Raw genomic sequence first — 44424 nt, 5'->3', positions numbered from 1 at the left:
CGGTGACTATCAGGTCACGATCGCCTGGTCGGCCGCGTGCGTCGTGGCCCTCCGCAGCGAGTCGACAGTTCTCCGACATGACAGCCCTTGGGCGTCAGCTTCGATGTGGGTCAGACCCGGCGGAGGACCACGACGCCATCATCACTGCTTCGATGTGCCGCCAGTCTGCCACCGTGTGCCTGATCAAGTCGCCCTCGCGTCAGCACCGCGCGATCGCCGGCCTGCCGTCCCGGCTGGCGACCTTGCCCGATCCGCGTGACCGGCGTGGAAGGCGTCACCCGTTCGTGAGCGTGCTGCTGGTGGCCTGCTCGGCTGTCACGGCCGGTGCCGCCTCATTCACGGCGATCGGCCAGTGGGCGCGCAACGCCCCGCAGGACACCCTGGCCCCGGCTCGGCACCCGGACCGCGTCCGCCTTCCAGGTACGCGTCGCGCCGAGCACAGCGACGATCCGCAGGATCATCACCCGGGTCTGCCCCGGCGGCCTCGCCGACCTGCTGGGATGCGACCCGGCCGGGGCTGACACCCTGGCGGTGGACGGCAAGAGCGCCCGCGGCTCGCGCCGCGACGGCGGCCCGGCCGCCCACCTGCTCGCCGCCATGACCGACGCAGGGCAGACCGTCACCCAACTGCGGGTGCCGGACAAGACCAACGAAATCAGCTGCTTCGCCGGCCTGCTCGCCCCGTTCGACCTGGCCGGAGTGACCGTGACGGCCGACGCCCTGCACGCCCAGCGCGGCCACGCCCGCTTCCTCGTCGAGGACAAACGGGCGCACTACGCGCTGACAGTGAAGAAGAACCAGGCCGGACTCTACGAACGGCTGCATTTGCTGCCCTGGAAGCAGGTGAGCACGAAGTTCTACGACCGCAGCGAGGGCCACGGCCGCAAGGAGACCCGCGTGGTGCAGGCTCTGACCGTCGACGATCTCGACTTCCCGCACGCCGCCCAGGTCGCCCGCGTCGTCCGGCACCGCACGTGCCTCAAGACCGGCAAACGCAGCCGCGAGACGGTCTACGTCATCACCGACCTGACCAGCCGACAGGCATCCCCGCAACGACTCGCGAAGATCATCCGATCGCAGTGGACCATCGAGAACCGGCTCCACTTCGTCCGCGACACCACCTTCGCCGAGGACGCCTCCAAGGTCCACACCGGGCACGGCCCGGAGAACTTGGCCACCCTCCGCAGCTTCGCGATCAACCAACTCCGCATCGCCGGACACACGAACATCGCCGCCGGACTCCGGGAGATGTCCTACGAGCCGTTCACCCGCCCCCTGGCCCTCATCGGACTGACCTGACCAGCGCGGACACATGATCACTCAGACTTTGAAACCGCCCTGGGTGAAGCCCCTGGTAGATGGGTTTTCGACCAAGAAATCCGTTTCCACCAGAGGCTTCGTGTGCTTGTCTACCCGTCGGGTGTCGACGTGTCCAGCTCTGCCCTTCGCTTCCTGTCCGCCAAGCTCCGGCAGCGCCGCCAAGAGCGCTGACGCGTTTGCGGGTACTGCCGGGCGCGAGGACGTACCCGGCGGCTTCCCAGCGTCTGTCCTTGCGCTGGTGACGGTTCCGTCGCCGTTCGCGCGGACGCGGCGGGAGGGGGAAGCGGCCGGGGGCGGCCACGCGGCCGGTCAGGGACGGTCCAGCCGGAGCCGTTCCGCCCGCGGCAGCCCCGCGACTACCAGGTCGTAGGAGTCCTCCACCAGCTCCCGGACCAGCCGGTCCGGGAGGCCGCCGTCCACGGTCACGGTGTTCCAGTGCCGCTTGTTCATGTGCCAGCCGGGCACGATCAGCCCGGTGTGCCGCTCCCGCAGCCGGGCCGCGTCCTCCGGGTCGCACTTGAGGTTGACCGTCAGCGGCCGCGCGTCGAGCTGCGACAGGGCGAACAGCTTGCCGCACACCTTGAAGACGGACACCTCCGGCCGGAACGGGAAGTCCTCCACCGCCGCGTTGAAGGACAGGCACAGGGCGCGCAGCTGCTGCGGGGTCACTTCTCCCGTTCCTCCTCGTCGCCGGGCTCGGCTCCGGCCGGGTGCACCGGCTCCACCAGCACCGTCACGATCTTGTTGCGGCGGCCCGCGGGCGCCTCGGCGGTCAGCCGCAGCGCGCGGCCGTCGGGCAAGTCGACCACCGAGGACGCCCCGGCGATGGGCACCCGGCCCAGCGCCTTGGCGAGCAGCCCGCCGACCGTCTCCACGTCCTCGTCGTCGTAGGCCTCCAGGCCGTACAGCTCGCCGAGGTCGCCGATGTCGAGGCGGGCGGTCACCCGGTGCCGCTCCGCGCCCAGGTGCTCCACCGGCGGCAGCTCACGGTCGTACTCGTCGGTGATCTCGCCGACGATCTCCTCGAGGATGTCCTCGATGGTGACGATCCCGGCGGTGCCGCCGTACTCGTCGATGACGACGGCGACGTGGTTGCGCTCCTTCTGCATCTCCCGCAGCAGGTCGCCCGCGTTCTTGGTGTCCGGTACGAAGAACGCGGGCCGCATCGCCGTGGACACCAGCTCGCTCTCCGCGTCCCGGCTGATGTGCGTCTTGCGGGCCAGGTCCTTCAGGTAGACGATCCCGACGACGTCGTCCTCGCTCTCCCCGGTCACCGGTATCCGGGAGAAACCGGAGCGCAGGGCCAGGGTGAGGGCCTGCCGGATCGTCTTGAACCGCTCGATGACGACCAGGTCGGTCCGCGGCACCATGACCTCGCGGACCAGGGTGTCGCCCAGTTCGAACACCGAGTGGACCATCCGGCGCTCCTCGGCCTCGATCAGCGACTCGGCCTCCGCCAGGTCGACCAGGGCGCGCAGCTCCGCCTCGGAGGCGAACGGTCCGCGGCGGAAGCCCTTGCCGGGGGTGAGCGCGTTGCCGACGAGGATCAGCAGCGAGGGGATCGGTCCCATGATCCGGGCCAGCGGCAGCAGCACGTACGCGGCCACCGTGGCGGTGTTCAGCGGGTGCTGGCGGCCGATGGTGCGCGGGGAGACGCCGACCGCGACGTACGACACCAGCACCATGACGGCGATCGCCACGAGCAGCGCCTCGGTGGTGCGGCCGTCGAACGTCTGCAGGCACTCGTAGGTGACCATCGCGGCCGCCGCCATCTCACAGGTGACGCGCACCAGCAGGGCGACGTTGAGATAGCGGGTCGGGTCGGCGGCGACCTGGGCGAGCTTGGCGCTGCCGCGGCGGCCGGAACGCACGGCCTCCTCGGCGCGGAAGCTGGAGACCCGGGCGAGGCCGGCCTCAGCGCAGGCCGCCAGCCAGGCCACCACGACCAGGGCGAGCGCGCCGAGGACGATCTGCGGACTCATGCCGGCCGCTTACGAGACCGTGGGCGCCGGGGACGGCCCGGTCAGGCCGTGCTCCCCGCGCCAGCCGTCCACGATCGCCGCCTGGAGGCCGAACATCTCGGCCTTCTCGTCCGGCTCCTCGTGGTCGTACCCCAGCAGGTGCAGCACCCCGTGCACGGTGAGCAGTTGCAGCTCCTCGTCCATGGAGTGCTGCGTCGGCGCCTCGGCGCCCTGTCTGGTGGCGACCTCCGGGCACAGCACGATGTCGCCGAGCAGGCCCTGCGGCGGCTCCTCCTCGTCCTTGGCCGGCGGCCGCAGCTCGTCCATCGGGAAGGACATGACATCCGTGGGTCCGGGCAGGTCCATCCACTGCACGTGGAGCTGCTCCATGGCGTCGGCGTCCACGACGATCACCGAGAGCTCGGAGAGCGGGTGGATGCGCATCCGCGCGAGCGCGTAGCGGGCGATGTCGAGGATCGCCTGCTCGTCGACCTCGGTTCCGGACTCGTTGTTGACGTCGATCGACATGGTCGTGCGTGTTCTCTACTTCCGCTTGTGCCCGGATCTGCCCCGGCCCCGCTCCTGGTGGGTGCCGTTCTCGGTGCCGCGCTCGGTGTCGTACTTCTCGTACGCGTCGACGATACGGCCGACCAGCTTGTGCCGTACGACATCCTGCGACGACAGCCGGGAGAAGTGCACGTCCTCGACGCCGTCCAGGATGTCCTGGACCTGCCGCAGACCCGACCGGGTGCCGCCCGGCAGGTCGACCTGGGTCACGTCACCGGTGATCACTATCTTCGAGTCGAAGCCGAGCCGGGTGAGGAACATCTTCATCTGCTCGGCGCTGGTGTTCTGCGCCTCGTCCAGGATGATGAAGGCGTCGTTGAGGGTACGGCCGCGCATGTACGCCAGCGGCGCCACCTCGATCGTGCCCGCGGCCATCAGCCGGGGGATCGAGTCCGGGTCGATCATGTCGTGCAGCGCGTCGTACAGCGGGCGCAGGTACGGGTCGATCTTCTCGTAGAGGGTGCCCGGCAGGAAGCCCAGCCGCTCGCCTGCCTCGACCGCCGGACGGGTCAGGATGATCCGGTTGACCTGCTTGGACTGCAGGGCCTGCACCGCCTTCGCCATGGCGAGGTAGGTCTTGCCGGTGCCGGCGGGGCCGATGCCGAAGACGATCGTGTGCTTGTCGATCGCGTCGACGTACCGCTTCTGGTTGAGCGTCTTGGGCCGGATGGTCCGGCCGCGCGAGGAGAGGATGTTCTGGGTGAGCACCTCGGCCGGCGTCTCCGCGGGGCCCTCGCCCTTCTCGCTCGCCCTGAGCATGGCGATCGAGCGTTCCACCGCGTCCTCCGTCATCGGCTGGCCGGTGCGCAGCACCAGCATCATCTCGTCGAACACGCGGGAGACGAGGGCCACGTCCACGGGATCGCCGACCACGCTGATGTCGTTGCCCCGGACGTGGATGTCGGCCGCCGGGAAGGCCTTCTCGATCACACGCAGCAGGGAGTCGCCGGACCCCAGGACGGTCACCATGGGGTGCTTGGCGGGGACGGTGAACTGCGCCCTGGCCTGCTCCTGCGCGGGAGTGTGAGCTGTGGGTGTCTGAGTCATGGGCCGGCTCTGAAGGCCTGCACATCCTCCTCTGCGGCCGGTGCCGCGTGACAGGCGGTGTCTGGTGTGTCCAGCGTACGACGCACCACCGACACCCCCGAAGGGCTTTTCCCCACCCGGCACCCGGACGTCGACCGAACGTCACCGGATCGCCACCACGGGTGAGCGCCGCCGGGTGTCAGCTCCCGCGGGCGGCGTCGGCGGGAGCCATGTCCTGCAGTCCCACCACCCGCAGCAGCCGCAGCCGTTCGTACGAGGCGGTTCCCGGGCGGGCGGAGTGGACGACGAGCTGGTGGTGCGCGGGGCTCAGCAGAACCTCGCAGTCCAGCTCCAGCAGCCCGACCACCGGATGCAGGAACCGTTTCGTGCCCGATCGGCGCACCGCGACCTCGTGCTCCTCCCACAGCGCGGCGAACTCCTCGCTCGCCGCCCGCAGCTCGGCCGCCAGGGCGGCCGGTTCCGGGTCGTCGGGGCGGGCCGCCGCCACCGCGCGCAGGTTCGCCGCGTGCTCGCGGGCGAGCGCCGGCACGTCCTCGGGCGGCAGCAGTTCGCGCGCGGCGGGATCGAGGAAGAAGCGGCGGACCAGGTTGCGTTCCCGCGGCGGGCGGGCCAGCGCGTCGCCGGACAGCGCCCGGGACATCGCGTTCTGGGCGAGCACCTCCCCGCAGTCGGTGACCACCTGGGCGGGCGTGTCATGGAGCCGGTCCAGGACCAGCAGCAGCCCGGGACGCACGTGCGCGGAGCCGGCCGTGCGGCGCGGGGCCTCCTCGCCCACCAGATGGAACAGGTGGTCCCGTTCGTCGTCCGCCAGCCGCAGCGCCCTGGCGAGGGCGGTGAGCATCTGCCGGGACGGCCGCGGGCCGCGCGACTGCTCCAGGCGCGTGTAGTAGTCGACGGACATGCCGGACAGCGACGCCACCTCCTCGCGGCGCAGGCCGGGGGTGCGGCGGCGGGCACCCGGGGCCAGGCCCACGTCGGACGGTTCGAGGCGGGCCCGGCAGCGGCGCAGGAAGTCGGCGAGCTCGGCGCGGTTCACCCCTCCAGGCTGCGCCGGGGCGCCGGGTTTATCCAGGCACTGCCGATCCCCCGATCGACGGGTCTCTCCCGGTCCGTCCGCTGCCGCCGGACAGTGGGGCGTGAAACCGGACCGCGAACGAGAGGAGCGGAACATGCTGACACTGGTGACGGGCGTGACGGGGCAGGTCGGCCGGCGATTCGCGCCCCGGCTGCTGGCGCGGCGGCGGCCGGACGAGGAGGTGCGGGTCCTGGTGCGCGAGGAGTCCCGGGGCGAGCCCTTCGCCGCGCTGGGTGCCGAGGTGGCGGTCGGCGACCTGCGCGACACCGACGCGCTGGGCGGGGCGGTGGCCGGGGCGGACGCGGTCGTGCACGTGGCCGCCTCGTTCCGGGGCGTCCCGGACGAGGAGGCGTGGGCCGTCAACCGGGACGCGGCGGTGGCGCTGGGCCGGGCCGCGCTGGCCTCGGGCGTACGACGCTTCGTGCAGGTCAGCACGGGGAACGTGTACGGCGCCGGACGGGGGCGCCCGCTGGTGGAGGAGGACGAGTCGCGGCCCGGCGGCGAGATGTGGGGCGCCTACGCGGAGTCGAAGGCCGCCGCGGAACGGGAGCTGCTCGCGCTGGACGGTGGCATGGAGGTGCGCATCGGCCGGCTGCCCTTCGTCTACGGGGAGGGCGATCCGCACCTCGCCCAGTCGCTGCGGTGGGCGGCGCACTGGGCGGCGTCCCGGCGGCTGCAGATGGTGCACCACGCGGACGTCGCCCAGGGCCTGCTGCGGTTGCTGCACGCACCGGCGGTGACCGGGCCGCTGTACAACATCGCCGACGACGCCCCGGTCACGGCGGTCGAGCTGTACGCGCTCAACGGGGCGGAGGTGCCGGCGGAACTGTACGGCCGGACCGACCCGGACCCGTGGTTCGGTGTCATGTCGGCCGAGCGGATCCGCCGGGACCTGGGCTTCCGGCCGCACTTCCCGACCGTGTGGGCCGCCCGGGACGCGGGCGCGCTGTGAGCGCACCCCGCGGGTGCCGGAGGAGCGGGTGCCGGAGGAGCGGGTGCCGGTCCGGTGGGTGCCGGTCCGGTGGGGGTCGTCAGCCCCGGGAGTGCAGCAGGTCCCGGAACCAGGCGTAGGACGCCTTCGGGGTCCGCGCGAGGGTGTCGAAGTCGACGTGGACGAGTCCGAACCGGCGCGTGTAGCCCTCGGCCCACTCGAAGTTGTCCAGCAGGGACCAGACGAAGTAGCCGCGCACGTCGACACCGTCCCGCACCGCCCGGTGCAGGGCGCGGATGTGGCCGTCCAGGTAGGCGATGCGCTCCCGGTCGTCGGTGCCGTCGTAGGCGCAGCCGTTCTCGGTGACGACGATCGGCGGGAGGCGGTCGCCGTACCGGTCGCGGAAGCCGGTGAGCAGTTCCGTCAGCGCCCCGGGCACCACCGGCCACCCCGAGTCCGTGACCGGTACGCCCTCGACCTGCCGCACGGAGAAGGGGAGTTCGGCGGGCAGCGGGACGCCGCCGAACTCGGAGTCGGCGCCCTGCGGTGCGCCCACCCTCGTCGGGGCGTAGTAGTTGATCCCGTAGAAGTCGATCGGCTCGGCGATCACCTCCAGGTCGGCGGCGGTCTCCTCGGGGGTGCCCGGCATGGCCGCATCGAGTCCGTCCGGGTACCGGCCGGTGAGCAGCGGGTCGGCGAACAGGCGGTTCAGCAGGAGATCGTAGAGGTCGGCTGCCTCGGTGTCGGCAGGCTCGGGGGAGGCGGGCCAGGTCGGGCCGTGCGAGTTGGCGATGCCGATCCGGGCGGCGCCGGCGGCGCGCAGCGCGCGGACGGCGAGTCCGTGGGCGAGGAGCTGGTGGTGGGCGACCGGCAGGGCGTCGAGGAGGAGCCGCATGCCCGGCGCGTGGTGGCCGAGGGCGTGGCCGAAGAGGGTGTGCTCGGCCGGCTCGTTGAGGGTGATCCAGTCCTCGACGCGGTCGCCCAGGCGGTCCGCCGCCACCGCGACGTACTCGGAGAACCGGGCCGCGGTGTCGCGGTCCCGCCAGTCCAGCGCGACGGGCAGGTCCCAGTGGAAGAGGGTGGGCACGGGCCGCACGCCCGCCGCGCGCACCTCGTCGACCAGCCGGTCGTAGAAGTCGAGGCCGCCGGGGGTGGCGACCCGGGGCCAGGAGAGCGAGAACCGGTAGGCGTCCACGCCGAGTCCGGCGAGGAGTGCCACGTCCTCGCGGTAGCGGTGGTAGTGGTCGCAGGCGACCGCGGCCGTCGAGCCGTCCCTGATCCGGCCCGGTTCGGCGGTGAAGGCGTCCCACACGGACGCGCCGCGGGCGTCGGCGGCGCCCTCGATCTGGTGGGCGGAGGTGGAGACCCCCCACAGGAAGCCGTCCGGGAACGCCGGGATCCGGGCCATCGGGTTCGTCGCCATGGCCCGGATCATCCGTACCGGCGGTAACGAAGTCAACGCCCCTGCACGGAGCGGCCGTTCACGCTCCTTCCGCCAGCAGTCGGCTGATCAGCAGCCGCTGCTCCTCGGTCAGCCGGGGATCGGCGGCGTACACGGTCCTGCCGTCCACGGTGATCTGGTAGTTGAAGCCGTCCGGGACTCCGGCCGGCGGGGTGTCCTGGCCCGCGGCGACCGCCTTCTCGGCCAGGGCCCGCCACTCGCCGGCGTCCGGCCGGCCCTCGGTGTCGAGTTGGGCGAACCGTTCGATGCCGGCGAATCCGCCGGTGCGCCTCACCTGAATCAGCATGGCTCCTGTCTAGTACGGAACCGCCGCGCCGCGCATCCGGTACCCGAACCGAGGTACGGGACGCGGGCGCGGAGCCGCGGTACGGGACCGGGGCATGCAGCCGTGGTGAGGAGCCGCCCCCGCGGAACCACAGGTGGAACCACAGGGTGCGTGGAACTACAGGGTGCGCACCCCGACCTCTTCCCAGGCCTTCTGCACGGCCTGGAGCTCGTCCCCGGCGCCGTACCGTTCCCGGGCCGCCCGCACGGTCAGCGTGGCGAAGTCGGTGAACTGCGCCTCCGACCGGAGTTCGCCGCCGGTCAGCACGTCGTACCAGATCCGGCCGGCCCGCTCCCAGGCGTGGCCGCCGAGGGCGGTGGCGGCCAGGCAGAAGGCGTGGTTGGGGATCCCGGAGTTGATGTGGACGCCGCCGTTGTCCCGGCCGGTGTGCACGTAGCCGTCCATGGTGGCCGGCTGCGGGTCCTTGCCGAGGACGTCGTCGTCGTAGGCCGTTCCCGGCGCCTTCATGGAGCGCAGCGCCTTCCCGTTCACCCGCGGGGCGAGCAGTCCGGCACCGATCAGCCAGTCCGCCTCGGCCGCGGTCTGCCCCAGCGCGTACTGCTTGATGAGCGAGCCGAAGACGTCGGACATCGACTCGTTCAGGGCGCCCGACTGGCCGAAGTAGGCCAGGTTCGCGGTGTGCTGGGTGACGCCGTGGGTGAGTTCGTGGCCGATGACGTCGACCGGCAGGGTGAAGTCGAGGAAGATCTCGCCGTCGCCGTCGCCGAACACCATCTGCTCGCCGTTCCAGAAGGCGTTGTCGTAGTTCTCGCCGTAGTGGACGGTGGCGTCGAGCGGCATGCCCTGGCCGTCGATGGAGTCCCGGCCGTACGCCGTCAGGTACAGCTCGAAGGTGGCGCCGAGGCCGGCGTGTGCGCGGTTGACGGTGGCGTCGGCGACCGGCGCCCCGCCCTCGCCGCGCACCTCGGTGCCGGGCAGCTCGGTGCCGTGCCGGGCGTCGTAGACGGTGCGGTGCGGCCGGGCCGGCTCCGCCCCGGCGCGCGGCGCGGCGGCGGCCGCGCCGATCACCGTGGTCAGGCGGCGGCGGGTGCGTTCGAGGGCGTCGCGCTGGAGGGTCCGGCGGGCCGGGACGGAGAGTGCGGGGTCGTCGTGCCGGGCCAGCCGGTCGAGGACGTGGGGCGGGACGATGGTGCACAGAGCGGGCTCGTGGCCCCCGTGAGTGGTCATGTCCCGCACCATTGCACTGGGTGAATGTGCTGTCACTACTAGCCACCATGATTGGTGAAATACCGGGACAGTCGTCGGCACGCTCCGTAGCGGAGTGGTATATCGCACCTTTTGTCCGCGGTGCGGCTCCCGTCCCGCATACTGGGACGGGCCCCCGCCTCCGGGGCGGCTCGGCTAGCATGCGGTGCATCATGCGTTTCGGGCTGCTCCTCCTTAGCTGCCGCGGCGAGGGCCTGTAGTCGAGGCCGACCCCCTCCCCGCGGAGCTTGGCGTTGCGTCGTCGGCCGTCCTCCAGGACACCTCCAAGGAGCCCCGCACCATGGCGAACCGCCAGCAGCCCACGTCCATGCCGGTCCACAAGTACGGCCGCTACGCGCAGGTCGACATCCCGGACCGCACCTGGCCGGAGCAGCGCGTCACCGCCGCCCCCCGCTGGCTCTCCACCGACCTGCGCGACGGCAACCAGGCCCTGATCGACCCGATGTCCCCCGAGCGCAAGCGGCGGATGTTCGACCAGCTGGTCAGGATGGGATACAAGGAGATCGAGGTCGGCTTCCCGGCCTCCGGGCAGACCGACTTCGACTTCGTGCGCTCGATCATCGAGGAAGAGGGCGCGATCCCGGACGACGTGACCATCTCCGTACTGACCCAGGCCCGCGAGGACCTGATCGAGCGGACCGTCGAGTCGCTGAAGGGCGCGAAGCGCGCCACCGTCCACCTGTACAACGCCACCGCCCCGGTCTTCCGCCGGGTCGTCTTCCGCGGCTCCCGGGACGACGTCAAGCAGATCGCCGTCGACGGCACCCGCCTGGTGATCGAGTACGCCGAGAAGCTGCTGGGCCCGGAGACCGAATTCGGCTACCAGTACAGCCCGGAGATCTTCACCGACACCGAGCTGGACTTCGCGCTGGAGGTCTGCGAGGCGGTGATGGACGTCTACCAGCCCGGCCCCGGCCGCGAGATCATCCTCAACCTGCCCGCCACGGTCGAGCGCTCGACCCCGTCCACCCACGCGGACCGCTTCGAGTGGATGCACCGCAACCTGTCCCGCCGCGAGCACGTCTGCCTGTCCGTCCACCCGCACAACGACCGCGGTACGGCGGTGGCGGCGGCCGAGCTGGCGCTGATGGCCGGCGCCGACCGCGTCGAGGGCTGCCTGTTCGGGCAGGGCGAGCGCACCGGCAACGTCGACCTGGTCACCCTGGGCATGAACCTCTTCTCCCAGGGCGTCGACCCGCAGATCGACTTCTCCGACATCGACGAGATCCGCCGTACCTGGGAGTACTGCAACCAGATGGAGGTCCACCCGCGCCACCCGTACGTGGGCGACCTGGTCTACACGTCCTTCTCCGGCTCCCACCAGGACGCCATCAAGAAGGGCTTCGACGCCATGGAGGCCGACGCGAAGGCGAAGGGCGTCACCGTCGACGACATCGAGTGGGCGGTCCCGTACCTGCCGATCGACCCGAAGGACGTCGGCCGCTCCTACGAGGCGGTCATCCGCGTCAACTCGCAGTCCGGCAAGGGCGGTATCGCCTACGTCCTGAAGAACGACCACCACCTGGACCTGCCCCGCCGGATGCAGATCGAGTTCTCGAAGCTCATCCAGGCCAAGACCGACGCCGAGGGCGGCGAGGTCACGGGCGGAGCGATCTGGTCGGTCTTCCAGGACGAGTACCTGCCGAACCCGGAGAACCCCTGGGGCCGCATCCAGGTCCGCACCGGCCAGTCGACCACCGACACGGACGGCGTGGACACGCTGACCGTCGAGGCCACCGTCGACGGCGACGACACCGTGCTGACCGGCACCGGCAACGGACCGATCTCGGCCTTCTTCGACGCCCTGCAGTCCATCGGCATCGACGTGCGGCTGCTGGACTACCAGGAGCACACCATGAGCGAGGGCGCCTCCGCCCTCGCCGCCTCCTACATCGAATGCGCGATCGACGGCCAGGTGCTGTGGGGGATCGGCATCGACGCGAACACCACCCGCGCCTCGCTGAAGGCGGTCGTCTCCGCCGTCAACCGGGCGGCCCGCTGACCGCTCCCACCAGCGCACCGGCCGGATCAGCCCCGGTCGGAGGGGCGCCCCGGCCCCCGTAACCGCTCCGGTACGGGGGCCGGGGCGCCCGCCGTTTCTCGGCCATCCGCCCACCCAGGTCACGGAAAGGTCTCTCCGGGGTGCTGACTGCACCTCCGTGGTGTGGCTAACATCACGAAGGCGCGGCAATGTTGCCGCGACGTTTCGCGGGAGGTGCGACGTGCTGCCAGGACGGGGACGAAACGGCCGTGCCACCGGGCTTGTGCGCATCCTGGGCACCCGGACCGCCTGGACCCCGCACGGGGACGGCGAGTTCTTCTGCCCGGGCTGCGGCGGCGACCGCAACTACCAGCGCCTCACCGGGCGCCGCCGCTTCACCGTGCTCGGAGTCCCCGTACTGCCGCGCGGCGAGACCGGCCCGGTCGTCGAGTGCGCCTCCTGCCGCCGCCACTTCGGCTCCGACGCCCTCGACCACCCCACCACCATCCGCTTCTCGGCGATGCTCCGGGACGCCGTGCACACCGTCGCGCTGGCCGTGCTCGCCGCGAGCGGCACCTGCTCCCGCAGCGCGCTGGAGACCGCCGCGGGCGGGGTCCGCGCGGCCGGGTTCGCCGACTGCACCGAGGAGCAGCTCGCCGCGCTGGTCGAGGCGCTCGCCGAGGACACCGGGCGGTTCCTCGACGAGCCGTGCGGCGCCGGGCTCGCCATAGAGCTGCACGAGGCCCTGGACCCGCTCGCCCCGCACCTCGCCCTCGTCGGCCGCGAGTCGATCCTGCTGCAGGGCGCCCGGATCGCCCTCGCCGACGGCCCCTACTCGCCCGCCGAACGGGACGTCCTCGCCACCGTGGGTGCCGCCCTCACCATCTGCGCCGACGACGTGACCCGCCTGCTCGCGGCGGCCCGCACCCCCTCGTAGCGCCGCCGCCCACGCCGCGACCGGGACGTTGCCGCTTGCCCCGGCCACGACCCCGCGCGACAGGGAGAAGCCCCCGGTGGTGCTCGGCGCAGGAGCAGCCCGCCGGGGGCTTCGCCGTCGCCCGGGCCCACGGGGGAGGCGCCGGGAGACGGCCCTGCGGGTCGTGCAGGACATGGTGGGTGCTGGTCATGGGGTGGCCGCCTCCTGGCGGTCGCGGGCGACGCAGCCCGGGATGCGCGAGGAGACCGTCACCACGCTGCTGGAGGCCGAGGCCCTCGCCCCCGAGGAGGCCGTGTGCCACCCCCGCACCAAAGCCCTCGTCGAGGACCTGCGGCTGCTCGGAGCGGGCAGCGCCGAGGGGCGCTTGCGCAGCCTCGCCGAGCGCTGTGGACTTCCCCGGTGACCACGAACCGCACCCTGTACGTCATCGCCTGCGCCGCGCCGCCCGCCCGGCGACTGTCCGTACCGATCAAGGCAGCCCAGCGAGCCGGATGGGACGTCTGCCTGATCCTCACGCCGTCCGCCCACCGGTGGCTCACCGAGGACGCCGAGGGCGAGATCGAGGCCCTGGAACAGCTCACCGGCCACCCCGTGCGCCACCAGTACAAGCTGCCCAGCCACCCTGACCTGCTGCCGCCTCCGGACGCGATGCTCGTCGCCCCGCTCACCAACAACACGCTGGCGAAATGGGCGACCGCCGTCTCCGACACCCTCGCCCTCGGGCTGATCACCGAAGGCATCGCGCTCGTACCGATCGTCGCCCTGCCCCACTTCAACGACGCCCAGGCCGCCCACCCGGCCGTCCAAGGGCACGTCGACTTCCTGCGAGAGGCGGGCGTGACCGTGCTGCTGGGCCAGGGCGGATTCACCCCTCACAAGCCCAAACGCGGCAACCTGGACGCCTACCCGTGGCAGGCCGCGATCGACGCCCTACCGGCCTGACCAGCACCGAGCCGCCCTGAGTCTGCGTGCGTCGATGTCCCGAAGCCGGGGACTCCGGGACATCGGCACCCGTTCCGCGGGATCCAGACTCCGAGCCGCGACAGTTGTATCCGGCCCGGCCTGTGGTTCTGCTGTGCGCACGTGAGGAAGGGGACTGTCAGAGCCCGTTGCGATGCTCTGCGTACACGGCGCTCGAACAGGGAGCGGTCTGGGGTGCTGGACGATCTGCTGGTGGTGGGATTCGACTTATGCGCCGAACGCGACGTGCGCATCGGTGAACGCCCGGCTGGGGAATCGACCTCCGGCCCGCCGACCAGCCCTGCAGGCTCGTCGTCCTCAGGCAGGGCCCGAATCCCGGCTCCGCGCGGCGACTGCTTCCTGGAGAAACTGAATCGGTGCCGGCTCGTGTCTGCGCCGGCAATGGGGTGGAAGGTCACCGTGGAGAGCGTTGACAAGCCCGTATGCCGGCTCAGGGTGAACATCACGATGTTTATCGTGTCGGCTCGGTGGATCACTGAGGGTGTCCTCTACGGTGTCACTGCCAGCTCGGCTGTTGGAGCGGCGGTCTGAATCAATGAAGGCCATCCAAATCCCCTGGTCAGTGAAATGAGTCACAGTGGGACGACACTACTGGACTGCGGTGAGGAAACTCATCGCGATGAGCGTCGGGCTACTCGTGCCCGTGGCCCTGTGCAGCAACGTGGGCGTGGCTCAAGCGGCTGCGCACTCTCCCATGTATGCGCCACCGGTTGCCGTCGACTCCTTTCCCTCCGGAAATCGGAGGGAGCCGGTCATCCTGTCCACCGATTTGGCGATGGGATTGACTACGGGTAATCGCAACGGAATCGCCACCTCGGTTCCAGACATCGACGACGCGTACGCATTCGCCCTTGCCGTCGCCCAGCGTGTCGACCTTCGGGGCGTCGTCGTGACGATGGGGAACTCGCTGGTCAAACCCTCGATGGTCACCGCACGAGCCACCAGGGAAGCGCTCCGTTCCCGGGTGCCCGTGGTCCAGGGGGCGGACGTCTGGCTGCCGGTCCTTCGCCAAGAAGAAACCGGCGGGGCGGACCTCACCGACAGTTGCGTCAACGACGGTGTTCGCTTCATGGCCGACCAACTGCATCGAACGCGGGGGCTGACCATCCTCGCCATCGGACCACTGACCGACGTGGCCTGCCTCGCCATGAACTACCCGGCGGAAGCTGCACGCGTCAAACGGGTCGTCGCGCTGGTCGGCAGCAAGCCGACAACGCCGCTGGAACTGTTCGGTCATCCGGCGGTGGACTTCAACTACATCATGGATCCACGCGCGGAAGCGATCGTACTCGAACAAACCTCGATCCCGTTCACCGCCATCAACTTCGAGCTGTCGTCCCTCGCCCCGATCCCGCTCGACCGGTTGCGCGAGATGGCCACCGATCCGGACCCGCTCGCGCGTTACTTCGGGCGGTCTTCACGGCCGCTTGTGGACGAGTTGGCGGCGAACGGCATCCCGGCCAAGCCCATTTTCGACGCGGCCGTCGTATGGCACCTCGTCCGCCCCGAGAGCCACGTCTGCCACCAGGTCGGCTTCCGCCTGAAAACCGGGTCACCGGCGATCACTCAGGCCGTCGACGACAACGTCACCGACTGGTTCTCCCCTGAATTCACCGACACCCGGCAGGTCACCGCATGCACGGGCTTCACGAGCGCACGGGCCGCAGCGGAATACAGACGCGCCGTCCTGGCAGCCGTTCATGCCGATTCCTCCGAGGGCTGACGGCGATGTCGTGAGCGACCGGCTGTGGTGCGCGCACCCTGCATCGGTCCGGACGCCGAACAGGTCGCGGGTAATTGACCCGGGGGTTGTTAGGCGTCCGGCGCCGATGAGGTCGCGGGCGCCTTGGCCGCTGGGCAGGGTGCCGCGCTGACAGTCCTCGTGGGCGGCGACGGTCAGCTGTTGCGTCGCCCGATGTTCGCTTGGATCGCTGGCGGCCCTGACTATGTCAGGTCCTTGCGCATCAACGTGCACATGGTTTCGTACCGCTTGACCGTGCCCTCTTCGGACTCCACGTCCCAGGAGTCCAGCTCACGGCCGTAGGGCCGATAGCCCAATCGCTCGTAGAGGGCTCGGGCTCTCGGGTTGCTCTCCTCCACGCCCAGTTCGGCCACCGCCAGACCACGGGCTGTGATCCGAGCCTCTGCGGAGCTGATCAGCAGGGTGCCGACGCCGCACGACTGAAGCGCCGGATGGACACCGAGCTGCCAGAGCGTGCCAGCACCACTCTTGAGAGGCTCCACGACACCCCGGACAGACGCCACATCATTTGGGCAGCCGCCTCGAGGCCGAGTCATCTGCTGCCCTGGCTGCGAGGTGCTCGGCCCAGTCGCGTCGGGCGTCAGGAAGTAGCGGATCAGGTAGCGCCGCTGGCTGGTGGCCCCGGCGATCCAGTCGTCGATGTGCTCCTGGGCGAGGTCGGCGAGGTCGGCGAGGTCGGCGAGGGCCAGGTCGCGTTTGTCCAACCAGGCCGGGAAGTCCAGGGCGACGCTGACGCGACGCCGGAGATCGCGGTCGCCGGGGGCAGGTCGGACCGTGGTGCCGGTGGTCGCTCTCCGATAGCCTGGTCGCGCGCACGAAAACGCGGTCCGGTTGGTAGCCCGGACGCTGCCGCAGCACGGCAGTCTGTATCCGCCCTCTCCAGGGATGTCCCGTGTGCCGGAATCCGGCCTCGTCAGGCCGGTGGCTGGCATGTACTGGAGAGTTCTGTGACTACCTCAGTGACCCTGACGATCCGCTTCGACGCCCCGTTCTGGGTCGGAGTCCTCGAGATCGCCGAGGCGGGCGAGGTCCGCGCCACTCGGCACGTGTTCGGCAGCGAGCCCACGGACGCCGAGCTGTACCAGTTCCTGCTGCGCCACGGCACGGCGCTGCTGGAACGCGCGCAGGCCAACCCCGCGGTGCCCGTGGAGACCCGGCGCCCGCTCCCGCACAACCCGAAGCGAGCCGCGCGGCTGGCCGCCCGGGAGGCCGCCGGAGTCGCACAGGGGCGACGCGGCACCGCGTCCCAGGAAGCGCTGCGGCTGGAACTCGAGCAGCGCAAGAGGTCGGCCGCGACCGAGTCCAGGAGGCGGAGGCGGGAGGAGGCCGAGCGCAGGTACGCGCTGGCGCAGGCCAAGCGCAAGCGCCGGAAGCGCGGGCGCTGAGGCGACGGACGACCGCGGGACGGGTGACCGGTTCTCCGCGCCGACCCGTTTTCCCTGCAGCCCCTGCACCTCGCCCGTCGGCTCGGCAGGGTCGGGACGGGCCGGGAGGGGGCCGGTACCGGCGAGAGCGGTACGAGCCCTGCACCAGCCCTGTGCTAGCCAGTCAGCCCGTGCAGGCCCAGCCGCATCACCAGCCGGTGCTCGCCCGGGCCGAAGTAGTCCCGGCGGACGCCCTGCTCGGAGGAGAAGCCCAGGGACCGGTACAGCGTGACGGCGGCGTCGTTGGCGGGTTCCACCGTCAGGCGGACCTCGTGGACGCCTTCGGCGCGCAACTGCCGAAGCACCTCCGCCATCAGCCGGCGGCCCAGCCCGCGCCCGCGTAGGTCGCGGGTGACGCCCAGGCTCACGACCCAGGCGACGTAGCCGTCCGAGGTGGTGGCGAACAGGACGTAGCCGTGCAGGCTCCGGCCGTCGTCCAGCACGAGGATGCGGTCGCCGTGCAGGTCGAAGAGCTGGCGGAGGACGAAGTGCGGGTACGGGTCCTCGGGGAACGCCTCCCGGTCCACCCGGAGCAGCTCCGGCAGGTCGGCCTCCGTGACCCCGCGGGTCGTCAGCCGCCGCTCGCCGGGCGCGGCCAGACAGGGGCGGTCCGTGGTGCCACCTGCAGAGGGGAAACGTTCCTCTGGAAGAGCCGTCATGCTGCCTCCTGCGGGTGAATGCGGGGGGTGCCGTCACTCGTGCGGGTGGTGCCGGGGAGACGCGCGTTCTTCGGTTTTCCGGTGTGTTCGGCGGAGTTCCGACCATCTTGGGCGGGGCAATCGGACTGTTCAAGACCGTAACGAGCTGCGGGAAAGCATTCGCCCCGGTGCGCCCCCAGTGCGCCGGGGCCCTCCCGTGCGCCTTGGGTCACCCGTCCGTGTCGACGGAAGGGGATACGCTTGCGGCCCCGCGGCGGTACCGTGGGCCAATGGCCTTGAGAGCGCCGGCGGACGCCCGGGTGAAGAATGCCGACGTGCCCTGGGGGGCATTCGACCCGATCGCCTACGTTGATCACAATTACCGCAAGCTCCAGGACGAGGACGCGGAGATCCTCCGAACGGTGCGGGACCATTTCGCGGGCCATTTCCGGAACCCGGCCGACGGGCCGATTCTCGGTATCGACGTGGGGGCGGGCGCCAACCTCTACCCGGCGCTGTCCATGCTCCCCTGGTGCGACGAGATCACCCTCTTCGAGCGCTCGCCCGCCAACGTCGGCTACCTCCGGGGGCAGATCGGCTCCTACGACCGCCACTGGGACCAGTTCTGGGACGCTCTTCGCGCCAACGATGCTTACGGCAACGTGAGTTGGGACCCCCGGGAGCGGTTCGCCGGGACCGTCCGGGTCGAGCAGGGTGATCTCTTCGACCTGGAGCGGCACCAGGGGCGCTGGTCGGTGGGGACCATGTTCTTCGTCGCCGAGTCGATGACCGGCTCGCGTGCGGAGTTCTTCCTCGGCGTCGAACGCTTCATGCGCGCCCTCGCCCCCGGTGCCCCCTTCGCCGCCGCCTTCATGGAGCATTCACGCGGCTATCACGCCGGTGACTATTTCTTCCCCGCGTGCGACGTGGGAGAATCCGACGTGTACGAGAGTCTGGCGCCGTATGCGCGCGACTTCAAGGCGCATCGGCTCACCGCGTCCGCCGGCGTGCGCGAAGGATATTCGGCCATGATCCTCGCCTATGGCTGGCGGAATTCGGAGCCCGTTCTTCCGGTCCATTGACCGGCGGTCCGCGCTTGTGGGTTGCGGCCCGGAATTCGCGATTCCGTTACCGAAGCCCGCGTACGGCCGCAGTGGCACGGCGGCGGTACGGCAGCGACACCGCACCACGGCGTCACCGGACGGCGGCGCCGCAGCACCGCAGCACAACCGTTCATCGACATATGTCATATCGGAGAATTTCCACGGCGGAAACGGGGCGTTCCTCGAACGAGGACAATGCGGCCTGTGTGAGGGGCAGGGGATGCAGTTCAAGCCGCGCCGGCACCTACTCGACATCTGGCAGGCGCTCGCCCGCCACTCCTTCGAGGACAGGGAGTGGGCCTGGGGGAAGTGGGGTGGGCAGAGCAGCGTCGCGGACGCCGAGCGCCTCCTCTGCCTGCTGTACCCGGCCACGGAGCTGACCGCGTTCCGCCTCGACGATCCGGACGTCACCCAGGAGGACATCCTCCAGGTGATGAAGGACGCCGGCGGGCGGCTGGACATCCCCGCCCACATCGTCACCACCGCTGCCGATTTCATGCGCGTCCACACCCGCGAGGACAAGGGCCCCAGTTTCGCCGGCGGCTACTACTTCAGCTCCCGCGAGGACGGCCGGGACGTCACCGAGGAGCAGCGCGCGCTCGGCGTGGTCGACTCCTTCTCCATGTCGATCACCCTGTGCCTCGCCCTGCTCGGCTTCCTCAAGGGCTACGAGACCAAGACCCGCCGCGCCGACATCCGGCGGACCATCGCCGAACTGCGCACCGCCACCAGCAACCGGCTCACCGCCGCCATGGTCGGCATGCTGCGCTCCTTCACCGTCAACGTCTTCGACGCCGACTCCCCCCAGGGGGACACCCTCACCGATGTCCTCGGTCAGGGCCGGCTGTCCCGACGCCATGTCCACCAGCGCTTCCAGGACCGCTTCCGCGCGCTGCGCGCCGCGATCGCCGAGACCATCTCCCTCGGCGTCGAGGTCGAGGAGCAACTCAAGGACGAGAACCAGCTCTTCGAATGCGGCTGGGCGTGGAGCATCGTGCGGGACGCGCCCCTGGTGCCGACCGAGGAGGCCATCGGGCCGCAGCCCGCAGGCGTCGCAGCCCCGGTGCCCTACCTCTACTTCACCGTCGTCGCCCTCGACGGTATCCAGGACCTGTTCTCCGACCGCACCCTCACCCTGGGCCTGCTCAACGCCGAACAGCAGAAGCTCGCCGAGTCGCTCAGACTGCGCTGGGAGATCACCCAGCAGTTCTGGTCCCGCATCGCCCGCTTCGACCCGGACCGCTGGCCGCTGGAGGACATCCCCTGGCGCACCACCGGGCAGAAGCTGGAGTCGGAGTACTTCTCCCTGTCCATCCTCGCCATCCTGGTCCACGACCTGATGCGCCGCCGCGCCACCGAGGACGACCTGACCCGCACCGTCGGGGTGATGGAACGCCTCGCCGAGCGCGGCCGGATCACCAGCCGCCTCACCCGCGACGACCCCATGATCAGGCTGCACAACCCCGGTGTCTCGCTGCCGCTGCAGGGCAGCGAGCGCATCGGGCCGCCGCTGCGCTGGTCCATGAACGACTACTCGGCCCAACTGCTCAAGCGCAGCGTGCAGTTGTGCACGCTCTCCCGCAGCCTCGCCTCCCACGACCGGCTGCTGCGGCTCGCGGAGGACATCTTCGACCACGTCTGGCGCCGCCGCATCCGCGACGGCGAGGGCGCCGGCCTGTGGGACAACGTCCACGCCGCCTACCCCGGTTCGCCCGTCCAGGAGCGGCCGGTACCGGTGTCCTGGAGCACCACCGAGCGGATCACCGAGGTGATGGTCCAGATCCACCAGATGTACCGGCAGCCGCCGATCCGCAGCGGCGAACTCTCCCAGCTCGCCCGCGCCCTGCTCAGCGAGTCCGCCCACCTCCTCGGCAACGAGCAGATGGAACCCGCGCCCCGCGACGACGGCAAACGCGGTATGCAGCTGCGGGGCATCGAGATCAAACTGCGCCGTGCCCGCACCCTCATCGGCGAGCAGCCGGGCACCGCCTACGCCCTCGCCCTCGACGTCCTCGGCCAGCTCGACGCGCTCGCGCGGGCCCGCGAGGCCGCCGCGCAGGGAGCGTGAGGCCGTGCTCGTCTTCGCCGCCTCCGACAAGGGAGGCACCGGCCGTTCCGTCACCAGCGCCAACCTCGCCTACCAGCGGGCACTGGCCGGGGACGACGTCTGCTACCTCGACTTCGACTTCGGCTCGCCCACCGCGGCGGCCGTCTTCGACGTGCCCGACGCCCACCGGGCCGCCGAGGACAGCGGACTGCACGCCTACCTGACCGGCGAGGTCGCCGAACCGGCCGCGATCGACGTCTGGGCGCACACCGAGCACCGGGTGCTGCGCAGCCGGCCGCCCGGTTCCGGACGGCTGATGCTGCTGCCCGGCGACCTCGGCGGCGGCGAGTTCGCCACCACGTCGGACACCCTGCGGCGCTGCGTGGACCTGCTGCTCCGGCTGCACGGCGAGTACGACCTGATCGTCGTCGACCTCAGCGCCGGCCGCAGCTACGCCGTCGACATGGCCCTGGAGGCCACCAGCCAGCGTGAGTTGCGCGGCGTGCCGGCCCGCTGGCTGGTCTTCCACCGCTGGACCCGCCAGCACGTGGCGGCCGCCGCCGACCTGGTGCACGGCAAGCGCGGCATCATCGCCGGAGGCGTCGCCCGCGGCCACGACGAGGCGGCCCTGCACGGCGCCATCCGCTTCGTCCGGGCCGCCGTGCCCGACCCCGAGTCCCCGGTGTCCGCCACCCAGTCGGCGTGGATGCGGGCCTGCGACGACGACCTGAGGCAGCTCGCCGCCCGGCAGGGCATCGGCCACAGCCAGGTGCTCGGCTCCGTACCCCTGGAGCCCGTCCTGCAGTGGCGGGAGCAGCTCATCACCGACGAGGACGTGCTCGACAGCCAGATCGCCGCCACGGAGACCTGGCAGGCCCTCAGCGAGCTGGCCGTCCGGCTCGCCGACGACAAGTACTGGGAGGAGGCGTGAGCGAGCCGACCGTGTTCCGGGAGACGACCGCCGAACCCCGCACCCAGTCCGTGCCGTTGTCGCACCTCTCCCTGGAACTGGGCCACCTCTACATGGAGGACTTCGAGGCCGGTCCGGACCGGCTCCGCGCCCACTTCGCCGAGGTGCGGATCTGGGCCGACGCCGCCCGCGCCGCCGCCGCCCGCCGCCTCGGCGGCAGAAGGCCCCGCATCAGCACCTGCTTCCTCGTCGACGACTACTTCACCCGCTTCTCCACCCCCGCCCAGCTCGTTCCCGTCGTGCTGGCGGAGGCCGAGCGGGCCGGGCTGTCCGTCGACTACCTGGCCCGGGAGTCCGGTTGCGCGGTCGCCGGCCGGGTCGAACCGGCCGAGTCGGTGCTGCACCGCCTGGTCGAGTCGCCCTCTCCGGGCAGCAACGGTTCCCGCCCGCCGGTCGGCCAGACCGGCTGGCTCGCCAACGGCCGCCGCAGCCCGGCGCCCCGCCACGCCCTCGCCGAGGTCGCCCGCTGGGAGCCGCCGCAGGAGGCGGCGGCCCGCAACCACTCCGTCTTCATGGACGTCGAACTCTGGTCGGAGCGGGACGGCCGGCGCCTGTGGTCGTGCCCGTTCCTGGCCGCCGTCTGGCAACTGGCCCGCCTGGGCCTGCTGCGCCACCTCGGTGCGCCGGTGCTCGCGCCCGAGCCGTGGCCCGGGTCCGACTTCCCCGACGACTGGGACCGGCTGCCGCCGCTGATCCGGCTGAACGAGGCCGCCGCACCGTTCAGCGCCTACCGCACCTGCACCGTGATGCCGAACCGCTTCCTCGCCGTCGAGGACGCCGTCCGGCTCATCCTCGACCAGACGGACGTCGACGCGGGAGCGCTCCGGCAGGTCGCCGAGCGGTCCGCCCGCGAGGGCGTCGAGGTCCCTGCGGCGGTCGCCCAGCGCGCCGGCTACGTCTTCTACGAGGAGCCGCCTCTCCCGGAGGAGCCGCCGGCCCGGGGGGAGCCGTCGGCCCGGGAGGAGCCCGCCGCCTTACGGGAGCCCGCCCGGGGGGACGTCGGATGACGTCCGCGGGACAGCCGGCGGACGCGGTCCTCGCCTGCGGCGAGGTCCGCACCTGTCTGCTGCCGTCGTTCCAGGCGCTGGACGCCCGGGCCGCCGCCCAACTGCTGCGGCTGCGCGCCGACGAGCGGGTCCTGGTCTCCGAGCGGCCCAACCCGTACGTCCGCTCCCCGCAGGTCCTCACGGGCGTCGACTGCCCGCTGCCCGTGGCGGGCGGCGCCCGGGTCCGCGCCGTCGGCACCGTCGCGGCCCGCGCCGCCCTCACCGAGGGCCGCCTGCTCCAGACCACCGCGTACGCGGGCTTACCGGCCCGCGGGCCCGACCGGCGCCGCCCCTGGGGCGACTACCTGGTCCGGCCGGGTCTGCTGGAACCGCTGGGCAAGCTGCCCGTGCAGGCCGCCGCGGACGGTGCCCTGCGGGGGCCCGAGCGCGGCGAACTCGACCTCGGAATGATCGCCGAGGGCCTCCTCGCCCGGCTGGCGCGCCACCCGCTCCTCGACCACAAGGCCCCCTTCAAGTCCCGCCGCACCCGCCTGCGCTGGGCGGCCGTACGGGCACGCGAGGGGGAGGCGCCCACGCTCGACCGGTTCACCCTGGCCGAGGACGGGCTGCGCACCGTCCGGCTGAGCCTTCCGCAGCCGGCGTCGCTCACCGCGGTGGCCGGACTGTGCGAGGACCTGGCGCTGCACGACTGGCTGCTGACCACCGTGGTGCAGCTGCTGGACAGCAGCCGGCTCGGCGCGGCCGACGGCCCGGCCGCGGTCCTGGCACTGCGCCCGGCGGTCGACCACCTGCTGCACCTGTGGATGCCGGGTGCCCGCGTGGAGCCGTCGCTGGCCCCGCTCTGGGAGGTGCTGGAGCGGACGCCCGGCTTCACCCGCCAGTGGCAGAACCTCGTCCAGCGCATCCGGGACCAACTGGCCGTCCAGACCGTACCCCTCCTGCACCAGGCACTGAGAACCGGCTGACAACCGGCTGAGCTCCGACGGATCACCGACGGATCTCCGACGGATCACCGACGGATCACCACGCACCGCCGAGAACGGAACGAGCGGGGACCCGGGCACCGTCCGGGCACCGGCCCACGAGACGCACGGAGCACGCACCGAAAGGCGGAACCGACCGCACACCCGACGGGGGAGGAAGAACATGAGCGGAGCGACGACGAGTACGGGGGAGAGCGGGAGCGGGGCGCTCACCGCACGGGACCAGCGGATGTCCAAACTATTCCGCAGGACCCTGGTCACGGCGCTGGTGGCGGGCGGCACCTTCCTGCTGACCATCGCACTGAACGTGCAGGACGGGGACATCTGGCAGTGGACGGTGTCCATCGCCCTCGGCAGCGCGGCACTGATCGTCCAGTACCTGGTCGACTTCGGTGACCGGCTGGAGGCGGTCGAGGAGAGCCACCGCAGGCACGTCGACGAGATGAAGGCCCGCCTCACCGAGCAGCACGAGGAGATCCGCTTCACGGTCGACGAGAGCTTCGCCAAGATCAACGCGGCGACGGAGCTGTTCAGCAAGGTGGACGGCTCGGTGCTGCGCTCCGACGAGGTGACCCACCTGGTGCTGGGCTACACGCAGGTGGGGGACCGGGGTTCGGCCATCGTGAAGACCTTCGCCGAGGAGGAACTGGGCCGGCTCGCCCGGCTGATGGAGAACCTCAGCAACGGCGGCGCGGACTGCGCGGGCGAGAACCACGAGTGGCTGATCGACCTGACCCGGTGCGTCAAGAAGACGCTGTACGCCACCAGCACCTCCGTGGACCGGGACTTCTGGTCCAGCGAGCCCGCCCGCCGCTACCTCGCCGCGCAGGAGAAGGCGATCAAGACGCGCGGCGTGGAGATCCGCCGCCTGTTCCTGGTGGACCGGCGGGAGGAGGTCACCGAGAGCCTGCGCGACCTGTGCGCACGGCAGCGGACCTTCGGCATCGACGCGCGGATCGCCGTGCACGCGGAGCTGACGCCGACCGCGCAGATGACACCGCTGAACGACTTCATCATCTTCGACGGCGAGCTGTGCTACGAGACCGAGCCGGACATCCGCGTCATGCCGGCCAAGACCACGCTCAGGATGACCCGCGAGCACGTGGAGGAGCGCGTGAACCGGTTCACCGTGCTGTGGGAGGCGACGGAACCGCAGCCCGAGCCCGCTGCGGACCCGACGATCACCTGACGGCGCCGAGGAACCGCTCCCAGGCGGCGGCTCCGAACACCAGGACGCCGCCGCCGGGCACCTTGCTGTCCCGCACCGGCACCACACCGGGCACACCGTCGGCGACCTCGACGCAGTTGCCGCCTTCCCCGTTGCTGTACGTGCTCCTGCGCCAGCGGGCGGCACCGGGGAAGTCGTGGGCGACCTCGACGCAGCTGCCGCCGTTGCCGTCGCTGTAGGAGCTCTTGCTCCAGAGGGCGTTGCTCAGGTCGTACGCGCGCATCGTCTGAAGTCCTCCGCCGCCGACTCGATCAGGGCCAGGGACGCCGCCGGTGGCAGCGCGGCGGCCCTGAGCAGATCGTATGCCGCGTGCGCGCGCTTCACCACAGCCGGTTCGTCCAGCAGGCTGCCCGAATACACCGCTTCTGTATAGGCCGTTGGCGGGGCATCCTCGAACTCCATCAGTTCGAGCATTCCGTTCATGAGCGCATACGGCCCGGCAGCGTACGGCAGCACCTGCACTCCCACCGTCCGCTCCCGTGCGAGCGCCGCGATGTGCTCCAACTGGTCCGCCATGGCGGCCGGTCCGCCGACCGGGACCCGCAGTGCGTTCTCGTGCAGGATGACCCAGTACGTGGGTCGTGTGGCATCCCTGAGGATGCGCTGGCGTTCCATCCGGCCGGACACCCTGTCCTCGATGTACTCGTCCGGTGCGAACGGGGTCATCGCCAGGGTGACCGCCCGGGCGTAGGACGGGGTCTGCAGCAGCCCCGGCACCAACGCGGGCGCGAACTCGGAGATCTCCGTCGCCAGCGACTCCAGTTCGGCCGCCCTCGCGAAGTAGTCCGCGTACCGCCGGTCGTCGATGAGCTTGCGGCACATTCGCTCGAAGATACCGTCGGTTTGCAGTACCTCGTCGATGCGCTGGGCCACGTCCAACTGCGGTTTGCGAATGGCCTGTTCGAACTGGCCGATATAGCCACCCGATACGAACACCCTCGACCCCAGTTCCACCTGGGTGATTCCGGCGTTCTCCCGGCGCCGCTTCAGTTCCGCGCCGAAGAACTCCCAGGCCGCCTGCCGCGAACCGTTGGCCATGGCCAAGACCCTTTCTCTGCGCCGCACTTGTAGTGCTTGCACCCCTCGCGATTCTAGGTCCGGAGAGTCACCGTGGAGATGCGAAGCGTGAAAACCGAGAGGAAAGGGGAGTGACGTGTCGGCACGACACTCGGCGCGGTGTGTGGAAGAGGCGGAGGAGACCTTGGGCGAATTGCGGGCGGCGCTGGAAAAGGCCGGAATCACGCTGCCCTCGCTGCGGCTGGACCCGCTGGGTCTCGCGAGAGAGGCTCCCTGCCCGCTCGTCGACCTGGGGCGCTGTCCGGTCGACGTCGCCGCCCGGCTCGCGGCGGTGCTGCGGTGAGCCTGCCCGGTGTGCCGCCGGTGGGCTCCTGCGCCGTCGACACCCGCAGCGGCCGGGTGGGCGTCGTCATGGGCCACGAGGGTCCGTACCTCCAGCTGCGGCCGCTCGGCGGCGGCCGCGAGTGGGACTGCACCCCGGACGCGGTGCGGCCCGCCACCCCGGCGGAGCGGCTGCGCGCGGCGACGGCGTACGAGAACGCGCGCAGCCGGGGCGAGGTGCCCTGACCGCCCTGACCGCCCTGACCGCCCTGACCGCCCTGACCGGGCTCACCGCTCGGACCGGTGCGCCCGGGACCGCGGAGCACACGCGGGCGGAGGGCGGGCGGGGGAGCGGGGTCCCGCGGACCGCGGCCGGTACGCGAGAATGGCCGCATGACTCTGTTCCGCGACGACGGCATCGTGCTGCGCACCCAGAAACTGGGTGAGGCGGACCGGATCATCACACTGCTCACGCGCGGTCACGGACGGGTACGCGCCGTGGCCCGCGGGGTGCGGCGGACCAAGTCGAAGTTCGGGGCCCGGCTGGAACCGTTCTCCCACGTCGACGTGCAGTTCTTCGCCCGGGGCGGCGAGCTGGTCGGGCGCGGGCTGCCGCTGTGCACGCAGAGCGAGACCATCGCGCCGTACGGCGGCGGGATCGTCGCCGACTACGCCCGGTACACCGCCGGGACGGCGATGCTGGAGACCGCCGAGCGTTTCACCGACCACGAGGGCGAGCCGGCCGTGCAGCAGTACCTGCTGCTGGTCGGCGGGCTGCGTACGCTGGCCCGCGGGGAGCACGCGCCGCACCTGGTGCTGGACGCGTTCCTGCTGCGGTCGCTGGCCGTCAACGGCTACGCGCCCAGCTTCGGCGACTGCGCGAAGTGCGGGATGCCGGGTCCGAACCGGTTCTTCTCGGTGGCCGCGGGCGGCTCGCTGTGCGCGGACTGCCGGGTGCCCGGCAGCGTGGTGCCCTCGCCGCAGACCCTTGAGCTGCTCGGCGCGCTGCTCACGGGAGACTGGGCCACCGCGGACGCGTGCGAGCCGCGGCACGTGCGGGAGGGCGGCGGGCTGGTCTCCGCCTACCTGCACTGGCACATGGAACGCGGGCTGCGCTCGCTGCGTTATGTGGAGAAGTAGGCCGTACGGCCGGAAAGAGGAGACGAGGGGCAGATGGTGGTACGCGGGTTCCTGGGGCGGCAGCGCCGCGAGTACGAGGCACCGGAGCCGCATCCGTCCGGTGCCCGCCCCCCGAAGCTGCCCGGTGAACTGGTCCCGGACCATGTCGCGATCGTCATGGACGGCAACGGCCGCTGGGCCAAGGGGCGCGGGCTGCCGCGCACCGAGGGGCACAAGGTCGGTGCCGAGCGGGTGCTCGACGTGCTCCAGGGCGCGATCGAGATGGGTGTGGGGAACATCTCGCTGTACGCCTTCTCCACGGAGAACTGGAAGCGCTCCCCGGAGGAGGTGCGCTTCCTGATGAACTTCAACCGCGACTTCATCCGCAAGTCCCGCGACCAGCTCGACGGGCTCGGGGTGCGGGTGCGCTGGGTGGGGCGGATGCCCCGGCTGTGGAAGTCGGTCGCCAAGGAGCTCCAGATCGCGCAGGAGCAGACCAAGGACAACGACCGGCTGACCCTGTACTTCTGCATGAACTACGGCGGCCGGGCGGAGATCGCGGACGCGGCGAAGGCGCTCGCCGAGGACGTGAAGGCGGGCCGCCTGGACCCGTCGAAGGTCACCGAGAAGACGTTGCAGAAGTACCTCTACTACCCGGACATGCCGGACGTGGACCTCTTCCTGCGGCCCAGTGGCGAGCAGCGCACCTCGAACTACCTGCTGTGGCAGAGCGCCTACGCGGAGATGGTCTTCCAGGACGTGCTGTGGCCGGACTTCGACCGCCGGGACCTGTGGCGGGCCTGCCTGGAGTTCGCTTCTCGGGACCGGCGGTTCGGCGGCGCCATCCCGAACGAGGAGCTGCTGGCGATGGAGGGGCGGCCCGCCGAGGACTGACCGGCCGCCGCCGGGCCTGGCGCCCCGGGCCGGGCGGCGCCGGGGTGGGTGGCGCCGGGGTGGGTGGACGCCACGGGAGCGGCCCCGCTCGCGTCCGAGCGGGGCCGTGCGCGGTACCTGTCGACTAGTGGTCGTTGAGGTAGGTGTAGCCCTTGCACTCGCTTTCCTTGCCGGCCTTGTAGCGGCAGAACAGGAAGGCGATCTTGCGGTTCTCCGGGAGGTTGTACTTGCCTCCCATGGCGGCCTTGCGGGTGGCGCAGCGGCCGTTTCCGCCGACGTAGAAGTCGTAGCGCTTGCCGCTGTAGAGCTTGTCGAGGTACACGAACATCTTCACCGCGTACCCGTCGGCGTCCTTGTCGCAGATGGTGACGACGTCGCCGTACTCGTTGAAGTATCCGGTGCCGCTCCAGCCGGATATCTTCCCGAAGACGTCCCCCGTGTGCATCGTGTGATCGGCCGCCGCCGCCGTGTTGGCGACGCCGAGGACGAGTGCTGCGCTCGCGGCGACGGCACCGGCCATACGTCCGAACTTCAAAACGTACTCCCCTGTTTTTCACGGCACTTGCGGTCTACAAGCGCCGATGATCATCATATGAACTCAAGATCACGGAAGAGTAACTCCGGCGCCGTGCCGGAACAGGTCGTACCGGGCGGCCGGATGTGGTTCGCTGCCAGAATGAGTCGAGACCTGGAGACCGTCGCTTTCGCATCCGCCGAGGCGTTCGAGGCGTGGCTCGGCGAGAACCACGCCGCCTCGCCCGGTATCTGGCTCAAGCTCCGCAAGAAGGGCCCGGGCATCACCGCCCTGGACTACGCCCAGGCACTCGACGTGGCGCTCTGCTACGGCTGGATCGACGGCCAGAAGGCCAAGGTCGACGATGAGTGGTGGCTCCAGCGCTTCACCCCGCGCAAGCCGAGGAGCAAGTGGTCCAAGGTCAATCGGGAGAAGGCGGCCGCCCTGGTCGAGCAGGGCCGGATGCGTCCGCCGGGGCAGGCCGAGGTCGACCGCGCGAAGGCGGACGGCCGCTGGGAGGCCGCCTACGACGGGGCGAGGACGGTCACGGTGCCGGACGATCTCGCGGCGGCCCTGAGCGCCGAGCCGGCCGCGGCGGCGTTCTTCGAGACCCTGGACCGGCAGAACCGCTACTCGATCCTCTACTGGATCCACGACGCCAAGAGGGCCGAGACCCGGGCGCGCCGCATCGAGAAGTACGTGGCGATGCTGGTGAAGGGCGAGAAGCCGCACCCGTAGGCGAAGCCGCACCCGCGGTCGCGCCGGGCGGCCGCAGCCGCGTACGGCCCGGCCCGCGGCGCGACCACCGCCCCGGCGGCGGCCGGGCGCGGTGCGGGCGGTCGACGGACGTCAGACGCGCCCGAGTCCGGCTCCCGGTCAGGCCCCCGGCCTCGAACGGGCCCCGCCGCGCGCGCAGTCCGCGCAGGTGCCGAAGATCTCCACGGTGTGGGCCACGTTGACGAAGCCGTGCTCGGCCGCGACGCCCTCCGCCCAGCGCTCCACGGCCGGTCCCTCCACCTCGACCGCCTTGCCGCAACCGCGGCAGACCAGGTGGTGGTGGTGCTCGCCGGTGGAGCAGCGGCGGTACACGGACTCCCCGTCGGCGGTGCGCAGCACGTCGACCTCGCCGGCGTCGGCGAGGGACTGGAGGGTGCGGTAGACGGTGGTGAGCCCGACGGAGTCGCCCTTGTGCTTGAGCATGTCGTGGAGGTCCTGCGCACTGCGGAACTCGTCGACCTCGCTCAGGGCCGCCGCCACGGCGGCACGCTGCCGGGTGGCGCGGCCCTTCACGGGCGGTCCAGCGGTCGTCACCGTTGCCTCCTCAACGTCTGCACACGTCCGGCCCTGCCGGGCCATTGTGCCAGTCCGCCCGGCGGCGGCTCAGACGCCGACCTCGTCGCCCGCCCTTCGGCCGGCGGGGATCACGCACTCCGCGGGGTCGCCGGCCGGGTGCGCGGCGGCGGCCGCCCGGGCGCGCCGCCGGGCCAGCGGAGCGGCCAGTGCGGTGAGCGCGAGGAACGCCGCGATGGTCAGCAGCACGATCGTCGCCCCGGGCGGCACGTCCGCGTAGTAGGAGGCGACGGTGCCGCCGAGGGAGGTGGAGACGCCGAGGGCCGCCGCGACGGCGAAGGTGGCCGCGAAGCTGCGGCTGAGCTGCTGGGCCGCCGCCACCGGCACCACCATCAGGGCCGATACCAGCAGCAGCCCGACCACGCGCATGGCGACCGTCACCGTCACCGCCGCGGTGACCGCGGTGAGCAGGTTCAGCGCGCGCACCGGCAGGCCCGTGACCCGGGCGAACTCCTCGTCCTGGCTGACCGCGAACAACTGCCGGCGCAGCAGCACGGTCGTCAGGATCACGAAGGCGGCGAGGACGCAGATCGCCCGCACGTCCTGCTCCGACACGGTCGACAGGGAGCCGAAGAGATAGGAGAGCAGGTTGGCGTTGCTGCCCTGCGGCGACAGGTTGATCAGCATCACGCCGCCCGCCATACCGCCGTAGAAGAGCATGGCGAGGGCGATGTCGCCGCGGGTCCTGCCGTACCAGCGGATCAGCTCCATGATCACCGCGCCGAGCACGGAGACCAGCGTGGCCATCCACACTGGGGACCAGGACATCACGAATCCCAGGCCGACGCCGGTCATCGCGACGTGGCCGATGCCGTCGCCCATGAGGGCCTGGCGGCGCTGGACGAGGTAGACGCCGATCGCGGGCGCGGTGATGCCGACGAGGACGGCGGCGAGGAGCGCCCGCTGCATGAAGGCGTAGTTCAGGAGGTCCATCGAGTCAGCGGTCCCGTCAGCTCAGCAGTCCGGTGCGGATCGGTTCGGCGCCCGCGGGCGCGTGCGGGTGCACGTGGTCGTGGCCGGGCAGGGCGTGCTGGCCGACCGCCCGCGGAGGCGGGCCGTCGTGTGCCACGCAGCCGTCGCGCAGGACGACCGCCCGGTCGATGAGGGGTTCCAGCGGGCCGAGTTCGTGCAGCACGAGCAGGACGGTCGTGCCGGCCGCCACCTGCCCGCGCAGGGTCCGCGCGAGGATCTCCTGGCTGTCCAGGTCGACGCCCGCCATCGGTTCGTCCATGACCAGCAGTTCGGGCTCGGCGGCGAGCGCGCGGGCGATGAGCACCCGCTGGTGCTGGCCGCCGGAGAGGGCGTTGACGGAGTCCTTCGCGCGGTCCGCCATACCGACCAGGCCCAGGGCGCCGCGCACCGCCTCGCGGTCGGACCGGCGCAGGATGCCGAACCGGGTGCGGGACAGCCGCCCGGAGGCGACGATCTCGGTGACCGTCGCCGGTACCCCGCCCGCGGCCGTGGTGCGCTGCGGTACGTAGCCCACGCGCCGCCAGTCGCGGAAGCGGCGCCGGTCCGTGCCGAACAGTTCGATCGTGCCGGCGGTCACCGGCACCTGGCCGATGATGCTGCGCACGGCCGTCGACTTGCCGGAGCCGTTCGCGCCGAGCAGCGCGACCACCTCGCCCCGCCGCACGGTGAGGTCGATACCGCGCAGGACGGGGCGGGAGCCCAGTTCGGCCCGCACGCCGCGCAGCGAGACGACGGTTTCGGGTGCCGGGCGGGGGCGTTCCACCCGGCCGGCGCCGCCGCGGGTCTCCGTCCGGCCGGTCGTGCCGGTGCTTTCGGCGGGGCCGGTGGTGCCGGGGTTCTCCGCGGGGCCGGTGGTGCCGGGGTGCTGCGTCGGGTCGGTCACTTCGCCCCCAGGGCGGTCCGCAGGGCCTTCAGGTTGGCCTGCATGACCTGGAAGTAGTCGTGGCCGCGGGACCGGTCGGTGATGCCCTCGATCGGGTCGAGGACGTCGGTCCGCAGATCCGCGTCCCGGGCGATGGTCCGGGCGGTCTTGTCGCTGACCAGGGTCTCGTAGAAGACGGTGGAGACGCCGTCGGCCTTCGCCAGCTCCTCCAGGTCCTTCACGCGCGAGGCGCTGGGCTCGGACTCCGGGTCGAGCCCGTTGACGGCCTCCTCGGTCAGCCCGTAGCGCTCGGCGAGGTAGCCGAAGGCGGCGTGGGTGGTGAGGAAGACCTTGGACGAGGTGTGCGCCAGGCCGTCCTTGAACGCGGTGTCCAGGGTGTGGAGTCTGCCGAGCAGCGCCGAGGTGTTCTTCCGGTAGTCCGCCGCGTGGTCCGGGTCGGCCTTCTCGAAGGCGCGGCCGACGCCTTTGGCGACCTCGGCGTACCTCACCGGGTCGAGCCAGATGTGCGGGTCCAGTGCGGCCTCTTCGGTGCCGTGCTCGTGGTCGTGCTCGGCCGCGTGGCCGCCGACCTCGTTGCCGTGGGCCTCCAGGGAGGTCAGCGAGGCCGCGTCGATCTTCGTGCGGACGTCGGACTGGGCGATGGCGTCGTCGACGGCCGGCTGGAGGTTCCTCAGGTAGAGCACCGCGTCGGCCTTCTCGATCCGCACCCGCTGCTTGACGCTGAGTTCCAGGTCGTGCGGCTCCTGGCCGGGCTCGGTGAGGCTGGTGACGTGCACGTGGCCGCCGCCGATCTGCTCGGCCAGGAAGGCCATCGGATAGAACGACGCGACGACGTCGAAGGTACCCGCGCCGCCCGTGCCGTCGGCGGCCGCGGAGTCGGTGGAGCAGGCGGTGAGGGTGCCGAGACCGAGTGCGGTGACCGCCGCGAGGGCCAGTCCGGGTATGAGCTGCCGTCGTTTGTTCATGACAGTCATTTTCAACAAAGATGGAAACCGTTGTCAACAAGCGGGTCGGGGGGCCGTCGGGCAGGGGCCGATTTGGCCCGGGGGGAGGCGGCGCCGGTACGCTGAAGCATTCGCTGGAAGCGTCTCCGCTTCGTCGCCCGTCGTCGTAATGAAGAGAGCACCGTGGCCGCCGACAAGATCGACACCATCGTCAACCTGAGCAAGCGCCGTGGCTTCGTTTTCCCGTGCAGTGAGATCTACGGCGGCCAGCGTGCCGCCTGGGACTACGGACCGCTGGGTGTCGAGCTCAAGGAGAACATCAAGCGCCAGTGGTGGCGCTACATGGTGACCTCGCGCGAGGACGTCGTCGGTATCGACTCGTCCGTGATCCTGGCCCCCGAGGTCTGGGTCGCCTCCGGCCACGTCGCGACCTTCACCGACCCGCTCACCGAGTGCACCGCCTGCCACAAGCGGTTCCGCGCGGACCACCTGGAGGAGGCCTACGAGGAGAAGAAGGGCCGCGCCCCGGAGAACGGCCTCGCCGACGTCAACTGCCCCAACTGCGGCAACAAGGGCCAGTTCACCGAGCCCAAGCAGTTCTCGGGCCTGCTGTCCACCCACCTCGGCCCCACCCAGGACTCCGGCTCCATCGCCTACCTGCGCCCCGAGACCGCCCAGGGCATCTTCACCAACTTCGGCCAGGTGCAGACCACTTCGCGCCGCAAGCCGCCGTTCGGCATCGCGCAGATGGGCAAGTCCTTCCGCAACGAGATCACGCCGGGCAACTTCATCTTCCGCACCCGCGAGTTCGAGCAGATGGAGATGGAGTTCTTCGTCAAGCCGGGCGAGGACGAGAAGTGGCACGAGTACTGGATGGAGCAGCGCTGGAGCTGGTACACCGGCCTGGGTCTCCGTGAGGAGAACATGCGCTGGTACGACCACCCGAAGGAGAAGCTCTCCCACTACTCCAAGCGCACCGCCGACATCGAGTACCGCTTCCAGTTCGGCGGCGGCGAGTGGGGCGAGCTGGAGGGCGTCGCCAACCGCACCGACTACGACCTCTCCTCCCACTCCAAGGCCTCCGGCCAGGACCTGTCCTACTTCGACCAGGAGGCCGGCGAGCGCTGGACCCCCTACGTCATCGAACCGGCGGCCGGCGTCGGCCGCACCATGCTGGCCTTCCTCCTCGACGCCTACGTCGAGGACGAGGCGCCCAACGCCAAGGGCAAGCTGGAGAAGCGGACGGTGCTGCGCCTGGACCACCGGCTGGCGCCGGTGAAGGTCGCCGTGCTGCCGCTGTCCCGCAACCCGGAGCTCTCCCCGAAGGCCAAGGGCCTCGCCCAGGCGCTGCGCCAGAACTGGAACATCGAGTTCGACGACGCCGGCGCCATCGGCCGCCGCTACCGCCGCCAGGACGAGATCGGCACGCCGTACTGCGTGACGGTCGACTTCGACACCCTGGACGACAACGCGGTCACCGTCCGCGAGCGTGACTCGATGAAGCAGGAGCGGGTCTCCCTGGACCAGATCGAGGGCTACCTCGCCGGCCGCCTGGCCGGCTGCTGACCCGACCGGCCCCCGCGCCCGTCGTTCGCCGCCCCCTGCCGATCGCGATCCGATCGGCAGGGGGCGGCGCGTTTCCTCGGCCCGGTCCCGCTGCTCACGGAGTGAGCGGGGAGGCCGGGGGCGGGCCGTGCGTGCCGGGCGGGAATCTTGATCGGGAAGGTCGATCGCGAAGGCCGATCGGCCCCACCGCCCGGCAGCGCCCGTCAGTCGTCCTGCGCGGCGTCCTGCTCCGCCGATGCCGCCGCGGACTCGGCCGCGTTCACCTTCTGCAGCATCTGCTCATAGCCCGAGGGCGTGGTGGCCGAGGAAGGTGCCGACGAGGTCGCCGGGGACGCGGTGTTCCGGGGCGCGCAGCCCGCGGTGACCGCCGCGAGTAGGGCCGCCGCGGGAAGCGCGCAGGCGGCCGCCCGGCGTGCCCGAGTCACTTCGCCGCCTTGCCGCCGCCGTTGTCCCGGCACCAGGTCCGCACGTCCGCCAGGTCCTTCTGCCGCTGCGGGAGGGAGGCCGCCAGCGATTTGCGGAAGGCGAGCCGGTCCTTCAGCAGCGCGGCGACCTCCTGGTGGCCGGCCTTCTCCGCGTTGTCCACACGCTGCTGCAGCCGGGCCACCGAACCGCGCGCGCCGGCGCCGGCGTCCAGCCGCTTCAGGGCCCGGTCGATCCGCCGCTCCAGCTTGGGCACCCGCTTGCACAGCTTCGCGGCTCCGTCGCCGGTCGGCGCCGGCGCCGGTGTGCCCTCGGCCGCGGCCACCCCGGTGGTGCCCGCCAGCACCGCTGCCGCGGCGAGCCCGACCAGCAGGGTGCGCCGTCGTCGTACCCACATCCTTGCCTCCGTTTCCCGGGCGGCCGCACCGGCCGCCCGACGGTCGCGCCGGACGATCCGTTCCGTCCGGCGCGACGGACGCTAGGAAGGGTCTTTGTGGGAACTCTGTGGCCGGTTCGCGCCGGCCGTTCCGATCAGCCAGTCGCGCCGTTCGGGCGGGGCGGCAGCCACACCCGCCGGCAGCCGCACCTCGAAACGCGCCCCCACGCCGTGCGGGCCGTCCGCCACGGTGACGGTCCCCCGGTGCAGCGCCGCCTGCTGGGCCACGAGCGTGAGACCGAGCCCGGAACCCTCGCTGTCCGGCCCCCGCCGGAACCGGTCGAACACGCGCTGCCGCAGGTCCGGCGGGACCCCCGGCCCACCGTCGTCCACCGTCACCACGGCCCGTTCTCCCGCATGCCGCACCGCGATCGACACGACCGCCCGGCCCCGGGCGTCCCTGCCGTGGACCAGCGCGTTGGCCAGCAGGTTGTCGAGCAGCAGGCGCAGGCCGGGCTCCCAGCCGTGCACCGTGACCCCGGGGGCCGCGTCCAGGGCGATCCGGGCGCCGGGGGCCCGGCGCCGGGCCTCGGCGACCGCGGCGTCGGCGATCTCGGTGAGGTCCACGGCCCGGAACGCCTCCGCCTCCACCAGGTCCGCGCGCCCCAGTTCGCGCAGCATCACCAACAGGTGCAGCAGGCGGGCGTGTTCGCGGCGCAGATCGGTGAGCACCTCGGTGCGGTCCGGGTCCGGGAGGTCGGGGTGCGCGGCGAGGATGTCGAGGTTGGTGCCCAGGCTCATCAGCGGCGTGCGCAGTTCGTGCGCCGCCGCCGCCGAGAACGAGCGTGCCGTCTCCAGCGCCTCGGCGGTGCGGCCGGCCTGCTCGTCGTAGCGGGCGAGCACGGTGCTCACGGTGGCCGCGAGATCGTCCACCTCGGTCACCCCCGTCCGCCGGTGGTACGGACGGGCGCTGCTCGTCCGGGGGTCGAGTCCCGCGGTACGCCGGGTGAGGCGGCGCAGAGGTCCGGTGGCACCGGCCGCCAGACCCCAGGCGATGAGGCCGGACAACGGGGCGGCCAGCAGCGTGATCAGCAGCACGCGGCGGCGCACCAACCGGAGTTGGCCGCGGTCGGCGCTGTCCGGCGAGAACACCCACAGGGTGCCCGTGGCGTCGGCGGTGCGGACCTGCCGGGACAGCGCCCGCCAACCGGTGCCGCCCGCCCGGACGGTGACCGGACCGGCCGCCCTCGCGGGCAGCGGCACCGAGGCCGCGGGCTGCGGGCCGCCCTGGAAGGTGGCGTCCGGCCCGATGACGCGGATGCCCACATCGAGGGCGGCGCTGTAGAGCCGGCGCTCGCTGAGGTCGGCCGCCCTGGGCCGGTCGGCGGTGCTGGCGCGCAGCAGGGCGCGGGCGTCCGGCGCGAGGGTTGCCGCGCGCTGCCGGAGCTGCCGGTCCTGGGCGCTGTGCAGGTCGCGGGCGACCAGATGCAGCAGCAGCCAGCCGAAGGCGAGCACCAGCAGCGGCACGGTGCAGCCCACCGCGAGCCCGATGCGCGTCGACAGTCTCACGGCGCCTCCCGCAGGACGAAACCCACCCCGCGCACGGTGTGGACGAGCCGCCGCCCCCCGTCCGCCTCCAACTTGCGCCGCAGATAGCTGACGAAGGTGTCGACGGCGTCGGTGCGCACGTCGAAGTCGTAGCCCCACACCCGCTCCAGGAGCTGGTCGCGGGTGAGGACGAGACCGGCGTTGCGGGCGAGGACCTCCAGCAGTTCGAACTCCCTGCGGGTCAGCTCCAGCGACCGCCCGTCCCGCTCGGCGGTACGTGCCGCCGGGTCGATCACCAGGCCCGCCACCCGCAGCACCTCCCGTCCGGTGGGCGGCCGGCGGCGCAGCAGCGCGTGCAGCCGCAGCACGAGTTCCTGCAGGGCGAACGGCTTCACCAGGTAGTCGTCGCCGCCCGCCTGGAGACCCGCGATACGGTCGGCGGTCTCGTCGAGCGCGGAGAGCATCAGCACCGGCAGGTCCCGGCCGGCGTCACGGAGCCGGGTGCACACCTCGATGCCGCTCATACCGGGCATCGACACGTCCAGGACGAGCACGTCCGGCGGTGCGTCCCCGACGGCGGCGAGCGCCTCGGGACCACTGCCCGCGGTGCGTACCGCGAAGCCGCTCAGCCGCAGTCCGCGCTCCAGCGAGCGACGGATCGCCGCATCGTCGTCGACGACCAGGACGGCTCCCTGACCTGCCGTGTCCCCCATGCGCCCCTCCCGAGAAATGCGTCGGGCAAGAGTACGACCCCTGCCGGGCGGCGACAGCCGTCGCGCGGCATCCCGGTCGGGGGGACACGGTGGTGCGGCGGCGCAGCGGGAACGCGCGCGACGCCCTGCGGCAGGTGGCCGCGGCGGTCTGCGGCGCGTGGCGGAGGCCGGGCGCCCGGCGCTCAGCCCTCCGCCGGCGTCGCCCGCTGCGCCGCCCCGGGTGCCGCCGGGTCCACCGTCGCCTGGTGGGCCCCGGCCAGATGCTCCTCGGCCTTCAGCCACGGCAGGAACTGCGCCCCGCGCCGCCAGCCGCAGGTGTCGCAGCTCAGGGTGCGCCGGCCGCCGGTGCGGCCCACCCGGACGACGTGCCGGCGCCCGTGCCGGTCCCAGCGGCGGACCTCGCTCGTGTCGATCTGCTGCATGACGCCTCCCGCGGTCGTCCCGGTCGTCCCACCCGTACGCACGGACACAGTTGCTCGCGCAGCAAGGAGTGTGCAGCAAGAACAACATCAACGGGGCGCCCGTGCGGCAGAGCCGGTCCGGCCGCGGGCCGGCTCAGTCGAGCGTGCGCGGCAGCCGCAGACTCAGCAGCCCGGTCAGCGCCACTCCCGCCAGCTGCACCAGCAGCGTCGTGACCAGCGCGTCCCGCATGCCCTGCCCGGGCACCAGGGAGAGGAACAGGGTGCCGAGGGTGGCCACGCCGAGCGCCAGGGACGACTGGTGGGTGGTGGTCATCACACCGCTGCCGACCCCTGCCCGCTCGGCCGGCACCTCCGACATCACCACCCGGAAGATCACCGGCAGTTGCAGTGCCTGCCCCGCCCCGGCCACCGCCGTCCCCGGCAGCAGCGCGACGAAGCCCAGGTCCGGCCAGGACCGGTGGGCGGCCATCGCGATCAGCGCCACGCCCACCGCCTGCAGCGCGGAACCGGCCGTCACCACCCGCGTGCCGAACCGGGCGATCAGCCGCGGACCGACCAGCGAGAACACGAAGAACACCACCGCCAGCGGTGCCAGCGCCAACCCCGCGGCGACCGGGCCCAGCCCGGCGCCCTGCTGCAGGGCTACCGCGATGACGAACATGAAGCCGCTGAAACCGACCGAGAACGGCAGGATCAGCAGCAGTCCCCGGCGCAGCGACACCAGGGCGAACAGGCTCGGCGGCACCAGCGGCGTACGGCCCAGCCGGTCGGCACGCCGCTCCACCGTCCAGAACGCGGCCGCCGCGAACGGGAACGCGGCCAGGGACAGCCACGTCCACAGCGGCCAGCCCGCCGCCCGCCCCTCGGTCAGCGGGACCAGCAGGGTCAGCAGCGCCACCGCGAGCAGGACGGTGCCGAGTCCGTCCACCGGCTCGGGACGCGGCGAGCGGGTCTCCGGCACGTACCGCGCGGCCAGCAGCAGGCCGACCGCCACCACCGGCACGTTCACCAGGAACACCGAGCGCCAGCCGCTGCCCGCGAGATCGGCGGCGACCAGGACGCCGCCGAGGACCTGCCCGGCCACCATCGCCAGTCCCGCGGTGGCGCCGTACAGGCCCATCGCCTTCGCCCGGCGCGCTCCGGCGGTCGTGGCCTGGACGGTGGCCAGCACCTGCGGCAGCATCACGGCCGCCGCGACGCCCTGCGCCACCCGGGCCGCCACCAGGGCCCAGGCGGACGGCGCCAGCCCGCAGGCCAGCGAGGTCAGGCCGAAGGCGGCCATGCCGGCGAGGAAGAGGCGGCGCCGGCCGAAGAGGTCGCCGAGGCGGCCGCCGAGGACGAGGAGGACCGCGTAGGCGACGCCGTACCCGGCGACGACGAGTTCGAGGACCGACTCGCCCGCCGCGAGGTCCCGGCCCATGGTGGGCAGGGCGACGTTGACGATGAAGAAGTCGACCAGGGGCAGTGCCGCCGCCAGCAGCACCGTGAACAGGCCCGCGCCGGTGAGCGCGGGCGGCGCCGCCGGAGCGGCTCGCAGGGAACGGGAAGCCCGTAGGGAACGGGAAGCTCGCAGGGAACGGGAAGTGAGGGTCTCGGTCACGTCCTCGAGCCTGCGCCGACACTCAGAGGGGTACCAGAGTGTGCTTGTCCTGGTACAAGAAGTACCTGGAAACATGCTCCGCCGGCAGGCAGGCTGGCATCATGACGACCGTGGCCCCGCAGACGCACACGCAGGCGCAGGCGCAGGCGCAGACGCACACGCAGGCGCAGACGGAGTCCGCCGGCCCCGACCCCGCCCGGCGCGGGGCGGAGATCAGGCGGCACGAACTGGGCGCCTTCCTGCGCAGCCGCCGCGAGCGCATCGACCCCGAGCAGGTCGGCCTGCCCCGCGGCCGGCGGCGGCGCACCCCCGGCCTGCGCCGCGAGGAGGTGGCCCAGCTCTCCTCGGTCGGCGTCACCTGGTACACCTGGCTGGAGCAGGCCCGCCCGATCCAGGTCTCCGTCCAGGTCCTGGACGCCCTCGCCCGCACCCTCATGCTCGACCCGACCGAGCGGGCCCACCTCTTCCAGCTCGCCGGTGCCGTGGACCCCACGCCCGCCCGCGACTGCCCCTCGGTCACCCCCGCGCTGCGGACCGTGCTGGAGCAACTGGAACCGCTCCCGGCCTGCATCCAGAACAGCCGCTACGACATCCTCGCCTACAACCGCACCTTCGGACTGCTGCTGTGCGACCTCGACGAGGTCCCGCGCGAGGACCGCAACTGCATGATCCTCTCCTACACGAACGAGGAGTGGCGCTCGACGCTGGTGCACCTCCAGGAGGCGCAGCGGATCATGGCCGCCCGCTTCCGCGCCGCGATGGCCGGACATCTCGGCGAGCCCGCCTGGAAGATGCTGCTCAAGCGGCTGCGCGAGCAGTCGGCGGAGTTCCGCGAGGCCTGGGACCGCCACGAGGTCGTCGCCCACCGCAGCAAGCGCAAGGAGCTGCGCAACCGCCACGTCGGCCGCGTCATCCTCGACCAGACCGACCTGTGGCTGAACCCGGAAGTCGGCGCGCGGATGGTGACGTACGCGCCGGCGGACGAGGAGTCGCGGGCCCGCGTCGAGAAGCTGCACGCCCTCGCCCTGGAGCGGCACGGCACCCGGTGACGGTGGGCGGTGCCGCGCTCACGTCCGGTCGAACCTCCAGGTCAAGGCCTTCCACTCCCGATTACCGCTCGGTAGGGTGCGCGAGTGGCGCGCGGGCGCCCCGGTGAGCGAACCGACCGAGTGGAGTCACAGATGAGGGTCTGGAGCCGTGCGTCGTTCTGGTGGCGTCTGGCGGTCGCGCTGAGCGCCGGTACGGGTCTCGTGACCGGGACCGCCTCGCTGGTCTACTTCACGGTCCAGAGCAACGTCATCGCCTTCGGCTACTTCGGGGCAGCCGTCTACTGGATGCTCAAGCGGAACTCCACCGAAGCGCCGGCCCCCCGCCTGCGGGGAGCGGTGACGCTCTACCTCCTGATCACCGCGCTGGTCGCGCACTTCGTCCTCAACCACGGCGCCAATCCGCTGCCCGGACTCGGCCCCGGCCCGGACCGGCTGGCCAACTGGTCCACCTTCTTCCTGCACTACATCACGCCCGTACTGGTCATGATCGACTGGCTGGTACTGCGTCCGCGCAACGCCTCGCACCTGCGTGACGTCCCGCTCTGGCTCGCCTTCCCGCTGACCTACGCCGCGGTCACCCTCGCCCGGGCGGCGATGTTCCCGCACTTCCCCAACAAGTACCCGTACTTCTTCCTGGACGCGGACAAGCACGGCTACGGCTGGGTCGGCCTGCAGGTCCTCCAGCTCACCGTCGGATTCACCGCCCTGGCGCTGCTGGTGGTGGCACTCGACCGCCTCGGCTCGATGTCGGCGGGACGCCTCCTTATCCGCCGCTCGCCCCAGCCTCTCGCCGAGCAGCCCTGACCCGGGCAGCCCGGCTGCCCGCGCCCTCCCGGAGGCGTCGAAGGGGCCATGGCCCAGGGCTTCTCCGGCGTGGTCCGGACGGATGGACGTCTCCAGGCTCGGCAGCCTGATCCGACGATGACGGGGGCCATCCACCCGGCTCTCGCCCCCTCGTCGGACTGACGTGTGCACATCTCTATGCTCCGGGCATGAAACTCTTCGGGCGACGCGGCCGAAAAGAAGGCGCCGAGCAGAAGGTGCGGCCCTCTCTGGCCGATGCCGTGGACCTGTATCGAGCCGGGCACTATGCGGAGGCTGAAGCAGCGGCCCGCGCCGTGGCCTCCTTCCGGTCCTGGCCGCGCGAGGAGGCGCCGCAGGCCCTGAGCATCGCTGCGATGGCAACGGGCGCCCAGGGCCGCCACGCCGAGGCCGCCGACGCGTACGACGCACTACTGCCGGTCTTCGGAAGGATCTTCGGCGCCGAACATCCACAGACCTTGAGACTGCGCTCGAACCGTGCCCAGGTGCTGGCCGTGCTCTCCCGGCACACCGAGTGCGAGGCGGAGTGCACGGCCCTCGCCCGGGCTGCCGCCCGTGGCAGAGGGAGGGGGATGCGGCTCATCGCGATGGCCGCCCAGAACGGATTGATCTACGCCCTCAACGGGCAGGGCCGCCACCTGGAAGCCGAGACGCTTGCCCGCGAGGCCCTCGCCGGCCATCGGGGACCGGATCGGTTCATCCTGGGCCTGCGGCTCGGTCTGGCCCGCAGCCTCAACGGCCAGGCCCGCCACGAGGAGGCGCTCGCCGAGGCGCAGCGTGCCGACGGGCTGCACCGCAACCTGCCTGAGGATCAGCGCCGTCCGGAAGTCGGCGCCGTCGAGCTGGCCATGGCCACCTCCCTCCGAGGGTTGGGCCGCGGCACCGAGGCCCGTACCTGGGCCGCGGCCGCCTATGACGGCTGCCTGGTCGTCTTCGGCCAGGACCACTACCGCACCACCGAGGCCCGAGCGCTGCTCGACCGCATCCTCGACGGCGCCTGATCGACCGGGTCGGGGCCACCACCCGGGCCGGCATGCCTCCGGAGGAGGCGGCACCGTACGTGGTGTCGGCGGGCACCGCCCCTCCGGCTCGGCCGGTGCTGCGCGGGGCGGTCAGTCCAGCGGCTTGAGCTGCGAGCGGCGGATCTCGTGGGTGATCTGCGGGGACCCCACCGGCTCGCCGTTCTGGACGACGTAGTACCCCTTGTCGGGATTGGCCTCGGCCCAGAGCTGGAAGAAGTCAGCCCCGGCCCGGGTGGCGTAGTTGGCCACGTTGTATCCCCGACTGACGGCGACGGCCCTGTCCCAGATCTGGTCGACCGTCTGGTACGAGTGGTGGTCCATCTCGCCCGTCCCCAGGTCGACGCGCTTGACGTTCGCCGTCCTCCGTTTGCCGCGGATGGCCTTGATCTGCGCGGCGAACATGATGGTGTAGCCGAGCTCCATCGCCACGTTCTCGGTGCCGTGCACGGCGTGTCCCAACGCGCCGGGGTTGTAGACGAGCTCGAGCGGGCCGTTGTCCTGCTGGACGATGAAGCGGCGGGCTATCGGGTTGTGCGCGTGCAGGAACCGGTCGTGCGGGACGGCCAGGTACTGGACGTCCTCCACGACGAGGTCGGCTCGCTGCCCACTGGCGAGGGTGACGGGCACGTGATGCGCCTTGTGGGCTGCCAGTACCCCCGGGTGTTCACCGGCCATGACTGCTACCCCGTTCTTCCTCAGGATCGAGTGGAGTTGAAGTTGACCGCCGCGGCCTTCGAACCCTGCGTCTTGACCGCGACGTTGTACGTGACGCCCGACAGGTCGGTGAAGTCGAACCTCCAGGCCGACAGCGGCTCGTCGTATTCGTCGAAGACCAGCGAAAGACTCTCCGGGTCGTCGATCTCGTAGTGTTCGGCGACGCGCTGCCGGGCGAACGCGACCACCAGGGACCTGCTCGGGCCCCGGGCCGGCGACGAGTCGGCTCCGCCGGCTCCGCTCGGGGTTCCCGCCCGGGATGCGGCGCTGCCCGGGGCCGCACCGGCGCCCACGTGGCCCGCACCGCCGGCGCCCGGCCCGGCCTCCCGCGCCGCTCCGCCACCGGACCCGCCTCCTGTTCCGTGCCCGGACCCCGCCGTGTCGTCGGACCGGGCCTGCGACGATTTCTTCTCCTTCCGCCGGTCCAGGTACTGGCGTGTAGGCGGTCCGGTGAGCCCTCACGGGATTGCGGCGGGAGCTGTCCGGACATGCCCAAGTCGGTTGGCGGAGAGGGGGCTTGTGCCACACTGGCCAGACTGGCAGCTGTGCTTTCCGGGGGGTTCGGATGGGGGGAGCGCCGTCCACGGTCGCCCAGTTGGCGCTGATCGTCATGGCTGTCCTGCCCGGCGTGACCTATCAGCTGGTGAGGGAGCGTCAGCTCGGCACGGATCCCGGTGAACAGGTGCTGACCGAGCGGGTGCTGCGCGCCCTCACCGCCTCCGTGGCGCTGGACTCCCTGTACGCGGTGGTCCTGGCGCCCTGGATCGTCGGCAACGTCGAGGGCGGGGTGCGCCTCACTGAGGACTCCGGGCAGCTCCGCTGGGCGGGGGCGATGTGTCTGGCGCTCGTCTTCCTGGTGCCGGCGGTCTCCGCGTGGACGGTGTCCGCGGTGCGGCTGCGCAGATGGCAGGGCAGCTACGTGGGAACGCCGAGCGCCTGGGACCAGGTCTTCCGGAACCTCCCCGCGTCCTACGTCAGGGCCCGGATGAAGGACGGCACCTGGGTCGGAGGCTGGTACGGCCCGGCGCTCTTCGCCACCGCCTACCCGCGGCCCCCCGAGCTGTACCTGGAATTGGCCTGGGAGATGGGACGGGACGGCTCCTTCGTCGCGGCGGTGCACCGGACGCGGGGGGTCCTGCTCAACGGCTCGGAGTTCGACATTCTCGAGATCCTTTAGTA

51 protein-coding genes and 1 pseudogene are annotated in these 44424 nt (G+C 71.7%); 27 read left to right on the top strand and 25 right to left on the bottom strand.

Annotated features, from left to right (window positions below):
- Positions 1 to 77 precede the first annotated feature (77 nt).
- From ACL02U_RS27550 to ACL02U_RS27540, 3 genes and pseudogenes are all read left to right on the top strand, one after another.
- Positions 78 to 521, top strand: coding sequence for a transposase family protein (locus tag ACL02U_RS27550; protein ID WP_412793669.1), 444 nt, complete (start codon positions 78 to 80; stop codon positions 519 to 521).
- Positions 448 to 1299, top strand: a complete 852-nt coding sequence (locus ACL02U_RS27545; RefSeq protein ID WP_412793668.1) for an ISAs1 family transposase — start codon at positions 448 to 450, stop codon at positions 1297 to 1299. Before ACL02U_RS27550 ends, ACL02U_RS27545 begins: the two co-directional genes overlap by 74 nt.
- 102 nt (positions 1300 to 1401) lie before the next feature.
- Positions 1402 to 1488 (top strand): annotated as a pseudogene (locus ACL02U_RS27540) (IS5/IS1182 family transposase); the annotation flags it as partial.
- 141 nt (positions 1489 to 1629) lie between these two features.
- On the opposite strand, the gene ACL02U_RS27535 reads toward ACL02U_RS27540, so the two are convergent.
- From ACL02U_RS27535 to ACL02U_RS27515, 5 genes are all read right to left on the bottom strand, one after another.
- The gene (locus ACL02U_RS27535; RefSeq protein ID WP_412793664.1) at positions 1630 to 1989 is read right to left on the bottom strand and encodes an MmcQ/YjbR family DNA-binding protein; all 360 of its coding nucleotides are present in this window, start codon (positions 1987 to 1989) and stop codon (positions 1630 to 1632) included.
- Positions 1986 to 3302, bottom strand: coding sequence for a hemolysin family protein (locus tag ACL02U_RS27530; protein ID WP_412793663.1), 1317 nt, complete (start codon positions 3300 to 3302; stop codon positions 1986 to 1988). The genes ACL02U_RS27535 and ACL02U_RS27530 overlap by 4 nt, the downstream gene beginning before the upstream one ends.
- Positions 3303 to 3311: 9 nt before the next feature.
- Positions 3312 to 3809 carry an rRNA maturation RNase YbeY gene (gene ybeY, locus ACL02U_RS27525; protein WP_412793662.1) on the bottom strand — a complete coding sequence of 166 codons (498 nt, stop codon included), beginning with the start codon at positions 3807 to 3809 and terminating at the stop codon, positions 3312 to 3314.
- Between the two features lie 15 nt (positions 3810 to 3824).
- On the bottom strand, positions 3825 to 4895 hold the full coding sequence (locus tag ACL02U_RS27520; RefSeq protein WP_412793661.1) for a PhoH family protein: 1071 nt from the start codon (positions 4893 to 4895) through the stop codon (positions 3825 to 3827).
- A 178-nt stretch (positions 4896 to 5073) separates the two neighbouring features.
- Entirely contained in the window at positions 5074 to 5931 is an 858-nt protein-coding gene (locus tag ACL02U_RS27515; protein ID WP_412793660.1) for a helix-turn-helix transcriptional regulator, read from the bottom strand.
- Between the two features lie 133 nt (positions 5932 to 6064).
- Here ACL02U_RS27515 and ACL02U_RS27510 point away from each other — a divergent pair, with 133 nt between their 5' ends.
- Complete coding sequence (locus ACL02U_RS27510) at positions 6065 to 6922, top strand: NAD-dependent epimerase/dehydratase family protein (RefSeq protein WP_412793659.1); 858 nt, start codon at positions 6065 to 6067, stop codon at positions 6920 to 6922.
- A 79-nt stretch (positions 6923 to 7001) separates the two neighbouring features.
- Here ACL02U_RS27510 and ACL02U_RS27505 read toward each other — a convergent pair whose 3' ends face one another.
- From ACL02U_RS27505 to ACL02U_RS27495, 3 genes are all read right to left on the bottom strand, one after another.
- Positions 7002 to 8336 carry a GH1 family beta-glucosidase gene (locus ACL02U_RS27505; RefSeq protein ID WP_412793658.1) on the bottom strand — a complete coding sequence of 445 codons (1335 nt, stop codon included), beginning with the start codon at positions 8334 to 8336 and terminating at the stop codon, positions 7002 to 7004.
- Positions 8337 to 8382: 46 nt separating this feature from the next.
- Positions 8383 to 8649 (bottom strand): protealysin inhibitor emfourin, encoded by a 267-nt coding sequence (locus ACL02U_RS27500; protein ID WP_412793657.1) that lies wholly within the window; start codon positions 8647 to 8649, stop codon positions 8383 to 8385.
- A 156-nt stretch (positions 8650 to 8805) separates the two neighbouring features.
- Positions 8806 to 9876 carry a M4 family metallopeptidase gene (locus ACL02U_RS27495; protein ID WP_412793656.1) on the bottom strand — a complete coding sequence of 357 codons (1071 nt, stop codon included), beginning with the start codon at positions 9874 to 9876 and terminating at the stop codon, positions 8806 to 8808.
- Positions 9877 to 10195: 319 nt separating this feature from the next.
- Here ACL02U_RS27495 and leuA point away from each other — a divergent pair, with 319 nt between their 5' ends.
- The 6 genes from leuA (at position 10196) to ACL02U_RS27465 (ending at position 15537) form a co-directional block, all read left to right on the top strand.
- Positions 10196 to 11917 (top strand): 2-isopropylmalate synthase, encoded by a 1722-nt coding sequence (leuA, locus tag ACL02U_RS27490; protein WP_412793655.1) that lies wholly within the window; start codon positions 10196 to 10198, stop codon positions 11915 to 11917.
- 220 nt (positions 11918 to 12137) lie between these two features.
- Entirely contained in the window at positions 12138 to 12833 is a 696-nt protein-coding gene (locus tag ACL02U_RS27485) for a TerB family tellurite resistance protein (protein ID WP_412793654.1), read from the top strand.
- A gap of 232 nt (positions 12834 to 13065) precedes the next feature.
- On the top strand, positions 13066 to 13236 hold the full coding sequence (locus ACL02U_RS27480) for a hypothetical protein (RefSeq protein ID WP_412793653.1): 171 nt from the start codon (positions 13066 to 13068) through the stop codon (positions 13234 to 13236).
- Positions 13233 to 13775, top strand: coding sequence for a flavoprotein (locus tag ACL02U_RS27475; RefSeq protein ID WP_412793652.1), 543 nt, complete (start codon positions 13233 to 13235; stop codon positions 13773 to 13775). Before ACL02U_RS27480 ends, ACL02U_RS27475 begins: the two co-directional genes overlap by 4 nt.
- A gap of 213 nt (positions 13776 to 13988) precedes the next feature.
- Positions 13989 to 14345: a hypothetical protein gene (locus ACL02U_RS27470; RefSeq protein WP_412793651.1), complete on the top strand. Its 357-nt coding sequence runs from the start codon at positions 13989 to 13991 to the stop codon at positions 14343 to 14345.
- Positions 14346 to 14391: 46 nt separating this feature from the next.
- On the top strand, positions 14392 to 15537 hold the full coding sequence (locus ACL02U_RS27465; protein WP_412793650.1) for a nucleoside hydrolase: 1146 nt from the start codon (positions 14392 to 14394) through the stop codon (positions 15535 to 15537).
- A gap of 221 nt (positions 15538 to 15758) precedes the next feature.
- Here ACL02U_RS27465 and ACL02U_RS27460 read toward each other — a convergent pair whose 3' ends face one another.
- Positions 15759 to 16280, bottom strand: coding sequence for a GNAT family N-acetyltransferase (locus ACL02U_RS27460; RefSeq protein ID WP_412793649.1), 522 nt, complete (start codon positions 16278 to 16280; stop codon positions 15759 to 15761).
- 243 nt (positions 16281 to 16523) lie between these two features.
- On the opposite strand from ACL02U_RS27460, the gene ACL02U_RS27455 reads away from it, so the two are divergent.
- The gene (locus ACL02U_RS27455; protein WP_412793648.1) at positions 16524 to 16961 is read left to right on the top strand and encodes a YjdF family protein; all 438 of its coding nucleotides are present in this window, start codon (positions 16524 to 16526) and stop codon (positions 16959 to 16961) included.
- A gap of 155 nt (positions 16962 to 17116) precedes the next feature.
- On the opposite strand, the gene ACL02U_RS27450 is transcribed toward ACL02U_RS27455, so the two are convergent.
- Positions 17117 to 17659: a GNAT family N-acetyltransferase gene (locus ACL02U_RS27450; protein ID WP_412793647.1), complete on the bottom strand. Its 543-nt coding sequence runs from the start codon at positions 17657 to 17659 to the stop codon at positions 17117 to 17119.
- A gap of 269 nt (positions 17660 to 17928) precedes the next feature.
- On the opposite strand from ACL02U_RS27450, the gene ACL02U_RS27445 reads away from it, so the two are divergent.
- The 6 genes from ACL02U_RS27445 (at position 17929) to ACL02U_RS27420 (ending at position 24937) form a co-directional block, all read left to right on the top strand.
- Positions 17929 to 18720: an SCO2525 family SAM-dependent methyltransferase gene (locus ACL02U_RS27445; RefSeq protein WP_412793646.1), complete on the top strand. Its 792-nt coding sequence runs from the start codon at positions 17929 to 17931 to the stop codon at positions 18718 to 18720.
- A 241-nt stretch (positions 18721 to 18961) separates the two neighbouring features.
- On the top strand, positions 18962 to 20809 hold the full coding sequence (locus ACL02U_RS27440; protein WP_412793645.1) for an SCO2524 family protein: 1848 nt from the start codon (positions 18962 to 18964) through the stop codon (positions 20807 to 20809).
- Between the two features lie 4 nt (positions 20810 to 20813).
- Positions 20814 to 21719, top strand: a complete 906-nt coding sequence (locus ACL02U_RS27435; protein WP_412793644.1) for an SCO2523 family variant P-loop protein — start codon at positions 20814 to 20816, stop codon at positions 21717 to 21719.
- An 11-nt stretch (positions 21720 to 21730) separates the two neighbouring features.
- Positions 21731 to 22765, top strand: coding sequence for an SCO2522 family protein (locus ACL02U_RS27430; RefSeq protein WP_412793667.1), 1035 nt, complete (start codon positions 21731 to 21733; stop codon positions 22763 to 22765).
- A complete protein-coding gene (locus ACL02U_RS27425; RefSeq protein WP_412793643.1) occupies positions 22762 to 23730 on the top strand; it encodes an SCO2521 family protein in 969 nt (322 codons plus the stop codon). The genes ACL02U_RS27430 and ACL02U_RS27425 overlap by 4 nt, the downstream gene beginning before the upstream one ends.
- 181 nt (positions 23731 to 23911) lie before the next feature.
- Complete coding sequence (locus ACL02U_RS27420; protein WP_412793642.1) at positions 23912 to 24937, top strand: hypothetical protein; 1026 nt, start codon at positions 23912 to 23914, stop codon at positions 24935 to 24937.
- Here ACL02U_RS27420 and ACL02U_RS27415 read toward each other — a convergent pair.
- Positions 24930 to 25199, bottom strand: coding sequence for a DUF397 domain-containing protein (locus ACL02U_RS27415; protein ID WP_412793641.1), 270 nt, complete (start codon positions 25197 to 25199; stop codon positions 24930 to 24932). The two genes, ACL02U_RS27420 and ACL02U_RS27415, sit on opposite strands and share 8 nt — an antisense overlap.
- Entirely contained in the window at positions 25181 to 26014 is an 834-nt protein-coding gene (locus tag ACL02U_RS27410; RefSeq protein ID WP_412793640.1) for a helix-turn-helix domain-containing protein, read from the bottom strand. Before ACL02U_RS27410 ends, ACL02U_RS27415 begins: the two co-directional genes overlap by 19 nt.
- 163 nt (positions 26015 to 26177) lie before the next feature.
- Between ACL02U_RS27410 and ACL02U_RS27405 the strand changes: the two genes are divergently transcribed.
- From ACL02U_RS27405 to ACL02U_RS27390, 4 genes are all read left to right on the top strand, one after another.
- Entirely contained in the window at positions 26178 to 26336 is a 159-nt protein-coding gene (locus ACL02U_RS27405; protein ID WP_412793639.1) for a hypothetical protein, read from the top strand.
- 2 nt (positions 26337 to 26338) lie between these two features.
- The gene (locus tag ACL02U_RS27400) at positions 26339 to 26560 is read left to right on the top strand and encodes a hypothetical protein (protein WP_412793666.1); all 222 of its coding nucleotides are present in this window, start codon (positions 26339 to 26341) and stop codon (positions 26558 to 26560) included.
- A gap of 147 nt (positions 26561 to 26707) precedes the next feature.
- A complete protein-coding gene (recO, locus tag ACL02U_RS27395) occupies positions 26708 to 27454 on the top strand; it encodes a DNA repair protein RecO (RefSeq protein ID WP_412793638.1) in 747 nt (248 codons plus the stop codon).
- Between the two features lie 33 nt (positions 27455 to 27487).
- Complete coding sequence (locus ACL02U_RS27390; RefSeq protein WP_412793637.1) at positions 27488 to 28327, top strand: isoprenyl transferase; 840 nt, start codon at positions 27488 to 27490, stop codon at positions 28325 to 28327.
- A gap of 124 nt (positions 28328 to 28451) precedes the next feature.
- Here the strand turns inward: ACL02U_RS27390 and ACL02U_RS27385 are convergent, their stop codons facing one another.
- On the bottom strand, positions 28452 to 28862 hold the full coding sequence (locus ACL02U_RS27385; protein ID WP_412793636.1) for a hypothetical protein: 411 nt from the start codon (positions 28860 to 28862) through the stop codon (positions 28452 to 28454).
- A gap of 141 nt (positions 28863 to 29003) precedes the next feature.
- On the opposite strand from ACL02U_RS27385, the gene ACL02U_RS27380 reads away from it, so the two are divergent.
- Complete coding sequence (locus ACL02U_RS27380) at positions 29004 to 29579, top strand: YdeI/OmpD-associated family protein (protein WP_412793635.1); 576 nt, start codon at positions 29004 to 29006, stop codon at positions 29577 to 29579.
- Positions 29580 to 29717: 138 nt separating this feature from the next.
- Here ACL02U_RS27380 and ACL02U_RS27375 read toward each other — a convergent pair whose 3' ends face one another.
- From ACL02U_RS27375 to ACL02U_RS27360, 4 genes are all read right to left on the bottom strand, one after another.
- Positions 29718 to 30152 carry a Fur family transcriptional regulator gene (locus tag ACL02U_RS27375; protein WP_412793634.1) on the bottom strand — a complete coding sequence of 145 codons (435 nt, stop codon included), beginning with the start codon at positions 30150 to 30152 and terminating at the stop codon, positions 29718 to 29720.
- 69 nt (positions 30153 to 30221) lie between these two features.
- Positions 30222 to 31124 carry a metal ABC transporter permease gene (locus ACL02U_RS27370; RefSeq protein WP_412793633.1) on the bottom strand — a complete coding sequence of 301 codons (903 nt, stop codon included), beginning with the start codon at positions 31122 to 31124 and terminating at the stop codon, positions 30222 to 30224.
- Positions 31125 to 31140: 16 nt separating this feature from the next.
- On the bottom strand, positions 31141 to 31926 hold the full coding sequence (locus ACL02U_RS27365) for a metal ABC transporter ATP-binding protein (RefSeq protein ID WP_412793665.1): 786 nt from the start codon (positions 31924 to 31926) through the stop codon (positions 31141 to 31143).
- A gap of 116 nt (positions 31927 to 32042) precedes the next feature.
- Positions 32043 to 33011 carry a metal ABC transporter substrate-binding protein gene (locus tag ACL02U_RS27360; RefSeq protein ID WP_412793632.1) on the bottom strand — a complete coding sequence of 323 codons (969 nt, stop codon included), beginning with the start codon at positions 33009 to 33011 and terminating at the stop codon, positions 32043 to 32045.
- 162 nt (positions 33012 to 33173) lie between these two features.
- Here ACL02U_RS27360 and ACL02U_RS27355 point away from each other — a divergent pair, with 162 nt between their 5' ends.
- A complete protein-coding gene (locus tag ACL02U_RS27355; RefSeq protein ID WP_412793631.1) occupies positions 33174 to 34556 on the top strand; it encodes a glycine--tRNA ligase in 1383 nt (460 codons plus the stop codon).
- A 203-nt stretch (positions 34557 to 34759) separates the two neighbouring features.
- Here the strand turns inward: ACL02U_RS27355 and ACL02U_RS27350 are convergent, their stop codons facing one another.
- From ACL02U_RS27350 to ACL02U_RS27325, 6 genes are all read right to left on the bottom strand, one after another.
- Positions 34760 to 34981 (bottom strand): hypothetical protein, encoded by a 222-nt coding sequence (locus ACL02U_RS27350; protein ID WP_412793630.1) that lies wholly within the window; start codon positions 34979 to 34981, stop codon positions 34760 to 34762.
- Positions 34978 to 35376: a hypothetical protein gene (locus ACL02U_RS27345; protein WP_412793629.1), complete on the bottom strand. Its 399-nt coding sequence runs from the start codon at positions 35374 to 35376 to the stop codon at positions 34978 to 34980. The genes ACL02U_RS27350 and ACL02U_RS27345 overlap by 4 nt, the downstream gene beginning before the upstream one ends.
- Before the next feature lie 81 nt (positions 35377 to 35457).
- Complete coding sequence (locus ACL02U_RS27340; RefSeq protein WP_412793628.1) at positions 35458 to 36924, bottom strand: sensor histidine kinase; 1467 nt, start codon at positions 36922 to 36924, stop codon at positions 35458 to 35460.
- A complete protein-coding gene (locus tag ACL02U_RS27335; protein WP_412793627.1) occupies positions 36921 to 37616 on the bottom strand; it encodes a response regulator transcription factor in 696 nt (231 codons plus the stop codon). The genes ACL02U_RS27340 and ACL02U_RS27335 overlap by 4 nt, the downstream gene beginning before the upstream one ends.
- A gap of 182 nt (positions 37617 to 37798) precedes the next feature.
- Positions 37799 to 38038, bottom strand: coding sequence for a hypothetical protein (locus tag ACL02U_RS27330; protein ID WP_412793626.1), 240 nt, complete (start codon positions 38036 to 38038; stop codon positions 37799 to 37801).
- A gap of 133 nt (positions 38039 to 38171) precedes the next feature.
- The gene (locus ACL02U_RS27325) at positions 38172 to 39638 is read right to left on the bottom strand and encodes an MFS transporter (RefSeq protein WP_412793625.1); all 1467 of its coding nucleotides are present in this window, start codon (positions 39636 to 39638) and stop codon (positions 38172 to 38174) included.
- Positions 39639 to 39739: 101 nt separating this feature from the next.
- On the opposite strand from ACL02U_RS27325, the gene ACL02U_RS27320 reads away from it, so the two are divergent.
- The 3 genes from ACL02U_RS27320 (at position 39740) to ACL02U_RS27310 (ending at position 42510) form a co-directional block, all read left to right on the top strand.
- Positions 39740 to 40687, top strand: coding sequence for a helix-turn-helix transcriptional regulator (locus ACL02U_RS27320; protein WP_412793624.1), 948 nt, complete (start codon positions 39740 to 39742; stop codon positions 40685 to 40687).
- Positions 40688 to 40819: 132 nt separating this feature from the next.
- Positions 40820 to 41491, top strand: a complete 672-nt coding sequence (locus tag ACL02U_RS27315) for a Pr6Pr family membrane protein (protein WP_412793623.1) — start codon at positions 40820 to 40822, stop codon at positions 41489 to 41491.
- A 188-nt stretch (positions 41492 to 41679) separates the two neighbouring features.
- Positions 41680 to 42510 carry a tetratricopeptide repeat protein gene (locus ACL02U_RS27310; RefSeq protein WP_412793622.1) on the top strand — a complete coding sequence of 277 codons (831 nt, stop codon included), beginning with the start codon at positions 41680 to 41682 and terminating at the stop codon, positions 42508 to 42510.
- A 111-nt stretch (positions 42511 to 42621) separates the two neighbouring features.
- Here the strand turns inward: ACL02U_RS27310 and ACL02U_RS27305 are convergent, their stop codons facing one another.
- Both ACL02U_RS27305 and ACL02U_RS27300 read right to left on the bottom strand, forming a co-directional pair.
- Positions 42622 to 43206, bottom strand: coding sequence for a hypothetical protein (locus ACL02U_RS27305; RefSeq protein ID WP_412793621.1), 585 nt, complete (start codon positions 43204 to 43206; stop codon positions 42622 to 42624).
- Between the two features lie 20 nt (positions 43207 to 43226).
- The gene (locus tag ACL02U_RS27300; protein WP_412793620.1) at positions 43227 to 43433 is read right to left on the bottom strand and encodes a hypothetical protein; all 207 of its coding nucleotides are present in this window, start codon (positions 43431 to 43433) and stop codon (positions 43227 to 43229) included.
- Positions 43434 to 43810: 377 nt separating this feature from the next.
- Between ACL02U_RS27300 and ACL02U_RS27295 the strand changes: the two genes are divergently transcribed.
- Positions 43811 to 44422 (top strand): DUF6338 family protein, encoded by a 612-nt coding sequence (locus ACL02U_RS27295; RefSeq protein WP_412793619.1) that lies wholly within the window; start codon positions 43811 to 43813, stop codon positions 44420 to 44422.
- The last annotated feature ends 2 nt before the right edge of the window (positions 44423 to 44424 follow it).

The sequence above is a fragment of the Streptomyces sp. MS06 genome (assembly GCF_047200655.1).
Classification (GTDB): Bacteria; Actinomycetota; Actinomycetes; order Streptomycetales; family Streptomycetaceae; genus Streptomyces.
Note: the sequence above shows the minus strand (reverse complement) of the source record. Positions and strands in the feature narration are given on the sequence as shown.

Excerpts from the sequence above, each read along its gene's own strand:
- ACL02U_RS27550 (WP_412793669.1), top strand. The coding sequence starts at position 78 with ATGACAGCCCTTGGGCGTCAGCTTCGATGTGGGTCAGACCCGGCGGAG.
- ACL02U_RS27530 (WP_412793663.1), bottom strand. The coding sequence starts at position 3,302 with ATGAGTCCGCAGATCGTCCTCGGCGCGCTCGCCCTGGTCGTGGTGGCC.
- ybeY (WP_412793662.1), bottom strand. The coding sequence starts at position 3,809 with ATGTCGATCGACGTCAACAACGAGTCCGGAACCGAGGTCGACGAGCAG.
- ACL02U_RS27520 (WP_412793661.1), bottom strand. The coding sequence starts at position 4,895 with ATGACTCAGACACCCACAGCTCACACTCCCGCGCAGGAGCAGGCCAGG.
- ACL02U_RS27510 (WP_412793659.1), top strand. The coding sequence starts at position 6,065 with ATGCTGACACTGGTGACGGGCGTGACGGGGCAGGTCGGCCGGCGATTC.
- ACL02U_RS27505 (WP_412793658.1), bottom strand. The coding sequence starts at position 8,336 with ATGATCCGGGCCATGGCGACGAACCCGATGGCCCGGATCCCGGCGTTC.
- ACL02U_RS27500 (WP_412793657.1), bottom strand. The coding sequence starts at position 8,649 with ATGCTGATTCAGGTGAGGCGCACCGGCGGATTCGCCGGCATCGAACGG.
- ACL02U_RS27495 (WP_412793656.1), bottom strand. The coding sequence starts at position 9,876 with ATGACCACTCACGGGGGCCACGAGCCCGCTCTGTGCACCATCGTCCCG.
- leuA (WP_412793655.1), top strand. The coding sequence starts at position 10,196 with ATGGCGAACCGCCAGCAGCCCACGTCCATGCCGGTCCACAAGTACGGC.
- ACL02U_RS27480 (WP_412793653.1), top strand. The coding sequence starts at position 13,066 with ATGCGCGAGGAGACCGTCACCACGCTGCTGGAGGCCGAGGCCCTCGCC.
- ACL02U_RS27450 (WP_412793647.1), bottom strand. The coding sequence starts at position 17,659 with ATGACGGCTCTTCCAGAGGAACGTTTCCCCTCTGCAGGTGGCACCACG.
- ACL02U_RS27445 (WP_412793646.1), top strand. The coding sequence starts at position 17,929 with ATGGCCTTGAGAGCGCCGGCGGACGCCCGGGTGAAGAATGCCGACGTG.
- ACL02U_RS27440 (WP_412793645.1), top strand. The coding sequence starts at position 18,962 with ATGCAGTTCAAGCCGCGCCGGCACCTACTCGACATCTGGCAGGCGCTC.
- ACL02U_RS27425 (WP_412793643.1), top strand. The coding sequence starts at position 22,762 with ATGACGTCCGCGGGACAGCCGGCGGACGCGGTCCTCGCCTGCGGCGAG.
- ACL02U_RS27420 (WP_412793642.1), top strand. The coding sequence starts at position 23,912 with ATGAGCGGAGCGACGACGAGTACGGGGGAGAGCGGGAGCGGGGCGCTC.
- ACL02U_RS27415 (WP_412793641.1), bottom strand. The coding sequence starts at position 25,199 with ATGCGCGCGTACGACCTGAGCAACGCCCTCTGGAGCAAGAGCTCCTAC.
- ACL02U_RS27410 (WP_412793640.1), bottom strand. The coding sequence starts at position 26,014 with ATGGCCAACGGTTCGCGGCAGGCGGCCTGGGAGTTCTTCGGCGCGGAA.
- recO (WP_412793638.1), top strand. The coding sequence starts at position 26,708 with ATGACTCTGTTCCGCGACGACGGCATCGTGCTGCGCACCCAGAAACTG.
- ACL02U_RS27390 (WP_412793637.1), top strand. The coding sequence starts at position 27,488 with ATGGTGGTACGCGGGTTCCTGGGGCGGCAGCGCCGCGAGTACGAGGCA.
- ACL02U_RS27380 (WP_412793635.1), top strand. The coding sequence starts at position 29,004 with ATGAGTCGAGACCTGGAGACCGTCGCTTTCGCATCCGCCGAGGCGTTC.
- ACL02U_RS27370 (WP_412793633.1), bottom strand. The coding sequence starts at position 31,124 with ATGGACCTCCTGAACTACGCCTTCATGCAGCGGGCGCTCCTCGCCGCC.
- ACL02U_RS27360 (WP_412793632.1), bottom strand. The coding sequence starts at position 33,011 with ATGAACAAACGACGGCAGCTCATACCCGGACTGGCCCTCGCGGCGGTC.
- ACL02U_RS27345 (WP_412793629.1), bottom strand. The coding sequence starts at position 35,376 with ATGTGGGTACGACGACGGCGCACCCTGCTGGTCGGGCTCGCCGCGGCA.
- ACL02U_RS27335 (WP_412793627.1), bottom strand. The coding sequence starts at position 37,616 with ATGGGGGACACGGCAGGTCAGGGAGCCGTCCTGGTCGTCGACGACGAT.
- ACL02U_RS27330 (WP_412793626.1), bottom strand. The coding sequence starts at position 38,038 with ATGCAGCAGATCGACACGAGCGAGGTCCGCCGCTGGGACCGGCACGGG.
- ACL02U_RS27320 (WP_412793624.1), top strand. The coding sequence starts at position 39,740 with ATGACGACCGTGGCCCCGCAGACGCACACGCAGGCGCAGGCGCAGGCG.
- ACL02U_RS27315 (WP_412793623.1), top strand. The coding sequence starts at position 40,820 with ATGAGGGTCTGGAGCCGTGCGTCGTTCTGGTGGCGTCTGGCGGTCGCG.
- ACL02U_RS27310 (WP_412793622.1), top strand. The coding sequence starts at position 41,680 with ATGAAACTCTTCGGGCGACGCGGCCGAAAAGAAGGCGCCGAGCAGAAG.
- ACL02U_RS27305 (WP_412793621.1), bottom strand. The coding sequence starts at position 43,206 with ATGGCCGGTGAACACCCGGGGGTACTGGCAGCCCACAAGGCGCATCAC.
- ACL02U_RS27295 (WP_412793619.1), top strand. The coding sequence starts at position 43,811 with ATGGGGGGAGCGCCGTCCACGGTCGCCCAGTTGGCGCTGATCGTCATG.